Annotated in this window: 54 protein-coding genes and 1 pseudogene (1 of these 55 running past the window's edge); 30 read left to right on the top strand and 25 right to left on the bottom strand. The window is 71.6% G+C overall.

The window, feature by feature from the left end:
- Positions 1-573, bottom strand: partial view of an aldehyde dehydrogenase family protein gene (locus B9S57_RS06660; RefSeq protein ID WP_103514595.1) — the beginning only. The gene continues 912 nt to the left of window position 1, outside the view; the window shows 573 of its 1,485 coding nt (coding positions 1-573); it begins with the start codon at positions 571-573; its stop codon lies off the left edge, out of view.
- 290 nt (positions 574-863) lie between these two features.
- Here B9S57_RS06660 and B9S57_RS06655 point away from each other — a divergent pair, with 290 nt between their 5' ends.
- The 4 genes from B9S57_RS06655 (at position 864) to B9S57_RS06640 (ending at position 4,914) form a co-directional block, all read left to right on the top strand.
- The gene (locus tag B9S57_RS06655) at positions 864-2,231 is read left to right on the top strand and encodes an MFS transporter (RefSeq protein WP_103514594.1); all 1,368 of its coding nucleotides are present in this window, start codon (positions 864-866) and stop codon (positions 2,229-2,231) included.
- 97 nt (positions 2,232-2,328) lie between these two features.
- The gene (locus tag B9S57_RS06650) at positions 2,329-2,868 is read left to right on the top strand and encodes a MarR family winged helix-turn-helix transcriptional regulator (protein WP_258036257.1); all 540 of its coding nucleotides are present in this window, start codon (positions 2,329-2,331) and stop codon (positions 2,866-2,868) included.
- A gap of 151 nt (positions 2,869-3,019) precedes the next feature.
- The gene (locus B9S57_RS06645) at positions 3,020-3,262 is read left to right on the top strand and encodes a DUF6411 family protein (protein ID WP_103514592.1); all 243 of its coding nucleotides are present in this window, start codon (positions 3,020-3,022) and stop codon (positions 3,260-3,262) included.
- Positions 3,263-3,468: 206 nt separating this feature from the next.
- Positions 3,469-4,914, top strand: a complete 1,446-nt coding sequence (locus B9S57_RS06640; protein WP_103514591.1) for a glyceraldehyde-3-phosphate dehydrogenase — start codon at positions 3,469-3,471, stop codon at positions 4,912-4,914.
- A gap of 56 nt (positions 4,915-4,970) precedes the next feature.
- Here the strand turns inward: B9S57_RS06640 and B9S57_RS06635 are convergent, their stop codons facing one another.
- The 4 genes from B9S57_RS06635 to B9S57_RS06620 form a co-directional block, all read right to left on the bottom strand.
- Positions 4,971-7,130, bottom strand: coding sequence for a SpoIIE family protein phosphatase (locus B9S57_RS06635; protein WP_103514590.1), 2,160 nt, complete (start codon positions 7,128-7,130; stop codon positions 4,971-4,973).
- Between the two features lie 149 nt (positions 7,131-7,279).
- Positions 7,280-8,467 (bottom strand): GDSL-type esterase/lipase family protein, encoded by a 1,188-nt coding sequence (locus B9S57_RS06630; protein ID WP_103514589.1) that lies wholly within the window; start codon positions 8,465-8,467, stop codon positions 7,280-7,282.
- A 46-nt stretch (positions 8,468-8,513) separates the two neighbouring features.
- Entirely contained in the window at positions 8,514-9,083 is a 570-nt protein-coding gene (locus B9S57_RS06625) for a TetR/AcrR family transcriptional regulator (protein ID WP_103514603.1), read from the bottom strand.
- A 94-nt stretch (positions 9,084-9,177) separates the two neighbouring features.
- Positions 9,178-9,726: an AAA family ATPase gene (locus tag B9S57_RS06620; RefSeq protein ID WP_258036256.1), complete on the bottom strand. Its 549-nt coding sequence runs from the start codon at positions 9,724-9,726 to the stop codon at positions 9,178-9,180.
- A 242-nt stretch (positions 9,727-9,968) separates the two neighbouring features.
- Between B9S57_RS06620 and B9S57_RS06610 the strand changes: the two are divergent.
- From B9S57_RS06610 to B9S57_RS06595, 4 genes and pseudogenes are all read left to right on the top strand, one after another.
- A pseudogene (locus B9S57_RS06610) lies at positions 9,969-10,437 on the top strand (potassium-transporting ATPase subunit C); the annotation flags it as partial.
- 619 nt (positions 10,438-11,056) lie between these two features.
- Positions 11,057-12,049, top strand: coding sequence for a glycoside hydrolase family 11 protein (locus B9S57_RS06605; RefSeq protein WP_103514602.1), 993 nt, complete (start codon positions 11,057-11,059; stop codon positions 12,047-12,049).
- Positions 12,050-12,142: 93 nt separating this feature from the next.
- Entirely contained in the window at positions 12,143-13,135 is a 993-nt protein-coding gene (locus tag B9S57_RS06600; RefSeq protein WP_103514587.1) for a polysaccharide deacetylase family protein, read from the top strand.
- A gap of 225 nt (positions 13,136-13,360) precedes the next feature.
- Positions 13,361-14,176 carry an SAM-dependent methyltransferase gene (locus B9S57_RS06595; protein WP_103514586.1) on the top strand — a complete coding sequence of 272 codons (816 nt, stop codon included), beginning with the start codon at positions 13,361-13,363 and terminating at the stop codon, positions 14,174-14,176.
- Between the two features lie 73 nt (positions 14,177-14,249).
- Here B9S57_RS06595 and B9S57_RS06590 read toward each other — a convergent pair whose 3' ends face one another.
- Positions 14,250-14,921, bottom strand: coding sequence for a DUF998 domain-containing protein (locus B9S57_RS06590; RefSeq protein WP_103514601.1), 672 nt, complete (start codon positions 14,919-14,921; stop codon positions 14,250-14,252).
- 195 nt (positions 14,922-15,116) lie between these two features.
- On the opposite strand from B9S57_RS06590, the gene B9S57_RS06585 reads away from it, so the two are divergent.
- Positions 15,117-15,380: a DUF5133 domain-containing protein gene (locus B9S57_RS06585; protein ID WP_103514585.1), complete on the top strand. Its 264-nt coding sequence runs from the start codon at positions 15,117-15,119 to the stop codon at positions 15,378-15,380.
- A 142-nt stretch (positions 15,381-15,522) separates the two neighbouring features.
- Entirely contained in the window at positions 15,523-16,155 is a 633-nt protein-coding gene (locus B9S57_RS06580) for a TMEM175 family protein (protein WP_103514584.1), read from the top strand.
- A gap of 54 nt (positions 16,156-16,209) precedes the next feature.
- Here the strand turns inward: B9S57_RS06580 and B9S57_RS06575 are convergent, their stop codons facing one another.
- The 7 genes from B9S57_RS06575 to B9S57_RS06545 form a co-directional block, all read right to left on the bottom strand.
- On the bottom strand, positions 16,210-16,566 hold the full coding sequence (locus B9S57_RS06575; protein WP_103514583.1) for a hypothetical protein: 357 nt from the start codon (positions 16,564-16,566) through the stop codon (positions 16,210-16,212).
- A gap of 106 nt (positions 16,567-16,672) precedes the next feature.
- Positions 16,673-18,391 (bottom strand): acyl-CoA dehydrogenase family protein, encoded by a 1,719-nt coding sequence (locus B9S57_RS06570; RefSeq protein WP_103514582.1) that lies wholly within the window; start codon positions 18,389-18,391, stop codon positions 16,673-16,675.
- A gap of 51 nt (positions 18,392-18,442) precedes the next feature.
- Positions 18,443-18,991 carry a PadR family transcriptional regulator gene (locus B9S57_RS06565; RefSeq protein WP_103514581.1) on the bottom strand — a complete coding sequence of 183 codons (549 nt, stop codon included), beginning with the start codon at positions 18,989-18,991 and terminating at the stop codon, positions 18,443-18,445.
- Positions 18,992-19,134: 143 nt separating this feature from the next.
- Complete coding sequence (locus B9S57_RS06560; protein ID WP_103514580.1) at positions 19,135-20,067, bottom strand: oxidoreductase; 933 nt, start codon at positions 20,065-20,067, stop codon at positions 19,135-19,137.
- 90 nt (positions 20,068-20,157) lie between these two features.
- On the bottom strand, positions 20,158-21,822 hold the full coding sequence (locus B9S57_RS06555) for an MFS transporter (RefSeq protein ID WP_103514579.1): 1,665 nt from the start codon (positions 21,820-21,822) through the stop codon (positions 20,158-20,160).
- Between the two features lie 72 nt (positions 21,823-21,894).
- Entirely contained in the window at positions 21,895-22,449 is a 555-nt protein-coding gene (locus tag B9S57_RS06550; protein WP_258036254.1) for an NUDIX hydrolase, read from the bottom strand.
- Positions 22,450-22,546: 97 nt separating this feature from the next.
- Positions 22,547-23,710, bottom strand: coding sequence for a PP2C family protein-serine/threonine phosphatase (locus tag B9S57_RS06545; RefSeq protein WP_103514577.1), 1,164 nt, complete (start codon positions 23,708-23,710; stop codon positions 22,547-22,549).
- Positions 23,711-23,940: 230 nt separating this feature from the next.
- Between B9S57_RS06545 and B9S57_RS06540 the strand changes: the two genes are divergently transcribed.
- From B9S57_RS06540 to B9S57_RS06530, 3 genes are all read left to right on the top strand, one after another.
- On the top strand, positions 23,941-24,558 hold the full coding sequence (locus B9S57_RS06540) for a DUF4232 domain-containing protein (protein ID WP_103514576.1): 618 nt from the start codon (positions 23,941-23,943) through the stop codon (positions 24,556-24,558).
- Between the two features lie 413 nt (positions 24,559-24,971).
- Entirely contained in the window at positions 24,972-26,000 is a 1,029-nt protein-coding gene (locus B9S57_RS06535; RefSeq protein ID WP_374935916.1) for a bile acid:sodium symporter family protein, read from the top strand.
- A gap of 465 nt (positions 26,001-26,465) precedes the next feature.
- Positions 26,466-26,834, top strand: coding sequence for a DNA glycosylase AlkZ-like family protein (locus B9S57_RS06530; protein WP_103514575.1), 369 nt, complete (start codon positions 26,466-26,468; stop codon positions 26,832-26,834).
- 121 nt (positions 26,835-26,955) lie between these two features.
- Here B9S57_RS06530 and B9S57_RS06525 read toward each other — a convergent pair whose 3' ends face one another.
- On the bottom strand, positions 26,956-27,174 hold the full coding sequence (locus tag B9S57_RS06525; RefSeq protein WP_103514574.1) for an MbtH family protein: 219 nt from the start codon (positions 27,172-27,174) through the stop codon (positions 26,956-26,958).
- Between the two features lie 539 nt (positions 27,175-27,713).
- Between B9S57_RS06525 and B9S57_RS06520 the strand changes: the two genes are divergently transcribed.
- From B9S57_RS06520 to B9S57_RS06510, 3 genes are all read left to right on the top strand, one after another.
- Positions 27,714-27,899, top strand: a complete 186-nt coding sequence (locus tag B9S57_RS06520; protein ID WP_103514573.1) for a hypothetical protein — start codon at positions 27,714-27,716, stop codon at positions 27,897-27,899.
- A gap of 286 nt (positions 27,900-28,185) precedes the next feature.
- On the top strand, positions 28,186-29,283 hold the full coding sequence (locus B9S57_RS06515; protein ID WP_103514599.1) for a tetratricopeptide repeat protein: 1,098 nt from the start codon (positions 28,186-28,188) through the stop codon (positions 29,281-29,283).
- Positions 29,280-30,404: a polyprenyl synthetase family protein gene (locus B9S57_RS06510; protein WP_103514572.1), complete on the top strand. Its 1,125-nt coding sequence runs from the start codon at positions 29,280-29,282 to the stop codon at positions 30,402-30,404. The genes B9S57_RS06515 and B9S57_RS06510 overlap by 4 nt, the downstream gene beginning before the upstream one ends.
- A 174-nt stretch (positions 30,405-30,578) precedes the next feature.
- Here B9S57_RS06510 and B9S57_RS06505 read toward each other — a convergent pair whose 3' ends face one another.
- On the bottom strand, positions 30,579-31,010 hold the full coding sequence (locus tag B9S57_RS06505; RefSeq protein ID WP_103514571.1) for a hypothetical protein: 432 nt from the start codon (positions 31,008-31,010) through the stop codon (positions 30,579-30,581).
- 167 nt (positions 31,011-31,177) lie between these two features.
- Positions 31,178-32,098: an AEC family transporter gene (locus B9S57_RS06500; protein ID WP_103514570.1), complete on the bottom strand. Its 921-nt coding sequence runs from the start codon at positions 32,096-32,098 to the stop codon at positions 31,178-31,180.
- 480 nt (positions 32,099-32,578) lie between these two features.
- Here B9S57_RS06500 and B9S57_RS06495 point away from each other — a divergent pair, with 480 nt between their 5' ends.
- A complete protein-coding gene (locus B9S57_RS06495) occupies positions 32,579-33,967 on the top strand; it encodes an MFS transporter (protein ID WP_103514569.1) in 1,389 nt (462 codons plus the stop codon).
- Between the two features lie 53 nt (positions 33,968-34,020).
- Here the strand turns inward: B9S57_RS06495 and B9S57_RS06490 are convergent, their stop codons facing one another.
- The 4 genes from B9S57_RS06490 to B9S57_RS06475 form a co-directional block, all read right to left on the bottom strand.
- Entirely contained in the window at positions 34,021-34,500 is a 480-nt protein-coding gene (locus B9S57_RS06490; protein ID WP_103514568.1) for an NUDIX domain-containing protein, read from the bottom strand.
- A 9-nt stretch (positions 34,501-34,509) separates the two neighbouring features.
- Positions 34,510-36,141, bottom strand: a complete 1,632-nt coding sequence (lnt, locus tag B9S57_RS06485) for an apolipoprotein N-acyltransferase (protein WP_103514567.1) — start codon at positions 36,139-36,141, stop codon at positions 34,510-34,512.
- 74 nt (positions 36,142-36,215) lie between these two features.
- Entirely contained in the window at positions 36,216-36,788 is a 573-nt protein-coding gene (locus B9S57_RS06480) for a hypothetical protein (RefSeq protein WP_103514598.1), read from the bottom strand.
- 70 nt (positions 36,789-36,858) lie between these two features.
- A complete protein-coding gene (locus tag B9S57_RS06475) occupies positions 36,859-37,650 on the bottom strand; it encodes a glutamate racemase (RefSeq protein ID WP_181011254.1) in 792 nt (263 codons plus the stop codon).
- Positions 37,651-37,708: 58 nt separating this feature from the next.
- Between B9S57_RS06475 and B9S57_RS06470 the strand changes: the two genes are divergently transcribed.
- Complete coding sequence (locus tag B9S57_RS06470) at positions 37,709-38,890, top strand: glycosyltransferase (RefSeq protein WP_103514565.1); 1,182 nt, start codon at positions 37,709-37,711, stop codon at positions 38,888-38,890.
- 21 nt (positions 38,891-38,911) lie between these two features.
- Here the strand turns inward: B9S57_RS06470 and B9S57_RS06465 are convergent, their stop codons facing one another.
- A complete protein-coding gene (locus B9S57_RS06465; RefSeq protein WP_103514564.1) occupies positions 38,912-40,195 on the bottom strand; it encodes a TerD family protein in 1,284 nt (427 codons plus the stop codon).
- Between the two features lie 157 nt (positions 40,196-40,352).
- Positions 40,353-40,484, bottom strand: a complete 132-nt coding sequence (locus tag B9S57_RS35220) for a hypothetical protein (protein WP_258036253.1) — start codon at positions 40,482-40,484, stop codon at positions 40,353-40,355.
- A 195-nt stretch (positions 40,485-40,679) separates the two neighbouring features.
- Between B9S57_RS35220 and B9S57_RS06460 the strand changes: the two genes are divergently transcribed.
- From B9S57_RS06460 to B9S57_RS06445, 4 genes are all read left to right on the top strand, one after another.
- A complete protein-coding gene (locus tag B9S57_RS06460) occupies positions 40,680-41,159 on the top strand; it encodes a DUF6643 family protein (protein WP_103514563.1) in 480 nt (159 codons plus the stop codon).
- 49 nt (positions 41,160-41,208) lie between these two features.
- Entirely contained in the window at positions 41,209-42,033 is an 825-nt protein-coding gene (locus tag B9S57_RS06455) for an MOSC domain-containing protein (RefSeq protein WP_103514562.1), read from the top strand.
- Positions 42,034-42,191: 158 nt separating this feature from the next.
- Positions 42,192-42,809 (top strand): hypothetical protein, encoded by a 618-nt coding sequence (locus B9S57_RS06450; RefSeq protein WP_103514561.1) that lies wholly within the window; start codon positions 42,192-42,194, stop codon positions 42,807-42,809.
- 207 nt (positions 42,810-43,016) lie between these two features.
- Complete coding sequence (locus tag B9S57_RS06445; RefSeq protein WP_103514560.1) at positions 43,017-45,452, top strand: right-handed parallel beta-helix repeat-containing protein; 2,436 nt, start codon at positions 43,017-43,019, stop codon at positions 45,450-45,452.
- On the opposite strand, the gene B9S57_RS06440 is transcribed toward B9S57_RS06445, so the two are convergent.
- Positions 45,422-47,860 carry a hypothetical protein gene (locus tag B9S57_RS06440; RefSeq protein ID WP_103514559.1) on the bottom strand — a complete coding sequence of 813 codons (2,439 nt, stop codon included), beginning with the start codon at positions 47,858-47,860 and terminating at the stop codon, positions 45,422-45,424. The two genes, B9S57_RS06445 and B9S57_RS06440, sit on opposite strands and share 31 nt — an antisense overlap.
- Positions 47,861-48,090: 230 nt before the next feature.
- On the opposite strand from B9S57_RS06440, the gene B9S57_RS06435 reads away from it, so the two are divergent.
- The 3 genes from B9S57_RS06435 to B9S57_RS06425 all read left to right on the top strand — a co-directional run bounded on the left by B9S57_RS06435 (position 48,091) and on the right by B9S57_RS06425 (position 50,733).
- Positions 48,091-48,921, top strand: a complete 831-nt coding sequence (locus tag B9S57_RS06435) for a DeoR/GlpR family DNA-binding transcription regulator (RefSeq protein ID WP_103514558.1) — start codon at positions 48,091-48,093, stop codon at positions 48,919-48,921.
- Positions 48,922-48,989: 68 nt separating this feature from the next.
- A complete protein-coding gene (locus B9S57_RS06430; protein ID WP_103514557.1) occupies positions 48,990-49,424 on the top strand; it encodes an SRPBCC family protein in 435 nt (144 codons plus the stop codon).
- A 127-nt stretch (positions 49,425-49,551) separates the two neighbouring features.
- Positions 49,552-50,733, top strand: coding sequence for a PP2C family protein-serine/threonine phosphatase (locus tag B9S57_RS06425; RefSeq protein WP_103514556.1), 1,182 nt, complete (start codon positions 49,552-49,554; stop codon positions 50,731-50,733).
- Positions 50,734-50,782: 49 nt separating this feature from the next.
- Here B9S57_RS06425 and B9S57_RS06420 read toward each other — a convergent pair whose 3' ends face one another.
- Positions 50,783-51,916: a PLP-dependent cysteine synthase family protein gene (locus B9S57_RS06420; RefSeq protein ID WP_103514555.1), complete on the bottom strand. Its 1,134-nt coding sequence runs from the start codon at positions 51,914-51,916 to the stop codon at positions 50,783-50,785.
- Between the two features lie 229 nt (positions 51,917-52,145).
- Between B9S57_RS06420 and B9S57_RS06415 the strand changes: the two genes are divergently transcribed.
- A complete protein-coding gene (locus B9S57_RS06415) occupies positions 52,146-52,508 on the top strand; it encodes a hypothetical protein (RefSeq protein WP_103514554.1) in 363 nt (120 codons plus the stop codon).
- A gap of 213 nt (positions 52,509-52,721) precedes the next feature.
- On the top strand, positions 52,722-53,246 hold the full coding sequence (locus B9S57_RS06410; protein WP_181011253.1) for an ATP-binding protein: 525 nt from the start codon (positions 52,722-52,724) through the stop codon (positions 53,244-53,246).
- Positions 53,247-53,361: 115 nt separating this feature from the next.
- On the opposite strand, the gene B9S57_RS06405 is transcribed toward B9S57_RS06410, so the two are convergent.
- Positions 53,362-53,658, bottom strand: a complete 297-nt coding sequence (locus B9S57_RS06405; RefSeq protein WP_103514552.1) for an SHOCT domain-containing protein — start codon at positions 53,656-53,658, stop codon at positions 53,362-53,364.
- 197 nt (positions 53,659-53,855) lie between these two features.
- Between B9S57_RS06405 and B9S57_RS06400 the strand changes: the two genes are divergently transcribed.
- The 3 genes from B9S57_RS06400 (at position 53,856) to B9S57_RS06390 (ending at position 56,307) form a co-directional block, all read left to right on the top strand.
- Positions 53,856-54,434: a TetR/AcrR family transcriptional regulator gene (locus B9S57_RS06400; RefSeq protein WP_258036252.1), complete on the top strand. Its 579-nt coding sequence runs from the start codon at positions 53,856-53,858 to the stop codon at positions 54,432-54,434.
- Between the two features lie 304 nt (positions 54,435-54,738).
- Positions 54,739-55,872: an IS630 family transposase gene (locus B9S57_RS06395; protein WP_103514550.1), complete on the top strand. Its 1,134-nt coding sequence runs from the start codon at positions 54,739-54,741 to the stop codon at positions 55,870-55,872.
- 21 nt (positions 55,873-55,893) lie between these two features.
- Positions 55,894-56,307 (top strand): cytidine deaminase, encoded by a 414-nt coding sequence (locus tag B9S57_RS06390; protein ID WP_103514549.1) that lies wholly within the window; start codon positions 55,894-55,896, stop codon positions 56,305-56,307.
- Positions 56,308-56,378: the final 71 nt, after the last annotated feature.

Below are 56,378 nucleotides of genomic sequence, written 5' to 3'. Positions count from 1 at the left end.
GATCAGCCTTCCGAGCGCCAGGGAGACCAGGGGGGTCCAGGCCGCGGGCTTCAGGATCACCGCGTTGCCCGCGGCGAGGGCGGGGGCGATCTTCTGCGCGTCGCTGGCGACCGGGGAGTTCCAGGGATTGATCGCGCCGACGACTCCGATCGGCTCGTGGGTGCTCACGGTGACGTACGCACCCCGGGACGGGGTCACCGACTCCTCGGCCGTCTCCAGCACGGCAGCCATGTAGCGGAAGGTGCCTGCCGCGCTGAGTGCGAGGGCCCTGGTCTCGGCGAGGGTCTTGCCGGTGTCGGCGGTCTGCAGGGCCGAGAGTTCGCCGGCGGCCTGCTCGGTGAGCGCGCCGATCCGGTGCAGCAGCCCCGCCCGCACGTGGGCGGGCAGCTCACGCCAGGCCGGGTCGGCCACGGCCTGGGCCGCGGCTTCCGCGGCTTCGGCGACCTCGTCCGCCGAGGCGGAGTGGACGGTGGCGAGCACACGCCCGGTCGACGGGTCGATCGTGTCGACGGGCTCGCCCGCACCGCGCCGCCACTGGCCCGCGATCAGGATTTCGGTGGGGAACTGCGGCACGGGTGGACCTCCGGGCGAGGCGGGATGAGGGTGAACTCCGGTCGCGGACAGGCTCGTCGGCCTCTCCGCACTGAACTCTCGAAGCACTAGAAATCTAAGCGCTTAAGTTTCTAGACGCAAGACCCCGAGGTGAAATCACCGCCAGGAAGTCCTTGAGCACAGGATCCGTGGCGTCGATGATGGCTACCGGGTCGCCGGGGGCACAGTTCCTAAGCTCTTAACCATTGACCGCTTAGATATAACCCCCCTACTGTCTCCGGAACCCCTCTGCCCGCGGAAGGACACCCTCCATGACGACTGTGGCCGGCAAACCCGCTCTCGGCTCCATTGCCGCGAGACTCGAACGACTGCCGCACTCGCGGTGGCACGTCAAGGTCCGGTTCCTGATCGGCGCCGTCACCTTCTTCGAGGCGTTCGATCAGCTGCTGGCCGCATCCGCGCTGCCCGTCCTGATGAAGGAGTGGAACCTGTCCACCGGGCAGGCCACCTTCGCCGTCACCTCGGCCTCGATCGGCATGCTGCTCGGCGCCCTGGCCGCCGGCTGGCTCGGCGACCGCATCGGGCGGGTGCGCACCGTCGCACTGGGCGTCGGCGTCACGGGCCTCGCCAGCCTTGCCGTGGCCTTCTCCGGCACCATCGAGACCTTCTCCGTCTTCCGGTTCCTCCAGGGACTCGGGATCGGCGGGGTCGTGCCCGTCGCGGCCACGTACATCAACGAGATCGCCCGGTCCGACAAGCGGGGCCGTTTCGTCCTGCTCTACGAGATGATCTTCCCCGCCGGGCTCGCGGCGGCCACACTCCTCGCCGTCTGGGTCGTCCCCGCCTTCGGCTGGCGCGCGATGTTCCTGGTGGGCGCCCTGCCGGTCGTGATCGCCGCGCTGCTGCCCCGCCACGTCGAGGAGTCCCCGCGCTGGCTGCTGTCCCGCGGGCGCAGCGCGGAGGCCGAGGCGGCCGTCGCCCGGATCGAGGCGGAGGTCGCCCGCGCGACCTCCGAGGAGCTGCCCGCGCCGGTCCCGTCCTCGGACGGGCCGAACGAGCCCAGAGGCACGCTGAAGGACCTGTTCCGAGGACGCTATCTGCGGCGCACGGCGGTTCTTTCGGGGCTGTGGTTCGTCGCGTACTACGTCAACCACGGCATCTCCACCTGGCTGCCGTCCCTCTACACGAAGGAGTTCGGACTGGATCTCACGACGGCGCTGGTCTTCACCCTGCTCAGCAACGTCACCGGCCTGCTCGGCACCTTCGTGATGGCCATGCTGATCGACCGCATCGGCCGCAGGCCCGCCCTCATCGGCGCGTTCGTCGGCACCACGCTCTCGCTCGCCGTCCTGGCGGTCGCCGGCGCGACCTCGGGCGGCCAGGTCGCCGTCTTCGCCTCCTGCACCACCTTCTTCCTCTACGCGATCAACGCGGGCCTCTACCTCTACTCCCCCGAGCTGTACCCCACGGCCAACCGGGCCAGGGGCGCTGCGTTCGGCGGCCTGTGGAACAGGCTCGGCGTCATTCTCGGCCCGGTGGCCGTCGGCGCGGTCATCGGAGCGGGCGGCGGCCTGGCCCTGGTCTTCGCGCAGCTCGCCGTGATCGCCACGGTGGGTGTGGTGATCGCGTGGTTCGCCGTCGAGACCAAGGGCAGGACGCTGGAGGAACTCAACGCCTGACACCTGCGGCTGAGCCGCCCATCGCCTCAGCGGTAAGATTCTCAGTGCCGTGAGAAGCCGGAGGGACGCCGGCTCGAGCCGTACGGAGGGGATGAGGATGGCAGCGTCAAGGCACGCGGACCACGATGCCGTGGCGAAGGTGGTCGAGGACTGGGCGCGGGAGCGTCCGGAGCTGGACACCAGCCCCCTCGAGGTGCTCGCCCGGCTGCACCGCTCCTTCCTCCGCTACAGCACGGGGCTCACCGAATCGATCGAGCGGCACGGCCTGTCCGTGGCGGGTTTCGACGTCCTGACGGCGCTGCGCAGGTCGGGCGAGCCCTACCGGCTGACGGCGGGACAGCTGGCCGACTCGGGCCTGGTGTCGTCTGCGGGGGTGACCCTGCGGATCGACCGCCTGGAGAAGGACGGACTCATCGTCCGCGAGCGGGACACCCAGGACCGCAGGGTCGTCTACTCCCGCCTCACCGAGAAGGGTCTCGCCACGGTGGACACGGCGTTCACCGAGCACCTGGACAACGAGAACCGGATGCTCGGCGGACTGTCCCCCTCCGAGCGCCGGCAGCTCGCGCGGCTGCTGCGCAAGCTGGAGATCTCGATCCTCGACGCCGACGAGGAGCGGGCGGGCGCCGCCGGCTGACCGGCTCCGCCGGGTTCCGGCCATTGCGGGACCTGGCTCTCCCCAGGGACGGCGCACCGGCCGCCCGTGCGGCGACTGCGCGCGGAGCGGCGACGCATACCGGTCCTCCAGGAGGGCACACGGCAGGGCACATCGACCCTGGGAGCCTTTCATGATGATTATCGGTATCGTCGCCGTCTGTGTCGTTCTGGCCGTCCTCGCGTTCTTCGTGCCGCGTCTGTCCCGCCACCCCGAACGTGGCACCCAGCGAACGCTCGGAGTCGGTTCGCGTGTCGGCGGGAAGGCGCCGGGCATCCTGGGCCGGCTCTTCAGCAAGCCGTTCCGCAGCAGCTCCAAGGCCGTGGGCAGCAGCGGCTCCGCCGGCCGCCGCGCCCGCAGCCGCTTCCCGTTCTGACCGCCCGGCCCCACCCGACCGGCACACGCACGGTGGGCGTGGGGCTCGCGCGTGGGCGCTCGGCGGCCTGATCATCGCCACCCTGGGCGCGCTCCTTCCCGCGGGCCGGGCCGCCGGGGCCCTGCGCACCCGTACCGGCACCGGCTGAACGAGCGGATTCCGGTGCGGTTAACATATGAGCACCGCCTAGCTCGAAAGATGGACTTGTGACTGCCACCGAGGACTCGTTCACCAATTGGAAGACCCGCGAGGAGATCGCGGAGTCGATGATCCCGCTCATCGGGAAGCTGCACCGGGAGCGGGACGTCACGATCCTGATCCACAGCCGCTCCCTGGTGAACAAGTCGGTGGTCAGCATCCTCAAGACCCACCGGTTCGCCCGGCAGATAGCCGGCGAGGAGCTCTCGGTCACCGAGACCCTCCCCTTCCTGCACGCTCTGGCCGCGCTCGACCTCGGCCCGTCGCAGATCGACCTCGGCATGCTCGCCGCGACCTACCGGAGCGACGACCGCGGCCTGTCGGTGGACGACTTCACGGCCGAGGCCGTGGCCGGCGCGACGGGCACCAACAAGACGGAGCGCCGCGAGTCGCGCGATGTCGTCCTCTACGGATTCGGCCGCATCGGCCGCCTGCTGGCCCGCCTGCTGATCGAGAAGACCGGCTCGGGCAACGGGCTGCGCCTGCGCGCCATCGTCGTGCGCCAGGGCGCCGGACAGGACATCGTGAAGCGCGCCTCGCTGCTGCGCCGCGACTCCATCCACGGCCAGTTCCAGGGCACGATCACCGTCGACGAGGCGAACAGCAGGATCATCGCCAACGGCAACGAGATCCAGGTGATCTACTCCGACGACCCCACGGAGGTGGACTACACCGCGCACGGCATCAAGGACGCCATCCTCATCGACAACACGGGCCGCTGGCGCGACCGCGAGGGACTGTCCAGGCACCTGCGCCCCGGCATCGCGAAGGTGGTCCTGACCGCACCCGGCAAGGGCGACGTCCCCAACATCGTGCACGGCGTCAACCACGAGACGATCAAGCCGGACGAGCAGATCATCTCCTGCGCCTCCTGCACCACCAACGCGATCGTCCCGCCGCTCAAGGCGATGGCGGACGAGTACGGTGTGCTGCGCGGCCACGTGGAGACCGTCCACTCGTTCACCAACGACCAGAACCTGCTGGACAATTACCACAACTCGGACCGTCGTGGCCGCTCGGCCCCGCTCAACATGGTCATCACCGAGACGGGCGCCGCCTCCGCCGTCACCAAGGCGTTGCCCGGCCTCCAGGCGAAGATCACCGGCAGCTCGATCCGTGTTCCGGTGCCGGACGTCTCCATCGCGATCCTCAACCTGCAGCTCGCGCGCGGCACCAGCCGCGAGGAGGTCCTCGACCACCTCCGCAACGTGTCGCTGACCTCGCCACTCAGGCGCCAGATCGACTTCATCACGGCTCCCGACGCGGTGTCGAGCGACTTCATCGGCTCCCGCCACGCCTCGATCGTCGACGCGGGCGCCACGAAGGTCGAGGGCGACAACGCGATCCTCTACCTCTGGTACGACAACGAGTTCGGCTACTCCTCCCAGGTCATCCGGGTCGTGCAGCACGTCTCCGGCGTGGAGTACCCGACGTACCCGGCCCCGGCGGTCTGATCCGCGTCCCCCTGCGGCTCCCCGCGCCGGGAGCCGCAGGGGGGCGGGCCTCCGCGTCAGGCGGGGTCCGTCTCCTCCGTGCCCGGCAGCGGCTGTTCGGCCCAGATGGTCTTGCCCGTGCCGCTGTAGCGGGTGCCCCAGCGTGCGGTGAGACTCGCGACGAGCAGCAGACCGCGTCCGCCCTCGTCGTAGATCCGGGCGCGGCGCAGGTGCGGTGCGGTGCTGCTGCCGTCCACGACCTCGCAGATGAGCGCGGTGTCCCGGATGAGACGGAGGTGGATGGGATCGCCGCCGTAGCGGATGGCGTTGGTGACCAGCTCACTGACGACCAGTTCGGTGGTGAACACCGCGTCCTCCAGGCCCCATTCGACCAGTTGCGCGGCAGCGCGCTTCCGTGCGGTCGAGACGACGGCCGGATCCGCGGGAAGGTCCCACGAGGCGTAGTGATCCGCGTCGAGCCGCCGCGTGCGGGCCAGCAGCAGGGCGACGTCGTCGTTCGGATGCTCGGGAGCCAGCGCGTCCATGACGGCGTCGCAGGTGTCCTCGAGCGAGTGTGCCGGACGGCCCAGGAGGTCGCGCAGCCCGGCGCGGGCGGTGTCGGCGCCCCCGCCCGCGGTCTCGATCAGGCCGTCCGTGTACAGGGCGAGCCGGCTGCCCTCGGGGAGCTCGAACTCGGCGGCCTCGAAGCCGGGACCGCCCACACCGAGCGGCGCGGCGGCGGGCAGCGACAGCTGTTCGACCGTGCCGTCGGGGCGCGCCACCATCGGCTCGGGGTGCCCGGCGCCGGCCATCGTGCAGCGCCCGGTCGCCGGGTCGTACACGGCGTAGAGACAGGTCGCACCGGCGACCTGTCCGCCCTCGGAGCTGTCGGACGGCTGTTCCCGTTCGAGGGTGAGCACCAGCTCGTCGAGCTGGGTGAGCAGCTCCTCGGGGGCGAGGTCGACGTCCGCGAGCGTTCGTACGGCGGTGCGGAGCCTTCCCATGGTGGCCGAGGCGTGGAGCCCGTGGCCGACGACGTCACCCACCACCAGGGCGACCCGGGCGCCGGACAGGGGGATGACGTCGAACCAGTCCCCTCCGATGCTCGCGCCGTTGGTGTTCGGCAGGTAGCGCGCGGCGACGTCCACGGCCCTCTGGCGGGCGGCCCGGCGCGGCAGCAGGCTGCGCTGCAGAGCCAGTGCCGTGGTCCGCTCCCTGGTGTAGCGCCGGGCATTGTCCACGCAGACGGCCGCCCGCGAGACCAGCTCCGCGGCGAGCTGCAGATCCGCGGCGCCGAACCCCCCGGGGGTCCGGTGGCGGCAGAACTGTGCCATGCCCAGCGTGACGCCCCGGGCTCTCAGCGGCACCACCAGCACGGAATGGATGCCGTGCTCGCGCATCGTCCGCAGGCGATCGAGGTCGTTCCTCATCCAGTTCGGCAGGGTCTCCGGGTCCACGACGAAGCGGATCGGCTCTCCGCGGACCAGGGCGCGGGCCACCACGGAGTCCCGGTCGTAGGCATGCGTCTCTCCGACCGGGACGACCGACTCGGGGCAGCCTGCGAGGACGGACCGCTGGGCCACCCGGTCGAAGCTGATCGCGTGGGCGTGCTGCACCGAACGCACTTCGCCCCCGCTCAGCACCTCGGAGAGCAGGTCGACGGTGACGAGGTCGGCGAAGTCCTCGACGGCGAGCTCGGCCAGCTCCTCGGCGGTGCGCCCGACGTCGAGGGTGCTGCCGATGCGCATGCCGGCCTTGTTCAGCACGGCCAGGCGCCTCCGCGCCCAGAACTGGTCGGTCATGTCGTGCGTCACGACGCACACGCCCTGGACCTCGCCGGTGGCGTCCTTGACCGGCGACAGGGCCAGCTGCCAGACGCGGTCGCTGTTCTCCACCACGAGGTGGGCGTCGTAGGGTGCGCCCTCGCCCGTCCGCATCACCCGGTCGAGCGCATCGGAGAGGCCCTCGCCCCCCTCCAGGAACATGCCGGGCTCGATCTCGCCGGGCCGGAGTCCGAGCATGGACTTCTCGGTCCTGCCGACGGACGCGGCCTCGTTGGCCATGGCGAGCCGCAGGTCACGGCCGAAGTACGCCACCGGCACCGGCAGCTGCTCCAGGATCCGGCCCAGGACCTCCGCGGACAGTGCCCCGGCGTGCCCGGTGCCGCCCCCGGCTTCCGGTGCGGGCTCCGGTCCGTCCGGGGGCCGGCCTGCGGGGCCCGTCTCGTCCGTGGTCATCGGCCGGTCACCGGTCCTCCCCGCCTCGGCAGGCCGCCCACGCACGCTGGTGCGGCTTTCGTTCAAGAATGCCCTCGTACGTCCGGGCTCTCAACCGCCCCCCGTATCCGCACGGCCACATCAAGGACCCACCCCCGTGACCAGGCCCCTCAGGGGCGCGGTCCGTCACCCGCGAGGGGGCCGCCCGGGTCGAACGCCAGTCGCGCGAAGCGTTCGCCCATCCGGCGGTGCGTGGCGGCGTCGGGGTGCAGTGCGTCGGGCAGTGGCAGCTCGGTGGAGTCGTCCTCGCCGTAGAGTTCGCGGCCGTCGAGGTGGTGGAGGTGGGGGTCCTCGGCCGCCCGCTGCTCGACGATGCGGGCGAGTTCACCCCTGATGACGCGCAGGGTGAGCTTCCCGGCGGCGGTCTCGGCCGGGTCCCCCGCGGCCCGGAAGCTCAGCCTCCCCTCACTCATGGCGCTGTGGTCGGGCGCGCTGGGGCCGGGGGTGTCCTCGTGGATGGGGCACAGGATGGGCGAGACGACCAGCAACGGCGTGGTGGGGTGCCCCTCCCGGATCGTGTCGAGGAAGCCGTGGACGGCCGGGGTGAAGGCACGCAGGCGCATCACGTCGGTGTTGACCAGGTTGATGCCGATCTTGACGCTGATCAGGTCCGCCGGTGTGTCGCGCAGGGTGCGGGCGGTGAAGGGGTCGAGCAGGGCGCTGCCGCCGTACCCCAGGTTGACCAGCTCCACCCCGCCGAGTGCCGCGGCCAGGGCGGGCCAGGTGGTGGTGGGGCTCGCCGCGTCGGAGCCGTGGCTGATCGAACTGCCGTGGTGCAGCCACACCGGGCGGCCCCGGTCGGGGACGGCTTCGACGGGGGCGTCGGTGCGCAGGGCGACCAGCTCGGTGGTCTCGTTGTGCGGCAGCCAGATCTCGATGTCCTTCGGCTCGGCCGGCAGGCCGTCGAAGCGGACGGTGCCGACCGGGCCCGGCCTGACCTCGGCGGTTCCGGCGACCATGTCGATGGTCAGGGTGTTGCCACCGTCCGCGGAGGCCCGGCCCGCGAGGCGGCCGTCCACCAGCAGGTCGTACACCCCGTCCGGGCGGGGCGGCGCGCCCGCGTACACCCGCTTGGTCGGCAGCGTGTCGAGCTCCACGAGGGTGGCCCGGGTGCGCAGGACGATCCGTACGCCGGAGGGCTGGGCCTCCGCCATGGCCAGCTGGCCATCGGTGTTCCGGGCCCGGGCGCGGGCGGGCAGCCGGTGCGGCAGCAGACCGTGTTCGGTGCGCTCCAGGTCGAGGGCTCCGCGCAGGAGGTCCCCGGTGAGGGGGGTGGTCATCAGCGGGTGGGGGCTCATCTTCTCCGACGTCCGTCCGGGTGTGTGTCTGGTGAGGGCCGGCCGGTCAGGGCGCGGGCCAGTTGCGCAGCAGGGCGTCGAGGGCGTCCAGGACCCGTGACCAGCTCTCCTGCGTGCCGGGAGCGCTGTGGCTGAAGCTTCCGCCCGACTCCAGGCTGATGTAGCCGTGGAAGACGCTGCCGAGCAGCCGGACCGCGTGCGTCTGGTCCGGCTCCGTCAGGTCGTAGCCGTGCAGGATGGCCCGCGTCATCCGGGCGTGCCTGCCGCCGGCGCTGGCGGCGGCCGCCTCCGGGTCGAGTCTGAGCTGTGCCGCGGCGTAGCGTCCCGGGTGCTCCTTCGCGTAGTCCCGGTAGGCGTTCGCGAAGGCTTCCAGCGCGTCCTTGCCGGCTCGCCCGGCCATGGCCGCGGCGACACGGTCGGCGAGCTCTGCCAGGGCCAGCAGGGCGATCCTGGTCTTGAGGTCCTGGGAGCTCCTGACGTGCGAGTAGAGACTCGCGTCCTTCACTCCGAACTGCCGGGCGAGCGCCGCGACGGTCACCTTGTCGAAGCCGACCTCGTCGGCCAGTTCCGCTCCTGCCTGTGTCAGGCGTTCCGCGGTCAGTCCTGCTCGTGCCATGCCCACCATCCCCTTCGGCAGATTCGATTATGCATTTACCTAATACTCTTAGGCAAATGCCGAATCCCCCTAAGCCGAGAGTGCCGCAAAACTCTCAGTCCGTGCGGATCCGGGCTTCGGGGAGACCGGCCAGGATCGCCGCCACCGTCTCCTGCGGTGTCTGCCGCGAGGTGTCCAGCGTGAGACCGATGCGGGGCGTCCCCTCACGGAGATCGCGATCGAGGGCCTCGACCGTCCAGGCGCCGTACCCGGTCTTCGGACGTGCCGCTTCCCTGTCCCGCACCGCCGCGGTGGAGGGCGCGAGCACCACGACGTACAGGGGGCGTGCGCGCACCCGGGCGACGTAGCGGGTCAGATCCTCGCCGAGGACGATGTCCTGGATGACCGCGGTCCATCCGTCGCGGACGTACTCGTCGGCCACGAGCGCGGAAAGCCGGTAACGGAGCTCCAGTTGGGCCCGCGCCTCCGCGGTCTCCCCGGGCATCAGCTCCTCCCGGCCGGAGACGAGCATGCGGCGGAACAGATCGCCTCGCACGTGCGCCGCCCGGGGCAGACGCTCGGCCAGCAGCTGGGCGACCGTCGACTTCCCCGCGGCCATCACACCGGTGATCAGAACGACGGAGGGCCCTGGTCCGGTGTCCACACGGTTCCTCCCGTCCGCGAACGCCACGCGCCGGGACGAGCCCTCGACGGCAGCCGTGCTCATAGGGTAGGGCTCCTCGTCAGGTGCCGGACGAAGGGCGTGCACTGGATGACCGACGGCTGGGAACGGGACGACACGCTCTTCGCCGAAACGGCTGCCCACTACAGCCGGGGAAGACTCCCCTACGCTCCCGGACCGGCGGACACGCTCGCCGACGTGCTGCGCCCGGACGGGCCTGCAGCCTGCCGAGACAGAACCCCGACGGCCCGGACGAGGCACCGAAGCCGGACCTGAAGTGGTTCCGGCCCGCCCCTCGAACGGCCTGGGCAGCAACAGCGTCAACCTCCGCTACGCGCTGATTCTCTCCGGTGCCGCCAATCGCGCCGCGGACGACGCGGACCTGGTCGCCTGGGGCACGGACGCAAAGGCCGCGGTCGTGGCCGACAATTCCACCCCGGCCACACGGTGCGGCCCGATGACGTGCCGTCCGACGCCGTCACCTCCTCCGCCCCGGGCCTCGACCCGGACATCTCCCCGGCGTACGCGAAGCTCCAGATCCACCGGGTGGCCGAACGGAACGGCCTCTCCGTCCAGCAGGCCGCGAAGCTCGTGACCGACCACACCGAGGGCCGTGCCGTCGGGTTCATGGGCGAGCCCCGCGTCAATGTGCTGGAGCTCGACAGCGCGCTCAGGCACGTGAGCAGGGGCTGAGCCCGGGCCCCGACCCGCCGCTCGTCCACGGCCCGCGTGCCCACGCCTCCGCGGCCGGGGAAGCCGCTCACCCGCACACGGCGAGCGCTTCCCCGGCCGCGACGCGCGTGGGCATCCGGCCCCGTCAGCGACGGAGTGACGGGCGGATCCCCGCGCCGGGCACGCTTCACCGCACCACCATCCCTCCACGCAACACCGCCGAAAGTCTTCGAAACTTTCGACAATCGATGCGCTGATTCCTGATCCGAATCCTTCACCATTCCACACGTGAGATCGGCCGGATCGGTTCATCGCATCAATGAGCAGGCAGAATCCTTCGATGCCAACTCCTGCGCCCGTTCGACGCTTTCGTTATTCGTGGCGAAAGTATTGACACGCAACCGGCCCGGTTCAACACTGTTCGCCGTCGACAGACCTCAACCACTGTCGATCCGGGTCCACCCGAACCGGTGCTCCGACCGGTCGCCGGACGCGACGACCGGTCCGGTCCGGCCGGGCCGCGCGACAACGTCTCCGCATGGTCACCGTCACCGCCTGCTCCACCGACACCCCCGCAGAGGGCGTCTCACGCTGCCCGGACCCCACCCGGCCTCATGAGAACAAGGAGGAAAGCACGCACATGAACGACGCACCCGCACAGTCGACGAGCCGCACCCGCGGCCGGTTCAGACGGTCCATCCGCAATGCCCTGGCCGTGGCGATGGCCGCAGTGGCCGTGTTCGCCCTGCCCGGCGCCGCAAGCGCCGACACGGTCATCAACTCGAATCAGACCGGCACCGACAACGGCTACTACTACTCCTTCTGGACCGACAGCCCCGGCTCCGTCTCGATGAACCTCGCTTCCGGTGGCGGCTACGGCACGTCCTGGAGCAACACCGGGAACTTCGTCGCGGGCAAGGGGTGGAGCACCGGCGGACGCAGGAGCGTGACCTATTCGGGCACCTTCAATCCGTCCGGTAACGCATACCTGACTCTCTACGGCTGGTCGACGAACCCGCTGGTGGAGTACTACATCGTCGACAACTGGGGCACCTACCGCCCGACGGGCACCTTCAAGGGCACCGTCACCAGCGACGGCGGCACGTACGACATCTACGAGACGACACGCGTCAACGCACCCTCGATCGAGGGCACCCGCACCTTCAAGCAGTTCTGGAGCGTCCGCCAGTCGAAGCGGACCGGCGGAACGATCACCACCGGCAACCACTTCGACGCCTGGGCCCGGAACGGCATGAACCTGGGCACCTTCAACTACATGATCATGGCCACCGAGGGCTACCAGAGCAGTGGAAGCTCCTCCATCACGGTGGGCGGCACCTCCGGCGGCGGTGGCGGCGGCGGAACCGGTGGCTGCACCGCCACCGTGACCGCGGGACAGAGGTGGAGCGACCGCTACAACCTCGACGTCGCGGTCACCGGCTCCAGCAACTGGACCGTCACCATGAACGTCCCCTCCCCCGCCAAGGTCCTCTCCACCTGGAACACCACCGCCACCTACCCCAGCGCACAGGTACTCACCGCGAAACCCAACGGCAACGGCAAAACCTGGGGCACCACCATCCAGGCCAACGGCAACTGGACCTGGCCCACCGTCACCTGCACCACCGGCTGACCGGACAGCGCATCCGCGGGGCGGCGGTCCATGTCCACCGGCGCCCCGCACCCAGCCGTTTCCCCCATCCGCCAGGACGCGAAGGACACCCGTATGCGCATCACCACGCCCCGTCCCTCCCCAAGGCCACTGGTCACGGCGCTCGCCGTCGCCGCGATGGCCGCCACGGCCACGGTCGCCGTCGACACCGCGCCCTCGCACGCCGTCTCGGCCGCCGCGTGCAACGGATACGTGGGACTCACCTTCGACGACGGCCCGTCGGGCAGCACGCCCGGCCTGCTCAACGCCCTGAAGCAGAACGGGCTGCGGGCCACGATGTTCAACCAGGGGCAGTACGCCGCCTCCAACCCGGCCCAGGTCCGGGCACAGGTCGACGCCGGCATGTGGGTCGCCAACCACAGCTACACCCACCCGCACCTGATCCAGCAGAGCCAGGCCCAGGTCGAGTCCGAACTCTCCCGCACCCAGCAGGCCATCGCCGCCGGCGGCGGGGGCACGCCCAAGCTGTTCCGCCCCCCGTACGGTGAGACCAATGCGACGGTGCGGTCGGCCGCCGCCAAGTACGGCCTCACCCAGATCATCTGGGACGTCGACTCGCAGGACTGGAACAACGCGAGCACCGACGCGATCGTGGCGGCGAACGCCCGGCTCACCGACGGCCAGATCATCCTCATGCACGACTGGCCCGCCAACACGCTCGCCGCGATCCCGCGCATCGCGCAGGGCCTGGCGAGCAGGGGGCTGTGCGCCGGCATGATCTCCCCGCAGACGGGGCGCGCCGTCGCCCCGGACAGCGGCAGCACCGGTGGCGGCGGAACCGGTGGCTGCACCGCCACCGTGACCGCGGGACAGAGGTGGAGCGACCGCTACAACCTCGACGTCGCGGTCACCGGCTCCAGCAACTGGACCGTCACCATGAACGTCCCCTCCCCCGCCAAGGTCCTCTCCACCTGGAACACCACCGCCACCTACCCCAGCGCACAGGTACTCACCGCGAAACCCAACGGCAACGGCAAAACCTGGGGCACCACCATCCAGGCCAACGGCAACTGGACCTGGCCCACCGTCACCTGCACCACCGGCTGACCGGACAGGATGCCGGTGGGGACGGAGGCCCTGCCCACCGTCCCCACCGGTCGCCGGAGGCACGGCCGGGCCGCCGGTCCGTCGGATCGGCGTGTAGGGGACATCACCGGCGAAGTCGCCTTTCGTGGCACATGAGTTGGCGTTCGGGCGACGTGATCGACGCTCACGTTCCCTATCCTGTTCGCAAGCTGATCATCCGCTGCCGCGCACACCCAGGAGTTCGCCATGTCCCGACCGGAGAACGATGCCCCCGCCCTGCGCATCGACACCAGCCGACCTCATCCCGCCCGGATGTACGACTGGTTCCTCGGGGGCAAGGACAACTACCCGGTGGACGAGGCTCTGGGCCGGCAGATGCTGGCCGTCGAGCCCGGGGTCCCGGTCATGGCCAAGGTGAACAGGGCCTTCATGCACCGCGCCACCCGGTGGCTCACGGGCAACGGAATCCGGCAGTTCCTCGACATCGGCACGGGGATACCCACCGAGCCCAACCTCCACCAGGTGGCCCAGAGGGCGGCACCCACCACCCGGGTCGTCTACTGCGACAACGATCCGATCGTCCTGGCGCACGCCGAGGCCCTGTTGAAGGGCACCGAGGAGGGCGCCATCGACTACGTGCAGGCGGACGCCCGTGACGTGGACGCCATCCTGGAACACGCGGGCAAGACCCTGGACTTCAGCGAGCCGGTCGCCCTCTCGCTGATCTCGCTGCTCCACTTCGTGAGCGACGAGGACGGGGCCTACGAGCTGGTGGACCGGCTGACCACGGTGCTCGCGCCGGGCAGCCATCTCGTCATCTCGCACCTCACCGCCGACTTCCATCCGGCGGAGGCCCGCAAGGTCGACGAGATGTACAAGGCCAACAGGCTGACCCTGGCGCCCCGGACCCGTGATCAGTTCTCGCGCTTCTTCGACGGACTCGACATCGTCGAGCCGGGCATCGTGGCAGCCGAGGCGTGGCACCCCGGGCTCGGTGAGCCGGTCCCCGGCCAGGACGACGTGATCAGCGCCGGCTACGTGGCGGTCGGCCGCAAGCCGTAGCCCCGCACCGCGCCCTCCCTCAAGGCGCTCGGACCGACCGTCGTCCCCTCAGGGGACGGCGGTCCGGGAGGGCTCAGACCGGGGGTCCCTCGTCGCGGACGTGGCGGAAGCAGGAGACGGCCACCACGAGGGGCCAGAACGACTGTGCGAACGTGATGACCCGCTCGGCCGCCCCAGCGGTCTCCAGCAGGAACAGCGCGAGCAGGAACCAGGCGCCGCCGAGCCACATCAGCGCGGTCGCCGTCGTGGACGGCACGGGCCGCAGTCCCCAGGGTGCCGTCCTGCCGGAGAACGGGGCCGCCGCCCCCGGTCCCGGGCCGGCTCGGCCGACGGACGTGATCCGCTGGGGGCCGGCGCCGCGCCGCACGGCCAGGACCGGCCAGACGGCCAGGAGCACGAATCCCACGGCCACGACCACGCCGTGGGAGAACGATCCACCGCTGGTCGGCGCCGGGAACAGCGCCAGCAGCATCACCGAGAGCCCGCCGCAGGCCAGTGCCACCCGTCCGAACGGTGCGGCGGGGTGCAGCCCCCAGGCAGTGATCACATGGCAGGCTCCGAGGGCGAGCAGCGCCGACGTCATCACCCAGTACCCGCCAGCACCGTCGGCGGCCAGGATGCTGATCGTGGCCGACGCGGGGTCGTAGCCGGGTCCCTGCAGCTCCGCCGAGACCGCCCAGCCCCCGACGAGGAGGATCGGGGCGCTCACCGAGGAGAACAGGACCCACCAGGGGACAGATCGCATCGGTGAACGGTAGAACGCCCGGACCGGCAACCGCGCGTGCACACGCAGGCGGGCGCGTACTCCGCTCGCGCGCGGGTAGACGGGTGACGCCGGATCACATGGCGGTACGCGAACCGCGCAGCCCGATCGTCCGGCTGACGGCCCGTACTCCGGTGCACCGCCCCGGACGTGGATCGACCCAGAGGAGAACCCGCTGTGCTGACACCCAGTCCTCAGGACCTGAGAGTGGCTCTGGCCCGCTATGCCGACGCGCGGATCGAGGACGCCCGCCGTTCGACCGACGTCACCTCCCGGGTCGTGGAGGACGCCGCCTACACCCTGTGCGTGATGACCGGCACGCAGGCCGTCCGGCAGGCCCTCCAGGTGGCGGACTCGATGCTGGGCATGCGGGCGACGCTCTCCCCGGGCCCGCACCGGCCCGTCGGCACCCAGCAGGACGAGGGCCTCCTGACCGCATGAGCGGACGCCGGTGGGCGGGGCCCGGTGCCGGTGCACCCCCCCGCCCGGCTCCGGTGCCGCTGTACCCTCCCGCCCGTGCCCGGCTTGCCCGCCGTCGGCCTGATCCCGCACGGTTCGGCCTCGGCACCGGGACGCTGGGCGGGTGGACGAGAGCCGGGCGGGAGCGGGCGACGAGAAGACCACGGAACGGCTCACCGCGCTGTCCGACGGGATCTTCGCGATCGCCATGACCTTGCTGGTCCTCGATGTCCGCGTGCCGCCGGGACTGAGCGCCGAGGGATTCCGGGACTCCGTCGTCGACGTCCTGCCGGACCTCGGTGCCTATGCCCTGAGCTTCATGATCCTGGCCGCCTTCTGGCGCGACCACCGCCGGATCATGGAGCTCGTCCCCCGGTTCGACGCGCTGCCGCTGAGGTTCGCGCTCATCTGGCTGGGCGCGATCGCGCTCATCCCCTTCCCGACGTCGCTCCTCTCCCAATACGCCTCCGAGCCCTTGGCCGTGGCGGTCTACGCGGGCGCCGTGAGCATGACCAACCTGCTGGAACTGGCTGTGCTGAGGACCGGACTGCGCCGGTCATGGCCGAAGGACCACGCGGCGATGGAGCGGACAGCCCGCTCCATCGCCGCCGACCTGGGAGGCACGGCGCCGGTCTTCGGTGCCACCGTGCCGCTCGCCTACGCCTTCTCCCCCGCGGCCGCCATCTGGTCGTGGCTGGCGCTCATCCCGGTCAAGGCCGTGCTCGGCCGCAGAAGCCGTCGCGTGCCGTCCGTCTGATGCGGGCAGGACGGCGAGGGGCCGGCACCGCTCCCGTGGTGCCGGCCCCCGCGGTCATTCGGCGGCGGTGACCAGGGATTCGTAGTACGCACCGAGCTTCCGCAGGTAGAAGAGGTCTCCGGTGTCCTGGTCACGCTCGAAGCGTGGGGCGTCCTTGATCTGCTCCTTCGTGCACCCGACCGTGACCACCTGTTCGCCGGCGTCGATGCCGGTCACCATACCGGCCGGCACGACGACGCTCCTCCCGAACTTCCAGACGCCCGCGTCGATCACCAGGTGCTCGAAGCCCGGCACCGGCGAGAGCCTGACGACGGTGCCCACGCTCCCGTCCGTGGCCTCCACGCCGTAACCGATCACATCGTCATCCAGCGAGCCGTCCAGTTGTGCCGGACGGGTCCAGACCGTGTCCATGGTCGCCTTCCTCCTGGCAGCCGGCCGGATCCGGCCGCCGGACCTTCCATATGCCCCCGCGAGCGTGAGCGAAGCGGTCCGGTCCGGCCCGATACACGGTCAGCGGCTACGGAGCCGTCTCGTACGCCCCGGACAGCGCCGCGACGCGCTCCCAGACGCGCGCCGCGCGGGCCTCGTCGACGACCGGGCGCCGCACCGCGGCGATGGCCCACGCCTGCTGCTCCTCGGTGGCGGAGTCCTTGCCGTGCAGTTCGACGGCGTTCGCGGAGAAGTCGCGGACGAGCACGGAGAAGAGCTCGTCGAGCACGTCCTCGTCCAGCCCGGTGAGCCGGGCCTGCTCCAGGATCAGCTGGCCATGGACCACCAGTGCGAACAGCTGGCCGACCGACAGGAGGAAGTCGAGGTCGAGGCTCTGCTTCTCGTCGGGGGCGGCCTCGGCGACGAAGGCGCACAGTGCGTCGGCCTGCTCGCGGAAGCGGGCGACGTTGGGAACCGCGGCGTAGGCGTCGTAGGCGGGGCGCCAGTCGTGGAAGCGCACGGCGCCGAGGCCCCGGGCCGGCCCCTGTCGGAAGAGGAACGCGTCGTCGGCGGCGTCCAGACGGGTCGTCACCGGCTCGTATCCCGCAGGGTCCAGCAGGTGGTTGCGCATGAACTTCAGGATGAGCGCGAGGTTGACGTGGACCGTCCCCTCCAGCTTGGGAAGGCCCCGGATCTCCACGGCCGCCTGGGCGAAGTAGGTGTCCCTCTCGAAGCCCTTGGCGGCGATGACGTCCCACATGAGGTCGATGACCTTCTCGCCCTCCGTGGTCACCTTCATCTTCGTCATCGGATTGAACAGCAGGTACCGGCGGTCGTCCGGTCCTGCCGAACGGAAGTAGTCGACGGCGCGGTCGCTGAACAGCTTCATGCCGACGAGCCGGACGTACGCGTCGGCCAGCTCACGGCGGACGTGGGGGAAGGCGGTCACCGGGCGGCCGTAGAGGATGCGGTTCTGCGCGTGGGTGACGGCCTCGTACATCGCGTGCTCGCAGATGCCGATCGAGGCGGTGCAGAGGTTGAACTTGCCCACGTTGACGGTGTTGAGGGCGGCGTCGAACGCGGCGCGCCCGGTGTGCAGGACGTCGTCGGGGCCGACCGGGTAGCCGTCGAGACGGAACTCGCTGACGTACTTGGAGGAGTCGACGACGTTCTTCACCAGGTGGTAAGCGGGGTGGCGGCTGTCGGCGGCGAAGAAGACGTAGCCGTCGGGGCCCTCGACGTCGGTGCGGCGGCCGAAGACGGAGACGAGGCCGGCCGCGTTGCCGTTGCCTATGTAGTACTTGGAGCCGGTGGCCCGGAACCCGCCGTCGCCGTCCGGTTCCAGGAGCATGTCGGTGGAGTAGATGTCGGCGCCGTGCGCCTTCTCGGACAAGCCGAAGGCGAACACCTCGCCCTCGGAGAGGAGCCGGGCCGCGCGGGTTCGGGCGGCGGCGTTGTCGCTCTGCCAGACCGGGCCGAGACCGAGGATGGTCACCTGCCAGGCGTACCAGTAGTCGAGTCCGTAGAACCCGAAGATCTCGTTGAGCGCGGCGATCCGGGCGGTGTCCCAGCGCTGGTCCTCCCGCTCCGCGGCGGAGGCGGGAGTGAGGAAGGTGGCGAACAGGCCTTCCTTCGAGGCGAAATCGAGGAAGTCCCCCAGCCAGGCACGGGACCGGTAGTCCTCGAGGAGCCGGCGCTTGCCGCGGGCCTCGAACCAGTCGACGGTGGCGCGCAGCAGCCTTCGGGTCTCGGGGTCGAAGTGCACCGGGTCGTAGGAGCGCGGGTTGAACAGCAGCGTGTCGGCCATGGTGGAACGCCTTCCGGGGAAAGGTGGTCGGGAGGTGGGTGAGGGACGGGTTCAGGCGAGCCTGTGGAGGGTGGCGAGTACGTCGTCGAGCCAGGCGACCGTCATGCGCTCGTACGCGATGCCTCCGCGCAGCACGACGTGCTGGAGCTCCTGACCGGCGTCGAGGGGTACGGGTGCGCCGGGCCCGGTGAAGTCGCGCACCTCCCCGGCCAGGTAGTGCGCGAGCCGGTCGCTGTGCACCCGGTGGTGGCGCCCGACCTCCTGGAGCAGCGCGGCCGGGTCGTCGAAGGCGGCTCCGCGGATCTTCACGGCGAGGTCGTGGCGGAGGCTCTCGGGCTCGATCGGCTCGTGCAGCCACTCGGCGAGGGCGGAGCGTCCGGGGCCGGCGACGGAGTACTCCTTCTTGTCGGGCCGGCGCTCCTGCGGGACGTCACGGACGTCGAGCAGGCCGTCGCCCTCCATGCGCTTGAGGACGCGGTAGATCTGCTGGTGCGTGGCGGTCCAGAAGTACCCGATGGACCGCTCGAACCTCCGGGCCAGCTCGTAGCCGGAGCCCGGCTGCTCCAGCAGGGAGACGAGGATCGCGTGTTCGAGCGCCATGCCCCGATCGTTCTATGCAACTGGTTGCATAGCAAGCGGCGGCGGCCGGGTGAGACGCTCCTCACCCGGCCGCCGCCGCGGACTTCTCAGGGACAGCGGCCCCTTGGCCGCCCGGTGAGGGCGGGCAAGGGGCCGCTCCGGCTTCAGACGGCGTCGGCGTCCGTCCCGGTCAGGCGTGCCGATGCGTCCCACAGGGCCCGTGCCGTGTCCATGTCCTGAGCGCGGGAGGACATCCGCGCAGGGGCGGGCCCTCCTCTGGTCTCGCCCAGCAGCCGCGGACCGTAGTAGCTTCCGCCGAGCGCGCCCGGCAGGGTGGCCGCGTACAGCGTGGGGAGCGCGCCGGCGGACGGGGGCTGCGTGTAGATGCGGGTCGCCCGTTCCAGCTTCGCCGCCCAGGTCCGACCCGACAGCCGGGGGCCCGCCTGTCCCAACTCCGTCGCGGACAGGCCGGGGTGGGCGGCCAGCGCGAGGATCGGCCGGCCGGCCGCGTCGCAGCGGCGCTGGAGCTCCGCGGTGAAGAGCAGGTTGGCGAGCTTGGACTGCCCGTAGGCGCGCCATTTGTCGTAGCCGTGTTCCGCGTTGAGGTTGTCGAGGTCGATCCGGCCGATGCGGTGCGCCAGCGACGAGACGGTCACGACCCGCGAGGGCACGCTTCCCTCTCCGAGAAGCGGCAGCAGGTGGTGCGTGAGGGCGAAGTGGCCGAGGTGGTTGGTGCCGAACTGCATCTCGAACCCGTCGGCCGTCCGCAGCGGGGGCAGGGCCATCACCCCCGCGTTGTTCACCAGCAGGTCGAGCCTGCCGTCGGTCTCCTTGGCGATGTGGCCGGCGGCCTCGGCCACGGAGGTCAGGTCGGCCAGGTCGAGACCCACGAGGCTCGTGTCCGATCCCGGCGCGGCACGGCGTACCGCGTCCAGGGCTCGCCCGCCGCGCTCGGGATCGCGGCAGGCGAGAACGGTCCGCGCGCCGGAGCGGGCCAGGGCGAGTGCCGTCACCGCTCCGATCCCGCTGTTGGCGCCCGTGACCACCGCGGTGGTACCGGACAGGTCGGGCATGTCGTGGAGGTTCCAGGAGTGCATGCGTCACGCATCCCCGGCGGGAGCCGTCGCACACCCGTGGACTCGTGGCGCACGGGTGAGAAGGGACTCGCGTGGCGGCCGGCGTTCCGCTCAGGTGCCCGGGGCGTCCCCGGCGGCCGCCTTGCCGCCGGCTCCGTCCGGGTGCTCGGGGGACGGTGTGGCACCGTCTCCGGTCACCCGTGTCCCCGGATGGCGGTGCGCGCACAGGTAGGCGACGGCGAGGGCGATGGCCATGCCGTAGAACACCCGCTGGTTCGCCTCCGCGAAGTCCAGCCTGACCGCGTCGATCGAGTCGCGCATCAGTGTGGCGATCCGGCCGTCACCGGTCGGTGCCTGGGCGTCCGGGTTCCCCGTGACGGCCTCGGCGACCGATCGGGCGGCGTCGTTCGCCACGTCTGCCGGTACGCCCTTGGACGTGAGGGTCTCCCTGACCTTGTCGGTGGTGACATGGGTGAGGATGGTCCCGAAGACGGCGATACCGATACTCGCCGCGTAGTTGCGCACGGTCTGGGTGACCCCGGTGACCTCACCGTAGGAGGCGCCGATCGACCGGTTGACCGCGTCGGTGGAGGCGGGCGCGAGGAGGAAGCCGATCCCCGCGCCGGCGAGTGCGGCGTAGGGCCACTGGTCGTGCATCGACAGGTCCGTCAGCTTGTTCGCCCACAGGCCGAAGCCCACCGCACCGAGCGCGGTGCCGATCTTCATGGCCGGCCGCGCCCCGCGCCGGTCCAGGATGCGGCCGCCCCACTGGGAGGCGATCCCGAAGCCGATGAAGAAGTAGAGCAGGTAGAGCGCGGCCTGGTTCGGCGAGGCGCTGAGCGAGACCTGGGCGTAGACGGAGGCGAAGAAGAAGACCGGGACGAAGGCCAGCATCGCGAAGAAGAGGACGAGCATGTCGACGGTGAACGCCCGGTCCCGGAAGACGTGCAGCTTGATCAGGGGTTCCGCCACCCGGAGCTCGTAGCGGCAGAACACCACGAGGACGGCGAGCCCGCCCACGACGCACGCCCAGGTGGCGACGCTGCTCCAGCCCCAGGCCGACGCCTGTTGGAAGCCGAGGACGCTCAGCCCCATGCCCACGGCCACCAGGACGGCGCCCGGCACGTCGAGCTTCTCGCGACGGCGGGTCTCGGGGATGCGCGCCATCGCCGCCAGGACCAGGGCGATGACGGCGACCGGCACGTTGACCCAGAAGATGGCCCGCCAGGTCCAGGCCGTCAGCCAGCCGCCGAGCAGGGGGCCCACCGCGGTCAGCGCACCCGAGAGGCCGAAGAACAGCGCCAGCGCACGGCCGCGCTTCTCCACCGGGAAGACCGCGATGACGACGGCGAGTGCGGCGGGGAACATCAGCGCCGCACCGAGGCCCTGCGTCGCGCGGAAGACGATCAGCCACGTCTGCGCGTAGTCACCGGCGGGGACGCATCCGCACAGCACGGAGGAGACGACGAACAGCAGCGTGCCGATCACCATCACCCTGCGGTGGCCGATGATGTCCGACAGCCGCCCTCCGAGCGCGAAGAAGGCGGCGAGCGAGAGCAGGTAGGCGTTGACGACCCACTGCATGCCGGAGGACGAGAGACCGAGTTCGTCGATGATGTTCGGCGCGGCGATGGAGACGATCGTCTGGTCGATGAACGTCATCGACACGGCGAAGAGCATCGCCGCGAGGGCCAGCGTCCGGCGGGCGGTGCCCCGTCTGGCAGGGCGGCCGACCGCGCCAGGTCCGTGGCCCGGAGAGGGCTTGTCGGTGGGCATGATCCGAGTGTGGACCGGATGGGAACCGTGCGCACATCAGGACAGCGGCGCCGCACGGCGGATGGCGGTTCCTCAGCTCCCCCTGCGGAGCAGGCCGGCAGCGACGAGCCCCGCCAGGCCGACGTCCGCGTCCGTGTACTCACCGCCCAGCAGGTGGTCCACGTAGGCGTCCGGCGCCAGGGTGAACGGGTCGACGAACTCCTCCGCGTCAGGGGTGGGTTCCGCGACCTTGCGGCAGTCCCTGGCCAGCACCGCGTAGCGCACATGGGTCGCGTAGGACGCCAGGTACGTCCTCATGACGACCTCGGCGGTCCCCGCCCGGTAGCCGGTCTCCTCGAGGAGCTCCCGTGCCGCCGCGTGCAGGACGTCCTCCCCCGGCTCGATCATGCCGCCGGGGAGCTCCGCCAGCACCTTGCCGGGACCCGGGCGGTACTGGCGTACGAGGATGCCCCGGCCCTCCTGCGTGAACGCGACGAGGGCGACCGTCCGGGAACCGTCGAGGATGTCCCACTCCGACTCCTTGCCGTCGGGCTGCACGTAGGTACGGCACCGCACCGTCAGATATCCGGCCGGCTCCGGACGCTCGCTCTTCAGCGCCCATGTCATCGCGTCACCACTCTCCGTCACGAACGGATCATGTCCAACGCTCCGCACGGCAAACGGGACGGAACGTCGGACATGCGTGTGCCCGGTCCGCCCCCGGAGCAGCCGGCTGCGGTCGCGGTCACGCGCCGGGCGGGGACTGTTCAGCCGGGGAGGCGGCCGGAGCGGGCCCGTCCGGCGGTGCGGGCGCACGGCCGTCGCGGGCCCGGTGCAGGGCCAGCATGGCCTGGTCGTCCTGGGGCCGTCCGCCGGCATGGCGGCGGACGTCATGGATCAGCAGGTCCAGGATCTGCCCCGGCGCGAGGTGTCCGACCGAACGCAGCCGCCTGCCGAGCACGAGCGGAAGACGCGTGACGGGGTCGTAGAAACGTCCGGCGGCGTCCCGGGACTCGGTGACTCCGTCGGTGTAGCAGAGCAGGGTGGAGCCGGCGGGGAACGCGAAGCTGTCGACCGGGGCGGTCCACGCGCCCAGATCGCTCATCCCCAGCGGGGGCGCCTCCTCCGACGTCGCGAGGAGGGTGGCGCGTCCCCGCGCGTCGATCAGCACGGGTGGCGGATGGCCCCGGTTGATGAGGCGTACGGTCTCCAGGTCCGTGGAGAACTCCGCGATGAGGGCTGTCGTGAAGCCCTCCGCCTGCTGCTGGCCCCCGCGCCGGTCGCCCTCGCGCAGCAGGGCCCGTTCCAGCCGGTTCACCAGGCGCGGCAGGTCCTCGGCCTCGTCCGCCGCGTACCGGAAGGCGCCGAGGTCGGCGCTGACGGCGCTGACCGCCCCGAGGCCCTTGCCCCGCACGTCACCGACCATCACCCGGATTCCGTACGGGGTGCTCTGCACGATGTACAGGTCACCGCCGATCAGGGCCTCGCTCTCGGCCGGCACGTACCGGGCGTCCACGTGCAGATTCCCCAGGCGTGACGGAGGCCTGGACAGCACGGCCCGCTGGGCGACCGCCGCGACCTGCTGGGCACGGCGGGCGCGGGCGTCCTGTCGGCGGAGCGTGCGGTGGATCAGGACGGCGAGCGCGGTGACGGCCGCGAGCGTGATCTGGTTGGCCACGCCCGCACGCCACCCGAAGGTACCGTCCACCCTCGCGAGAACCGCGTGGACGATCATCGCCGTGATGCCGACGCCGATGATCCCGCGGACCCCGAGGAGCGGCGCGGCGGCCACCGGGGCGGCGATGAGCAGCGGGGCGGACGTCACGTCGTGAGGGGTGGTCAGGTCGACCACCACGGCCAGCACGATCAGGCCTACGGGGATCCACTGGCTTCTCAGCAGCTGCGGCACTCCCCCACGCTGCCCGCAAGCGCCGTCCTCCGCATCCCCGGCGGCCACCCTCCGGCGGACATGACAGGGCGTCCGGCGGGCACGAGCCTCTCCGGGACCGTGGAGCGGGTCCGTCGCTCCGTCCCACGTGAAGGTCTTCCGATGGGGGCAGCCTCCGTCCGGATCGTCACGTGTATTACCCATGTACGTGCTCGTACGGAGCAGCCGGAACCTCGTCCCAGGGGGAACTCATGCACCTTCGCAAGACATCCGCCGTCCTCGCGGCCACCGCCGTTGCCGCCCTGGCCCTGACCGCCTGCGACGACGGCGGCGGGCCCGGCGCAGCGGCTCCCGTCTCGGCCGGGGCGTCCTCCGGCAGCGGCGGCAGCGGAAGCCCGAGCGGTTCCCCCGGCGGTGGCACCCAGGCCTCCGCCTCCGCCTCTCCGTCCGACTCCGCCTCCGGGCCCTCGTCCGGCGACACCTGCCGGACCGCGGACCTCTCCTTCAGCAGTTCCGGCGGCATGGCGGAGGGCGAGGTGCTGATCAACCTCAGGAACACCGGATCCTCGTCCTGCTCGATGCGCGGATTCCCGGGACTGGACCTCTCGGGCAAGGACGGGACCGTCAGCGCCGCACGCAACACCGACCGGAAGGCTCCCACGGTCACGCTCGCCCCCGGGGACAAGACCAACTTCTCCCTCAACTTCCCTCCGAACACCACGGGCGGCTCGGGCGTCACCTTCACCTCGGCGGTCGTGACGTCCCCGAACGAGACCCACTCGCACCGCATGCCCCTCTCCGTCGGCATCCCCGCCGACTCCGGTTCCGCTCCCCGCATCACCGTGAACCCGGTGGGTTCGGGCAAGTAGGGGGACGGAACGCCTGCTGCTGAGGTCCTCCCGGCCATTGGTCTCTCGGCGAGGAGACCGGACGTGGCAGGGGACGACGACGTCTCCGGGCGACACCCGGATGTGATCGGCCCTCGGCCGGTGCGCGACAGCAGCGTGGCCGCTGGGCCCCGTGTCGTTCCCGCTCCCCCTGTCCGCCCGGGCAGAACTCCGTCTGCCCGTATGCCACACGAGGTCATGCCCATGTCCGACACCTCCGCACCCCTGCCTGCGGTGGCGGTGGCAGGGGTGCGAACTGCGGCTGCGGCCACCGCGGGAGGGAGCGTGAACCGCACCTGTCGTCCCTGCGGCGGGGACCTCCACCATGCACACATCCTGGACAGTTCGTCCACATCGCGAGACCCGTTTGCGGAGGCCCGCGCCTGCGGCGTCTCATCGCGCCTGTGCAAACCGAACGGATATCCCCTGATCAACCGGCATCCGACGACAAGGCGGCGAGGCGCGCCGTCACGGTGTTCCCCGTCCTCGTGCTCGTGGCGGGCGTAGCCGGTCTCGTCGCCCCCGGCACGTTCGACGGCTGGACGGAGTCGGTTCCGTACCTGCTGGGAATCGTCATGTTCTGCATGGGGCTGACGATGACCCCGCTCGACTTCAGGGGCGTGGCGAAGCGGCCGTGGGCCGTGGCGATCGGGCTGGTCGCGCACTACGTGATCATGCCTGGTCTCGGCTGGGCCATCGCCCATCTGCTCGGGCTGCCACCGCAGTTGGCGGCCGGGCTCATCCTCGTCGGCTGCGCACCGAGCGGCACGGCCTCGAACGTGGTGACGTTCCTGGCGCGCGGCGACGTGGCCCTCTCGGTCTCCGTCGCCACCGTCTCCACCCTGGTGGCCCCCCTGGTCACGCCGCCGCTCACGCTGCTGCTCGCCGGGGCGTATCTGCCGGTGGACGCGGGTTCGATGATCACGGACATCCTCAAGACCGTGCTGCTTCCGGTGCTCGGCGGTCTCGTGGTGCGGCTGGTCGCGGGCAAGGTGGTCGACCATGTGCTCGGACTGATGCCCTGGCTGTCGTCGCTGGCCATCGCCGCGATCGTCTGCACCGTGGTGGCGGGGAGCGCCGGAACCATCAAGTCGGCCGCGGTGACCGTCCTGATCGCCGTCGTGCTGCACAACGGCCTGGGTCTCGCCCTCGGCTACGGCGCGGGCAAGATCTCGGGGCTCGGACGGCCCGCGAGCCGCGCCATGGCCTTCGAGGTCGGCATGCAGAACTCGGGGCTCGCCGCCTCGCTGGCGACGGCCCACTTCAGCCCGCTGGCGGCACTGCCGGCCGCGGTGTTCTCCGTGTGGCACAACATCTCGGGCGCTCTGGTCGCCGCCTGGATGTCCCACCGCTCGCGGCGCGACGGGCCCGGCCCCGCGGCGGCGGTTCCGGCCCCGCGGACCGCGACCGCCGGGGAGTCCTGAGCGGACTCCGCCCCCAGCCGCACTTCCCCCCGAAGGCGTTCGTCCGGGGCCACCCGGACGGACGCCTCGTGCGTTACGGGGACGGCCCCTCCTCGGGCACGGTCCACCCATGGGCGGCGGTCGCGCCGGCTCTTCGGCACGGCACCGGCAACATCGGAGGTGGCCGAGGTCTTCGGCGTCACCCGGGGAATGAGGACAGGACCTGGCCTCTTCCTCTGCGACGGTGGTCCTGCACAGCAAGGGGAACGACCGGAAGGACGATCACGATGGCCACACCCTCCGCGCGCCTCGTCGAGGAGCGGGCCGGTCCGCCCACGACCGCACGGGCCGCCGGTCCGCATGCGTCAGACGGGCCGTGCGGGCGTCCGGACCGCTCCCGCCGTTCCGGGCACCGGGGTGACACGATGACCGTACTCGGTCCCCGGGCCCTCAACCGCGCGACGCTGGCACGGCAGTTGCTGCTCGATCGCGCCGGTCTGCCGACGCTGGACGCCGTGGGGCATCTCTGCGGCCTTCAGGCGCAGGAACCGCAGGAGCCGTACACCGGTGCGGTTCCTCCCTGCCTTCGACAACGCCCTCCTCGGATATCACGACCGCAGCAGGATCATCGACGACGAACACCGGGGGCTCTCGGTCGCCGGCGAGCGTGTCGTGCTCGTCGACGGACGGGTCGCCGCGACCTGGCGGGCCGACACCGGCACCGTGGCGGTGACCCCGCTGCACAGGCTCTCCCGGGCCGACCGCGAGGCCGTCGCGGAGCAGGGGAGCGAGCTGTCGGCGTTCCTGTCCGACGGCGCGAGCAGGGACGTCCGAGTCCACACGGCCCCGCGCTGAAGCCTGTTCGGACGCGGCAGGCCGCGTCCGAACAGGTTCCGGGCGGCGGTCTCCGATTCCGGGCCGCCCGACGGTGGTACGCCCGGCCCGCTCCGGCCGGGCCGGGCGGACCACGGAGGCGTCAGGCGCGGTCGGCCGCCATGCTCTCCACCAGGCTCCTGGGCCGCAGGTCGGTCCAGTTCCGCTCCACGTGGTCGAGGCAGGCCTGGCGGGTGTCCTCCTGGTGGGCCACGGTCCAGCCGCCCGGCACCTCGGCGAACGCGGGCCACAGCGAGTGCTGCCCCTCGTCGTTGACGAGCACCAGATAGGTGCCGTTCTCGTCCTCGAAAGGATTGGTCACCGATACTCCTCGAACTTAGGTAAGGCTTTCTTTGCTTGGCTGCGGGTGACTCTACCTGGCCGCCGCCGGGTCGACGCGCCGGTTTCCGTGGCTGCCGCGCCTCCGCGAAGGCTCCGCCCACATCGAACCGCACCCCGGACAGGCTCTGTTCGGGCGACGCCCGGTCCGGCGTCCCCTGCCCAACTGCCGGTCAGGATGCACGGGCCGGAGCGAGAATGGCGGTATGAGGTCCCCGGATGTCGTCCTGGGCGAGCTGAGCCGGACCATGGCCGCGCTCACCACCGACGGGCGGGCGTACGTCCGGACCGGCCGGTACACCGAGGCAGTCGCGGACATGCCGTAACTGACCGCGCAGATACACCCATTGCTCCTCCAGGTCTTCGAGGACGCGTCCTTGAGCCGCTTCCTCGCCCCCGCCGAACCGATGGTGGCACGCAGCATCGAACACAGCCTGGAGCCCGTCCAGGGCGACACCCGCGGCCACTCTCCTCGCGTCCCTCGCCGCGGTCGTCGTCGTCTGGCCGTCGTACCGCCGCCTCATGGACCACGACGAGGCGGCCCGGACGGCGGCGCACGCGGCGTCCCTGCTCGGGAACGGCGCGACCTGGGGGACCAATCACGCCCCCCGCGGAGCCACCCACCTGGTCACCCCGGTGTTCGACCTCCTGGTCGCCGGGACCGACGGGGAGTACTACGCCATGGCCGTCCAGGTCGCCGACGGCTGAACGCGGCCTCCGCCGTGCGGAGGACCGCACCCCGGGCGCCTTCGGCGGGGTCCTGCCCCGCCCGACGCGGGCGAACACGGCGCCGGGGTGGCCGGCCGTGACGGCGGGTCGGCGGCCCGGGATCCATCTCGCTGACTACGCAGGGCACTTCACATGGCCCTCAGGTAGGACCCACGACCGACGCGGAGAGGGATTCGTGGAACCCACGCCCGCCCATACCGTCTTGATCAAGACGGCGGCCGACCACCGCCGGGACGGTTTCGAAGACAGGCGAGACAGTGAGCGGGTGGCACGGGTGACTCAGCAGAAGCGGCCGAAGGACAAGGCGTTCGCACCGGAGTACCAGGGGGCGCTCGGCTCCTTGTCGGTGAACTCCTCCCTCACCGAGGTGCTGGCGAAGGGGATCGAGGAACTGCGCGCCGCCGAGCGTGCCGGGGAGCAGCGGGAGACGGCGCGCTGCGGGCTCGCCGTGGCGGAGGCGTACCGGCGTCTGGGCCGGGTGACGGACGCCGACGCCGCGTGGAAGGCGAGTTACCGTGCCGCGCGTGCGGCGGGGGATCTCGGGGCGATGGCCTGGGCGCTGTGGAGCGGCGGGACGCTGGCCCGCCAGCGCGGCTCCCTGGCGCTCGCGTACCGCTTGCTCGGGCTCGCGGCCGGCCTGGGTGAGCGAGGGGGCGACGTGGTGGTACGCGGCTACTCGCTCGCCGGCCTCGCCGAGACGGGACGCATCCAGGGCGACTACCAGGCCGTCGGCGAACTGCACGAACAGCTCCTCGCGGAGGCCCGCCGGCGGGGCGAGGCCCGGCACACGGTCTGGGCGCTGGAGGGCATAGCCCAGATGCACCGGAACACCGGCTCGTACGACAGGGCACTGGCCCTCTTCGAGGAGGCTGCCGAGACCGCCGGCAAGGCGGACGACCGGCGGGGGCGGGCCTGGGCGCTGCGCGGGATCGCCGACGTGGTGTCCGTGCGCGACGGTGACGTGGAGCGCGCGCTCTCCTTGCTCTCCGAGGCCGAATCGGCCTGCCGCGAGATGAAACTGTCGAGCGCCCTGGCGTACAACCACAAGATGCGGGGCAACGTGCACTACCGCGCCGGGCAGTACCCGCAGGCCCGCGACACCTACACGCAGGCGCTCGCGGAGTTCGAGGAGATGAACGAGCCGCGGGGGACGGCGCTCTCCCGGCTGGGGCTCGCGAAGTCGTTGGCGCGGCTGGGGCGGAATCCGGCGGAGACGGCCGTGGAGCTGGCGGAGCTGCGCCGCACTCTGGACCGGATCGGCCTGCGGCACGCGCGGGACATGGTCGACAGGGCGACGGCCGAGCTGGGAGTGGGCCCGCTGCCCGGTGCCGGCCACCGCGCAGAGGAGGCGGTGGCCCGATGACGACTCCCACGAGCGTGGAGGCCCAACCCGCCGAGTCCGTGCGCGGTGCCGCACCCGCCAGGAGGGCGGCTCCCTGCGGCACCGCGGCTCCGGTCACCGCCCCGCGCGTACTCGCCCGCTGCCGCGACCTGGTGCGCCCCTCCTTGTCCTCGGCGCTGGCACGGCTCCATCCGTGGCCGGGCGAGATGGCCGCGTACGCGCTCGGCTGGTGCGGAGCCCACGGTGCGCCCACCGACGGGTCCTTCGAGGGCAAGGGCCTACGCCAGGCCCTTGCCGTGCTGTGCGCGGAGGCCGTGGAGGCGCCCGGGGAGACCGCCGCGGCCGGGGCGGTGGCCGTCGAGCTGATCCACACCTTCTCGCTGCTGCACGACGACATCATGGACGGGGACGGGACACGGCGGCAGCGGGAGACCGTGTGGAAGGCGTACGGCACCGGGCCCGCCGTGCTCGCGGGCGACGCACTCCTCGCGCTCGCGGTGCAGACCCTGACCGAGACGCCGGGTCCGCACGCCGCCGCGGCCGTGGGCCGGCTCTCCGGGACCATGAGCGCTCTCGTACGCGGTCAGGCGGAGGACCTGCTCTTCGCGGCCCGGCCCTGGACCGGGCCGGAGGCCGTACGGGCCGATGAGTACCGGACCATGGCGGAGCTCAAGACCGGCACCCTGCTGGGCTGCTCCGCGGCGCTCGGCGCCCTTCTGGGCGGGGCGCCGCCCCCGACCGTGGCCGCACTGGACCGGGCGGGCCGCCATCTCGGGGTGGCCTTCCAGGCCGTCGACGACCTGCTCGGCATCTGGGGCGACCCGGCGGTGACGGGCAAGCCCGTGTACAGCGATCTGCGGCAGCGGAAGAAGACCTACCCCGTGCTGGCCGCCCTGGCGGCCGACGGACCCCGCACCGAGGAGCTCGTCGCCCTGCTGGACTCCCCGGTCACCCTCGACGACGCGGGTGCCGCGCGCGCGGCCGCTCTCGTCGAGTCCTGCGGCGGTCGCGCCGCCACCCTGGCCGAAGCCGGCCACCACCTCGATGCCGCCCGCGCCTGCCTGCGGAGCGTTTCGCTCGGCCCGCGCGCGGCACACGAGATGGAGGTGCTGCTCGGGTTCCTGCTCCACCGCAGGATGTGAGGGGCGTCGCGTCTACGGAGGTATGGCCCGGACGCGGGGGCCTCCCCTGCCGCGGGCGCGCTGGTGCCGTGGGCGTCGATGGCCAGGGTGCCGCCGAGCGTGAGTTCACCCGGTGCGGGGTGTTGGTGACGCCCAGGCCGTGGCCGGCCAGGAAGGCCGTCAGCGTCTCCAGGGTCACCCCGGTCTGCGCGCGGACGGCCCCGGGAGGCCGGCGGGCGGTGCCACCAGCTCCATGCGGGTCAGATGCCTGGTCGTGTCGATGAGCAGCACGTGCCGGTCGGACTCGGTGGGCCCGGTGATGGCGAGCGGCGACCAGGTGGGCGCCTTGCCCCGTGCGCGCAGTCTCCAGCCGTTGCCGTGTGCCCAGTTCGCGAGATCGGCGAGATCCTGGCCGTCGCGGGGAGCGCAGGCCCACAGCCCGTGGTGCGTGACCTCACCGGCCCGGTTGACGTGAGGGGTTCGGTACGCCTCCAGCCCGGAGGGCAGTTCCGGAGGCTGTGGCAGGGCGGCCGACGGCGTCACCGCGGCGGAGGGACGCCCCCCTGCCGCCAGCGCCCCTCCGGGAACACCGAGCGCTCCGCCGACGGCGGCCCCCGCACGCAGCACCCCGCGCCGTGAGGGAGGGAGGGAGGGGACATGACGTGACGTCAGAAGAATCTGGCATGCGCACGAAGTGAGCGGCCCCCGCGTTCCGGCCGGCGCGTACTCCCGAAAGCCTGCAGGACCCACATATCCGGGCGTATGGCGCACCGGACGCGGACGGAGGGGGCGGCCTATCCGAGAACGGCGGCGATGGTGATGAGGACCGGAACGGAGGCAAGTGTGGACAGCAGTATGGATTCCCGGGCGAGCTGCTCGGCGACGCGGTACTGCGAGGCGTAGGTGTAGAGGTTCTGGGCGGCGGGCAGCGCCGAGGTCACGGCGACGTCGAGGAGCGCGGCGCCGCGCAGATGGAAGACGCCCGCGCCTATGGTCACGGCGACAAGGGGCTGGACGGTCGTCTTGAGGGCGGCGGACAGGACGATGGCGGGCCGGTTCTCCCCGCGGGCGGGCATGCCGCTGCCGCGCAGGGAGATCCCGAAGGCGAGCAGGACCGCGGGGACGGACATGTTGCCGATGAGGGTGAGGGGTTCGAAGGCAGGCGCGGGGACGGTCCACCCGGTCGCGGCGACGGTGACGCCCGACAGCGAGCCGACGGCCATCGGGTTGCGGAGCGGTGTGGTCAGACGCTGCCAGAGGGGGCGCGGCTCGCCGGGCCGGCTCAGGTCGAGGACGGTCAGGGCCAGCGGCGTGACGACGATCTGCTGGAAGAGCAGGACGGGGGCGACGAGTGAGGCGTCTCCCAGCACGTAGACGGCGATCGGGATGCCGAGGTTGCCGGCGTTGACGTAGCTGGAGCACAGGGCGCCGATGGTGAGCTGTCCGGCCCCCCAGCCGCGCAGGAGACCGACGGAGATGAAGAGGGCGGCCGCGGCGGCGGTACCCGCGGCGGTGACCAGGAGGCGCTGGGAGAAGATGACCGACAGGTCCGCCTCCGCGAGCGTGGTGAACAGGAGCGCGGGGGTCGCGACGTTGAAGGCGAGCCTGGTCAGGACCGTACGGCCGTCGTCCCCCAGGTGTCCGCGGCGTCCGAGGACGTAGCCGACGCCTATGACGACGGCGATCACCGCGAAGCCGGTGAGAACTCCCTGCATGAAAATCCCTGCTGATGAATCGTGTGCGGCCGGCCTCAGCCTACGATCGCCGAAGCAGAATCGTTTCATCTGTCCAGGCGTGGCAGCAGGGGCACCACTGGTGCGCGGTGAACGAACGCGTCGGAACGGTGGCCGGGGCGGCTGCACCGTTCGCCGCGGCACCGGTCGGGTGAGCGGCGCGGACCGCGGACCGGCCGCGACGGCGATCACGGCCGGCCCACCCCATCGGGAGGACGTGCAGGCCGGCCGTCCTCGCTCAGCGGGCCGCGCGGGCCCGGGGTGTCTCCGCCGCCGCGCGGGCCCGGGCGGGCGGAGTGCGGTCGCGCCGTTCCGCTCACCCGGCTCGGGCACCCCTCGTAGGGTCCGCACGCACACCGGCCGCCTGAACTATGGTGTCCCGCCACATACGCGCCTGACCTGGCCCTTCCTACCGTATGGCGACACGGAAACGTCCCCGCCAACTGTCCGGAAGTGGTACACATGGCCGCCCCAGCAACCGCTCCCCCACCACCGACCGACCTCCGCCGCGTCGTCGCCGCGAGCCTCGTCGGGACCACGGTGGAGTGGTACGACTTCTTCCTCTACGGCTCAGCCGCCGCGCTCGTCTTCAACAAGCTGTTCTTCCCCGGCTCCGACCCGCTCGTCGGAACCCTTCTCTCCTTCCTCACCTATGCGGTGGGCTTCGCCGCACGTCCCGTCGGGGCCCTGGTGTTCGGGCACTACGGGGACCGGCTCGGGCGCAAGAAGCTGCTGGTACTGAGCCTGCTGATGATGGGCGGCGCGACCTTCGCCATCGGGCTCCTGCCCACACACGCCACCATCGGGTCCGCCGCTCCCGTCCTGCTGACGGTCCTGCGCCTGGTGCAGGGCTTCGCCCTCGGCGGCGAGTGGGGCGGCGCCGTGCTGCTCGTGTCGGAGCACGGCGATGCGAAGCGGCGCGGGTTCTGGGCGTCCTGGCCCCAGACGGGAGCACCCGCCGGGCAGTTGCTCGCGACCGGGGTGCTCTCCGCCCTCACGGCGCTCATGTCCGATGCAGCGTTCGGGGCATGGGGATGGCGGATTCCCTTCCTGCTCTCGGGGGTCCTCGTCATCCTCGGCCTGTGGATTCGTCTCTCTGTCGATGAATCACCGGTCTTCAAGGCAGCCCTGGCGCGGGCCGAGCAGCGCAAGGCCGCCGACGCCCAGGCCGAGAAGATGCCTCTGGTCGCCGTCCTGCGGCATCACTGGCGCGACGTGCTGATCGCCATGGGTGCGCGTATGGCCGAGAACATCAGCTACTACGTGATCACCGCGTTCATCCTCGTCTACGCGACGACGTCCGCGGAGCTGAGCAAGCAGACGGCACTCAACGCCGTACTCGTCGCGTCCGCCGTGCACTTCGCCGTGATCCCGCTCTGGGGCGCGCTCTCCGACCGGGTGGGCCGCAGGCCGGTCTACCTGATCGGCGCCATCGGTGTGGCGCTGTGGATGTTCCCGTTCTTCGCGCTGATCGACAGCCGGAGCTTCGGGAGTCTGCTGCTCGCCGTCACGGTCGGCCTGATCTTCCACGGCGCGATGTACGCGCCGCAGGCGGCCTTCTTCGCGGAGATGTTCGCGACGCGGATGCGCTACTCGGGAGCCTCGATCGGCGCCCAGTTCTCCTCGGTCGCCGCGGGCGCCCCGGCGCCCCTCATCGCCACCGCGCTGCTGGCCGACTTCGGCAGCTCGACGCCGATTTCGCTGTACGTCATCGCGGCCGCCCTCCTGACCGTGCTGGCTATCGTCTGCGCGAAGGAGACCAGGAACCGGGACCTGGCGGACATCGAGACGGAGGCCGGCGGGCCGGCCGCGGACTCCGGGGCGCTGCCCGCCGACGCCCGTACCGTCTGAGACGGTCCCGCCGAAGGGCCCGCCTCCGCCGTCCTCCGGGGGAGCCGGGCCCGTCAGGCCTCGGGGGTGCGCGCGAACCAGGTGGGGCCGTCCGTGAGGGACTGCTTGATCCGGAAGAGTGAGAACTCGCTGAGCGGAGGCAGCGCGTCGACGTCGAACCACGCGACCTCCAGCGACTCGTCGTCGTTCACCCGTGCCTCCCCGCCGGTAACCCGGCAGCGGAAGGTGATGTCGACGTACTGGCAGCGGTCGCCGTTGGCGTACTGCACCGGCTTCAGTGCCTGGGTGAGCACGACCCGCTCCGCGACGCAGCGCACCGCGGTCTCCTCGTACACCTCACGCTCCGCGGTGAGCGCCGGCTCCTCGCCGGGCTCGCCGATACCTCCGATGACCGACCACTTCCCGGTGTCGGACCGCCGGCCGAGCAACACCCTTCCTTCGTCGTCGAAGACGATCGCGGTGACCCCTGGCAGCAGAAGCAGCTGGTGACCGGCGGTGGCGCGGATGTCGCGGATGAAGTCTGGAGTGGCCATGGCCCGAGCCTACGTGCCGTCCGGAGCGCTCCGCGGGCCGGTCGTGAGGTCCTTGCGCGCCCTCCTCGCGCGCACCGCCCGGGCCGTCGCCCAGCCGAGTCCGGCCAGGGCCAGCAGCGCCAGAACCCCCTCGGGGAGGGCTCCCAGCCGGGTCGCGGGCGTGAGCGAGGAACGCAGGGGCACCTCGTCGACCAGCGCGTCCGGGGTGAACATCTTCGTCTTCTCCACGATCGTGCCGTCCGGTCGGATCACCGCGCTGACACCGCTGGTGACGGGTACGACGACGGACCGCCCGTGCTCGACCGCCCGCACCTGGCTCATGGCCAGCTGCTGGTAGGTCATCTCGCTGCGCCCGAAGGTCGCGTTGTTGCTCGGGACGGCGATCAGCTGTCCGCCGTCCTTGACCGTGTCGCGCACGGCGTCGTCGAACGCCGCCTCGTAACAGGTGACGAATCCGACCTTCGTGCCGGCGAGGTCGAAGACGCCGACCTTGGTGCCGGAGCCGAAGTCCCGCTGCACCCGGTCGACGTCCTTGCTGAAGATCCGTGCGACGGAGCGCATCGGCATGTACTCGCCGAACGGCTGGATGTGCCGCTTGTCGTAGGTGTCCACGGGGCCGCTCTCCGGGTCCCACGCGATCAGGGTGTTGCGGAGCGGTCCGGTGTCGGGGGTGAGGACGGCGCCGATGACGGTGGGGGCTCCGATCGCCTGCACGGCCCGGTCGATGACCTCGCGGGCGTCGGGGTTGCGGTACGGGTCGAGATCGGAGGAGTTCTCCGGCCACAGGACGAAGTCGGGCTGGGCCACCTTCCCCGCGGCGACGTCCCGGGCGAGCTCCTCGGTGCGCTTCGCGTGGTTGTCCAGGACGGCCCGGCGCTGGGAGTTGAAGTCGAGGCCCAGGCGCGGGACGTTGCCCTGGATCGCGGCGACCGTGGCGGTGCCGTCCTCGGGCGAGTCGTCGACGAGCGGGAGGGCGGCCAGCGCAGCGGCGACCGGCGCGGCGACGGCGACGGCCGCCGCGACGACGGCGGAGCGGGGCACGGTGCCCTCGGCCCGGTACCGGCGGACCTGCCGTACGGCCTCCAGGAGACCGAAGCCGCACAGCACGACGGCGAACGAGAGCAGCGGGGTACCACCGACCGCGGCGAGCGGCAGGAACGCACTCTCGGCCTGGCCGAAGGCGATCTTGCCCCAGGGGAAACCGCCGAACGGTACCCGGGCCCGGAGCGCCTCGTCGAGGGTCCAGACGGCGGCCGCCCAGACGGGCCAGTACGGGAGCCGGGAGACCGCGGCGACACCGACGCAGCCCATGGCGATGAACAGCGCTTCGGCGAGTGCGAGGGCCAGCCAGGGAACCGGGCCGACCTCCTCGCCCGTCCAGTGGAGCAGCGGCAGCATGAAGCCGAGGCCCGCGAGCAGACCGAGGCCCAGCGCGGCGCGCACCCTGCGCCCGGTCAGGACCCAGCCGAGCAGGGCGAAGCCGGGCAGCACGAGCCACCACAGGGGCCGGGGCGGGAAGCTCGCGTAGAGCAGCGCACCGGACAGGACGGATGCGGCCGGCCGGACGAGCCGCGGCCACAGCTTCCTGCTGCGGGACACGGGGGCGGGCGGCGGTTCGGCGGTGGTGATGGTGGCGCTCACCTGCCGGAGTCTACGGTGAACGGCCCTGAGGACGGCGGCCGCTCCCGTTGCCGGGCAGCGGGAGCCGGAGCGGGTCAGGTGCCCGACGGGCCAGGTGTCTTCCCCGTGGCCGGGAGGTGCAGACGGTCGCGGATGAACCGTACGGCGGCCTCCGCGTCGTCCACGGTGACGGTGAAGGTCCTGCCGTCCCCCAGCAGGAGCACGAGACCCTCCCCCCGGCGCACGACCACGGCCGTGCCCTGGTCGGGGCGCCAGCGGTAGCCCCAGCCGCCCCACTGGCGCGGGGTGACCTTGGGGGCGAAGTCCGCGCCCACCACATGGGTGAGCAGAATCCGGCGCCGGGGCAGTCCGGCGTGACCGCAGCGCACCTCCAGGGCGTCGCCGTCGACCCTCACCGCGACGTGGACGAAGGCGAGGGTCCCGAAGAGGATCAGGAGGCCGGCGGCGACACAGCCGATGACGGACATGAGCAGGGGGGCGATCCCGGCGCTCCAGGCGGAGTCGACGGCCAGCTCGATGCCGAGCGCCAGGCACCCCGCTCCCACGGCCGCGAGCAGCCACTGGAAGCGGTTGGTGGCCCGTCCCGTCCAGACCGTGCTCGGGGCCTGGCTCGAACCGTGCCGCGTCTTGCCGGGGTGGTCCGTCATGCTGAGCAGCGTACCCACGTTCCCGCCCGTGAGGAGGGGGTGCGCGGCCCCGGTGAGGTGCCGGAGGGGGTCAGATCGCGGGGCTGACGGCCTTGAGCAGGAGGCCCTCGGCGTAGGCCAGAGCGGGTTCGGTCAGGTCTGCGGTGTGTCCGCCGAGCAGGACGGTGAGCGTGCCGGCCGGTTCGGCCGACGGAGCGGGCTCCGCCCCGATGCGGCGCAGCGCCTGGGCGGCCACCGCGTCGGCCGAGCCGTGGAGCACGAGGGGAGCGCGACCGGGGCGGCCGCCCTCCACGGCGGCGCGAATGCGTGTCGCCACCAGCTCGTAGTGGGTGCAGCCGAGGACGACGTCCGTCACGTCCGCGGGGGTGAGCGCGGCCGCGGCGGCCACGGCGCGGTCGATCGCTTCGTCGTCGGCGTGCTCGACGGCGTCGGCGAGCCCGGGGCAGGGCACCTCGGTCACGTCGACGGAGCGGGCGAAGTCGTGGATCAGGCCGCGCTGGTACGGGCTCCCGGTGGTCGCCGGCGTCGCCCAGATCGCGAACGGGCCGCCGCCCGCCGCGGCCGGCTTGATCGCGGGCACGGTACCGATGACCGGCAGCCCGGGCTCCAGCTCGGCGCGCAGCGCGGGCAGGGCACGGACGGAAGCGGTGTTGCAGGCGACGATCAGGGCGTCGGGCCGGTGCGCCGCCGCAGCGCGTGCCACGGCCAGTGCGCGCCGGGTCACGTCCTCGGGCGTACGGGGGCCCCAGGGCATCGAACCGGGATCCGACGACAGCACCAGGTCGGCGTCGGGCCGCAGTCGGCGGACTGCGGCCGCTGCCGCGAGCAGGCCGATTCCCGAGTCCATGAGTGCGATCTTCACCCGGTCACCATAGTCGACAGCCCTCGCGGCACCGTCGGAGTGGGGCACACTTCGACGGATGAGCGCCCTTGCCTGGATCGCCGTGGGTTCACTGACCGTATGGGTATGGCTGCTGCTGGGCCAGGGGTTCTTCTGGCGGACCGACCAGCGGCTGCCCGTACGCGGGGAGCCGGAGCGCTGGCCCTCGGTCGCCGTGGTCGTCCCGGCGAGGGACGAGGCGGAGGTCCTGCCCGTGAGCCTGCCGTCGCTGCTCGCCCAGGACTATCCGGGGGACGCCGAGGTCTTCCTGGTCGACGACTGCAGCGAGGACGGCACGGGCGAGCTGGCCCGGGCACTCTCCGAACGGTGCGGGGGGCTGCCGCTGACGGTGGTCACTCCCGGTGAACCGGAGCCGGGGTGGACGGGCAAGCTCTGGGCGCTGCGCCACGGAATGGCGCTGGCGCGGCAGCGGAAGCCCGAATTCCTGCTCCTGACGGACGCCGACATCGCCCATGAGCCGGACAGCCTGCGCGAACTCGTCGCCGCGGCCGGGGCCGAGGGGGCGGACGGCTTCGACCTGGTCTCGCAGATGGCCCGGCTACGGGTGACGAGCGCCTGGGAGCGGCTGGTCGTGCCGGCGTTCGTCTACTTCTTCGGGCAGCTGTATCCGTTCCGCCGGGTGAACGGGAAGGGTTCGCGGACGGCCGCGGCGGCCGGCGGCTGTGTGCTGCTGCGTGCCGGAGCCGCCGAGCGTGCCCGGATCCCGGAGTCCATCCGCCAGGCGGTGATCGACGACGTGTCTCTGGCCCGTGCGGTCCGCCGCTCCGGCGGCCGCATCTGGCTGGGGCTCGCGGAGCGGGTGGACAGCGTGCGCCCGTATCCGCGCCTCCTCGACCTGTGGCGGATGGTGTCGCGCAGCGCGTACGCCCAACTGCGCCACAGCCCTGTGCTGCTGGCCGGCACGGTCCTCGGCCTCGGCCTCGTCTATGTCGCGCCACCCGTCGCCCTGCTCACCGGCCTGCCGGCGGGGGATCCGGTGGCCGCTTCGGCGGGCGGGGCGGCCTGGGCCGTGATGGCGGGGACCTACCTGCCCATGCTCGCCTACTACCGGCAGTCGTTCTGGCTGGCGCCGCTGCTGCCCTTCACCGCGGTCCTCTATCTCCTGATGACCGTGGATTCGGCGGTACAGCACCACAGGGGGCTCGGTGCGGCCTGGAAGGGGCGTACGTACGCCCGTCCCGAGGCCGCACCGGAAGCCTGAGTCCGGGCCCGGCCGGTGCGCTCACTTGCGCCCGGGGGTCCAGTTCATGCCCCACCCGTAGGCGGCGTCGATGGTCCGCTGGGGGCTCACCCCGCGCTGGGGGACGAGATAGCGGGCCTCGCGCTGCACGGTGAGGTCTCCCCCGCTGTTCGTGATCAGCGCGAGCGCGCACACCGTGGACGGGACGGTGCACTCGTCGAGGGAGAAGTCGATCGCCGCGCCGTTCTGCGGCTGCAGGGTGACGGTGGCGTGCAGATCGGCGAAGCTGCGGGCGCCTTCGTAGATGGTGACGAAGATGAGTACCCGGCGCAGCCTGTCCTTGTGGTCGAGGTTGACCGTGAGGTTCTCGCCGGTGGACACCGAGCCGGTCCGGTCGTCCCCGTCGAGGTGGATGTACGGGGGCTGGCGCAGGGAGCCGAAGGCGTTTCCGAGTGCCTGCACGACCCCCTTGCTCCCGTCGGTGAGTTCGTACAGTGCGCAGAGATCGAGATCCAGGTCGGAGTGCATGGCGACGGCCCTGCCGAGCTTCGCGCCCCACCCCTTGAACTGCTTGCGCACCTCCCAGTTGAGGTTGACGCGCAGCGCACCGGACGTGCCGCCCTGTTTGGACAGGGAAACCGACGGGGCCTCCTTCGTCAGGGTGACCTTGGTCAGCCTGACGCCCTGTACGACAGGGGGCGCGGCCTGCGTCGGGGCGGCCGGGGGCGCGACCGGGCGTGCCGGGGGCTGCGTTGCCGGCCGCGGCTGCGGGGCCGGCGGTGCCTGCTGCGGCTCGTCGACCGAGATACCGAAGTCCGTCGCGAGGCCCGCGAGTCCGGTGTCGTAACCCTGCCCCACGGCCCTGAACTTCCAGGCACCCTGGCGCAGGTACAGCTCACCGAGGATGAACGCGGTCTCGACCGTCGCGTCCGCGCTCTCGAAACGCGCGATCTCGGAACCGTTCGCCGGGTCCACGATCCTCACGTAGAGGCCGGTCACCCGTCCGAAGGTGCCGCCGTCCGCCGAGGCAGCCACCACGACGCGGTCGATCGTGGGCTCGATCCGCGCGAAGTCGACGGCCAGACTGTCCGTGACGGAGTCCCCCGCCGTCCGCTTGCCCTCGTGGCGCACCGCACCCGAGGCGTGCTGCGGCTGGTTGTAGAAGACGAAGTCCGCGTCGCTGCGCACCTTCCCGGACACCAGGAGGAGCGCCGAGGCATCCACGTCGGGTGTCCCCGGCGAGGTACGCCAGCCCAGTTCGACCCGCACGGACTGTGCCGGCACCGCGACATTGGTTCCCTTTTGCATGGTCATGCTCGCCCCCATCACGAGTCCGGCTGCCCGGAGAGTCTCCCGGACCAACCTAATCCCCGGCCCGTCGGGGAGCCCACACCCTCGACGGACCGGTCCCCGCGATCCCCCGTGGACCGCTTTCGGCGGCGCCGCCCCGGGCCGGACCGCGGGACCACGGTGGCGGGCGGCCTCAGCGCGCGGCGGTGGAGAGCGCTGTGGCGTACTGCTCGTCGGTGACGGGTTCCAGCCAGGTGGTGCCGTCGCACGCTTCTCTCCGGCGCAGCCGTGAAGGTCCGCCCCCGCGGTGCGTTCCGGCGCGCACCACACGAATGTCGCCCTTGGTAGCCCTTTCGCCACTTCCCGTGAACCCGGGGCCGGTTCGGGCGGAAAAGCCCCTGCCCCCGACAGGAGCATCCGGCGATGTTTCGGCAGGTCAGACGAGCAGAACCAGCATAAAAAGGATGAGCCCAAGATTGGGGCTCCCCAACCGGCACATCGTGGGCTTAACTTATGTGTCATGACCTCCCCCCGCTCCACCTACGGCAGCGGCTACTACGCCGCGCCGTCGTTCCCCGACACCCCGATCTACGACTCCCTGGTAGCCGAGCGGGGGACCCCTCAGATCGCACCGATCCGAGTCCCCGCCGCCTACGACACCGGGAACAGCTACCTGCCGGCCCTGCCGTCGGCGCTCCCGGCCCTGCCTGCGGCACCGTCGCAGCACACCGGGTCCTACGGCTACCCGCAGCAGACGCCGCAGCCGCAGTACCAGAACGCCGGGATGCAGCAGGCGCCGATGATGCAGCCCGCACAGCTGCAGCAGGCGCCGGCGCCGTACATCCCGCAGCAGCCGTCGGCGGCGCGCGGCTACCAGCAGCAGCCGCAGAGGCCCGGCACGGGATACGAGGCGATGCGCCCCGCTTCGCCGCGCCCCGCACCCGCGCAGTCTCCGTACGAGGAGCCCTACAACCGCCCTTACCAGGGCCGGGGGTACTGACTGACGGGCGCTCCTGCGCACCGTCGGTGACGGCTGGCAGGATGAGGGCATGCCTTCTCCCGCACTCGGTGCCGTGTACGTCCACCCGGTCAAGTCGCTGGCCTCGCTCGCGGCCGACCAGGCCGTCGTCGAGCCATGGGGACTCGCCGACGACCGTCGCTGGATGCTGCTCGACAGCGAGAACAGGGTGGTCACCCAGCGCCAGCAGCCCCGTATGGCACAGCTGTCCGCCGAGCTGCTGCCCGGTGGCGGGGTGTCGTTGGCGGCGGCGGGGAGTCCGTCGCTGGCGGTGGAGGTGCCCGATCCCGCCCGTACGGTCACGGCCGAGCTCCACCGGAGCAAGGTCGAGGTGGTCATGGCCTCCGGGGAGGCACACACCTGGTTCAGCGCGCGTCTCGGTGCGGAGGTCCGGCTCGTCCATCTCGACGCGCCGTCGCACCGCAGGCCCGTGGACCCGGAGTTCGGCCGCCCGGGCGAGACCGTGTCACTCGCCGACGGCTTCCCGCTGCTGCTCACCGCCAGGTCCTCGCTGGACGCGCTCAACTCGCTGGTGGCCGAGGGGGACCACCCGGACGAGGGGCCGCTGCCGATGGACCGCTTCCGGCCGAACGTGGTCGTGGACGGTACGCAACCCTGGGCGGAGGACGGCTGGAAGCGGATCGCGATCGGGGAGGTCGCGTTCCGTGTAGTGAAGCCGTGCGGTCGGTGCGTGATCACGACCACCGACCAGCGAACGGCGGAGCGGGGCAAGGAGCCGTTGCACACGCTGGCCCGGCACCGCCGCGACGGAAAGCATCTTCTCTTCGGCCAGAATCTGATTCCGGAGACCACGGGCATGATCCGGGTGGGGGACCCGGTGCGGGTCCTCGGCTGACCTCGCACGGATTTCCCGGTTCTCCGGATTCCCGGAGGAGAATTCGAGGGAACTCGGTGAGGCCCGGGAGGCGTTGTCGGCGTGAGGTTGCTCTCTCTTCGCCGCCCGTGGACGCATTCGCCGCCCCGGCGGGTTATCACGGACAGGCAAGGGGGTGGATGACTGTGCGAGCGATTCTGGGAATCCGGAGGTGGCGGCGCAATCCGGCATGCCGGCCCACCGACCGTCATGAGGCGTGGGTGGCGCTGGCCGCGTTGCTGCTGATGGTGCTGGCGGCACCGGTGCTCGGATGGAAGGTCGGGTCGCTCACGGACGACGCGCTCCGGCAGGCGGTGCGGGCCCAGCACGAGCAGCGCCACCTGGCCCCGGCCGTCGTGGTCCGCGCCTCCTCGGGCACCTCACGTTTCGCCCAGGACCCCGAGGCGGCCGTCACCGAGGGCTCCATGCGCACGTCGGTGGTGGCCGACTGGCGGGCCCCGGACGGTACGGCGCGTACGGGCACCGTGTCGACGGCGTCGACGATGACGGCTCCCGGCACCCGGATCCGGATCTGGACGGACGACCGGGGGAACCCGGTGATGCGCCCCATGGACAGTTCCACGGCACACACCCACGCGGTGCTCGCGGGCCTCGGCGCCGCGCTGGTCGTCGGCGGTCTGGCGGAAATCGCCCGCAGGGCCGTCGTAGGGCGCATGATGCAACGGCGGTACGCCCGGCTCGACCGTGCGTGGGCCGAAGTCGGCCCCGACTGGGGCAGAACGGGTACGGGCAGCTGAGCCCGGGGGCGCAGTTCTCCTGGTGCGCGGCCGGGGCGGGCCGCTCCCTGCGGCCGACCCGTCAACTCGCGCCCGTCCCGCGCGCTACGGTGGACCGGCCCGCCCGACTCCTCGACAGGCGGGACGACGGCCCGCGGGTGAACCGGCGGGGCAGGCGGACAGGCACGAGGCAGCGCACACGGCACGAGGTGGGGGCTCAGCAGCACCATGGCACAGGGCACGGTCCAGGTGACGCACACCGGCACATCGCGATGGCGTCGCCGAACAGGCGAATACGCTTCCCTCACCGCCGCCCTGGAGGCCGCAGCGGACGGTGACGTCCTCACCGTCGCCCCCGGCACCTACCGGGAGAATCTCGTCGTCCACCGCGCGGTGACACTGCGCGGTCCCGAGGGGTCCGCGGGCTCCGTCCGGATCGCGCCGGCCGACGGAGTCCCCCTGACCGTCCGTGCCTCCGCCGTCCTCCAGGACCTCCATGTGGAGGGCCAGGACTCGGCGGCCCCCGCGCTGCTCGTCGAGGAGGGCACGCCCGAGCTGTCGGATCTGCGCATCGTGACCAGGTCGGCCGCCGGGATCGAGGTGCGGGGCGCCGCCAGGCCGACCGTGCGCCGCTGCACCGTCGACAATCCGGCAGGCGTGGGAATCGCCGTACTCGACGGCGCCGGGGGCGCGTTCGAGGAGTGCGAGGTCGTCTCGGCCGGCCAGTCCGGCGTCTCCGTGCGGGACGGCGCGCACCCGCGGCTCGACCGCTGCCGTGTGCACCACGCGTCGGGCGCGGGCCTGAGTGTCACCGGGGAGGGCAGCGCCCTGGAAGCGGTGGGCTGCGAGGTGTACGAGATCAAGGGCAGCGGGGTACAGGTCTCCTCACGCGGAACGGCGCACCTCACGGACTGCACGGTGCACCGCACGTCCTCCGACGGAGTCACGCTGGACACCGACGCCGTCCTCACCCTCGCCGACTGCGACATTCACGACATCCCTGAGAACGCGGTCGACCTGCGGTCCCGTTCGGTGCTCACCCTGACCCGCTCCACCGTCCGCAGATTCGGCCGCAACGGCCTCTCGGTCTGGGACCCGGGCACCCGTGTCGATGCCAACCAGTGCGAGATCCACGACAGTACGGGTGACTACCCGGCGGTCTGGGTCAGTGACGGTGCCACGGTGATACTCGACTCGTGCCGGGTCCACGACGTGCCCGACGCCCTCTTCGTCCTCGACCGGGGCTCGCGCGCGGACGTCGTGGACAGCGACCTGTCCCAGATCCGTAACACCGCGGTCTCCGTGAGCGACGGAGCCACGGCCCAGCTCGACGACTGCCGGATCCGTGAGGCGTCCACCGGGGCGTGGTTCCGCGATCACGGCAGCGGCGGCACGCTGAACAACTGCACGATCGACGCGGCGCAGACCGGTGTCATCGTGACCAAGGGCGCCGACCCGACCATCGAGAGGTGCACGGTCACCTCCCCCGCGGAGGCCGGCTTCTACGTCTCCGCCGAGGGCCGTGGCACCTTCGACAGCTGCCGGGTCACGGGGAGCGAGGGCTACGGCTTCCATGTGATGGACGGCTGCCGCTCCACCCTGACGCGCTGCCGTACCGAGCGGTGCGCGCGCGGCGGCTACGAATTCGCCGAGGGCTCGGGCGACGGGCACGCGTCCGGTCCGGTGGCGCAGGACTGCACCAGTGACGAGAGCGGCCTGCGGGGCGTCACTCCCCCTGCCCCCGCGGTCCTGACGGCGACGCAGGCCACCCCCGGACTGCTCGGCGCGATGCCCGGGCAGCGGACCTCCGAGCCGGCCGTCCCCGCGCCCGTCGCGCCTCCCGCCGAACCGGCGCGCGAGTCGGACGCCGTCCTGGGTGAGCTCGACGCACTGGTGGGCCTGGACAGCGTCAAGCGCGAGGTACGGGCGCTGACCGACATGATCGAGGTGGGACGCCGCCGCCGGCTGGCCGGGCTGAAGGCGGCGTCGGTGCGCCGGCACCTGGTCTTCACCGGTTCACCCGGTACGGGCAAGACGACGGTGGCCCGGCTCTACGGCGAGATCCTGGCCTCGCTCGGCGTCCTGGAACACGGCCATCTCGTGGAGGTGTCCCGGGTCGATCTCGTCGGCGAGCACATCGGATCCACCGCCATCCGTACCCAGGAGGCGTTCGACCGGGCGCGCGGCGGGGTCCTGTTCGTCGACGAGGCGTACGCCCTGTCGCCCGAGGACTCCGGCCGCGACTTCGGCCGGGAGGCCATCGACACGCTGGTGAAGCTGATGGAGGACCACCGCGACGCCGTGGTGGTGATCGTCGCCGGCTACACCCACGAGATGGAGCGGTTCCTCACCGTCAACCCCGGTGTGGCGTCGCGGTTCTCACGGACCATCACCTTCAGCGACTACGAGCCCGACGAACTGCTGCGGATCGTCGAGCAGCAGACCGAGGAGCACGAGTACAGCCTGGCGGAGGGCGCGGCGGAGGCACTGGTCAGCTACTTCACGGTGCTCCCCAAGGGCCCCGCCTTCGGCAACGGCAGGACGGCCCGCCAGACCTTCGAGTCGATGGTGGAGCGGCACGCCGGCCGGGTCGCCCAGCTCGCCGACCCGAGCACGGACGACCTGACCATGCTCTATCCCGAGGACCTCCCGGCGCTTCCCTGAGCGGTGCCGTCCTGAGCGCTGCCGCTCCGGGGTCCGCCGCCCTGTGCGCCCGCACCGGACTGCTGGGGCACGCGGGGCCCGAGCCGTTCCAGGAGGGCGGCACGCTCCACCGCGAAGACCGGGTCGGCCTGGTAGTCCGAGTGGCCCAGGATCGGTTCGGGGAGCGGGTGTTCGACGGTGCGGCCGTAGACCAGCGGGTCCTTCAGCGGGCCGTGGTCGATCTCGTGGCCCTGCCGCTCGTCGATCCGGACCGGGCCGCCGATCGGGTCCGTCCCACGCCAGAGGTTGCGCCAGCAGTGCATGGACCGGTGCAGCCCTTCCAGGGGGACGCGGCCGAAGTAGGCGGGGAACCAGCGCCCGTACAGTCGCTCGATCGGAGATCCGTACGTCAGCAGTGCGACGCGGCGCCGGGCGGAGTCGGGGAGCTGCCACACCGCCGCCGCGGCCAGCACGCTGCCCTGGGAGTGGCCCGAGATGACGAGCCTGCCGCGGGTACGTCCCGTCCAGGCGCACATCCGCGAGGAGAGGTCCGGGACGGCCCGCTCGGCGTAGCAGGGCGGAGCGAAGGGATGGGCCGCCCGCGGCCAGAACGTCCCCACGTCCCAGAGGATGCCGATGGTCCGCCGGGCGGAGACGTCGCGGTAGGCGCGACGGCCCCAGGTGACGAACAGTATGACGCCGAAGCCGGTCAGCCAGGAGCCGGTAGACTGAGCCGCCTCGGCGAGCGATTCGACGAACGGGCCCGTTCCGTCCATCGCGAGACCGGGGACCTCGCCGGTGATCCAGGAACCGGTCACCGCTCCCGTGCCGAGCAGCAGAGTGGCCGCGGAGAGCAGTCCGAGGATGCCCGGCGCGGAGTCGGTGAGTGCGGCGGTCGCCCTGGTGCGTGCGATCTTCCGGGTGCGGTCCGGCTCGGGGTGCCTCACCTCGTACTCCGCCTCGACCGCGGGCCCCAGCCGGCGCGCGTGCCGCAGGGTGCGGAGCGTCAGCCAGATGACGGGGAGCAGCAGGAGAAGCAGCAGGACCGGGATGACGGAAGCCTGCCAGCTGAGGAGCACCGGAGGGCCCGGTATGTCGGCGCCCGCGCCCATGCCGGGCGTGCCGGGACCGTCGAGCCAGTCGGCGACGCGCTGGGCGACCCCGCCGGTCATCACCCCGCCGAGGGCGCAGGCGAGCATGGCCACGACGGGGCCGCCGAGGCCGTGGAGGGTCGTACGCGGCTCGGGGGCACGCCGGTACAGGGCCAGCGCCACCACGGCGAGTACGACGACGAGCAGGCCCTGTCCCAGGGCGAGCGCGCGGAAGACGGCCTCACCGGGAAGAGTGCCGGAGGACACCCAGCCGGGACGCGACCAGCCGGCGTAGGTGACCGCGCAGAGCAGCAGGCCCAGAGCGGCGCCGGGCAGGAACGTGGTGACGGCCCGGTCGATGCGGTTGTCGAGGCGTCGCTCGCTGCGCCCCCGGTGGCAGACCACCGCGACGACGACGAGGCCGCACAGGACGAGGCCGGCCTCGAACAGGACACCGGCCATCGCGAGGACGGGGCTGTCCGCCGCCCGGTCGTGCCGAGCGGCGGTGGATCCGACCGAGGCCGCGACGGTGAGGAATCCGGCCGCGGTGTGTGCCGCGCGCAGGCGGGCCACCAGCCGTCGGCCGTACCAGAAACCCGGCCTGCCGAGGGCGGGGCGGACCAGGGGTGCGCCGGACTCCGCCACGACGTCCGCGTCCTCGTCGGGATCGGTGTCCGCCTCCGTACCGGCCGGTTCGTCCATGGTCAGGGGACGCTGCGACTCGTAGGCGCTCCAGGTGCGGTTGGACAGGTACCAGAGGAGTCCGACCAGGGCTGTGGGCACGAGCGCGGCGACAGCGAGACGGCGTCCGGGCTGAGCGAACCACCCGTCCTGGTGTGTGGACAGGAAGCCGAGCCAGGAACGCTGCCCGGAGCACTCGGGAGTCCCCGCGCACTGCCAGGCCACCAGGTCGAGGGCGACCTCGCAGGCCGCGGCGGTCAGCAGCACGGTGAGGGTGAGGGCGACGAGCCGCACCAGCACGCCGTACAGGCGGACCGCCCGGGTACGCCCCTGCGCGGTGGGCCGCATCCAGTGGGCGAGGTTGACCACCATGAAGGGGAGCAGCAGCAGCCACAGGGCCCGGGAGCCGTTGCCGGAGGTCAGGTTGGACCAGCAGTAGGCCTCGGCGACGGGCCCGTCCCGGAGGTGCTCGGGGTGCTGCTCGGCTCCTACGTCCTCGGTGCGCCGGTACACAGCGGCCGTGGCGTCACCGGTGATCCTGGTCGTACGCGGGTCGCCGAGCATGTCCTGGGGGGTGGCTCCGCCGACGCCGTGGACGAGCAGTTCCAGTGCGGCACCACTGTTCGGCGCGGCGTCGGCCTGGGAGGCAGGGGGCAAGGTCGGTGACTCGCTTTCTGGTCCGTCCGGCTCTCGGCCGGCGGGAGGGGGGCGGCTTTGCGTCTGAGCTGATGCGCAGTCACCACCATCGCGGACGAGGGGCACTCGCCGCACCGGCTCTCACGGAATCTCCCCAGTGGGACGGCTCGGGAGCGTGCGTGGGAGGATGTGGGCGTCCCGCAGGACCCCTGCCGGACCGTGCGGACAGAGGGAAGGGCCGGGGCCCGGCGTTGAGCGAGAACCAGAACCTGCTCGCGGAGCAGCGGCGTGCGCTCATTCTCGACGATGTGCGCAAGCGCGGCGGGGTCAGGGTCAACGAGCTGACCCGCAAGCTGAGCGTCTCCGACATGACCATCCGCCGGGATCTGGATGCCCTGGCGCGTCAGGGAGTCATCGAGAAGGTGCACGGCGGAGCCGTCCCCGTCGTCGAGGCGAGCACGCACGAGCCCGGCTTCGAGGCCAAGTCGACCCTGGAGCTCAGCGCCAAGGAGGACATCGCGCGCACGGCGGCGGCGATGGTCGCGCCCGGCAGTGCCATCGCGCTCTCCGGCGGCACGACCACGTTCGCGCTGGCCCGTCATCTCCTCGACGTACCCGGCCTGACGGTCGTGACGAATTCGAGCCGGGTGGCCGACGTGTTCCACGGGGCGCAGCGTCCGGCGTCCTCGGGCGGCGCGCGGGCCGGGGCGGCGACGGTGGTGCTGACCGGAGGCGTCCGTACGCCGTCCGACTCGCTCGTCGGCCCGGTCGCGGACCGGGCGATCGCCTCGCTCCACTTCGACCTCCTGTTCCTGGGCGTGCACGGCATCTCGGCCGAGGCCGGTCTCTCCACGCCCAATCTCGCGGAGGCCGAGACGAACCGCCGGCTCGTCCAGGCGGCCCGCCGGGTGGTGGTGGTCGCCGACCACACCAAGTGGGGGACGGTGGGGCTCAGTTCCTTCGCCACGCTCGACGAGGTGGACACCTTCGTGACGGACGCCGGGCTGCCGGACGGCGCCCGGCAGGAGATCGAGGAGCATCTGCCCGGCCTGGTGGTGGCCGGCGGCGCGTCGGACGAGTAGTCCGCCGGGTGGCACCCACGTGTTCCGCTCCCCGGGCCTGCGCGCGACAGACGTCCTAGGATCGGGCTGTGGCCGTATTCCGCATCGAACGCTTCACTCCTCTCCCCGCTGCCGAGGCGTGGCGCCGGGTGACGGACTGGGAGCGGCACGGCGGGGCGGCCCCGTTCACCTCGGTCACCGTCCCGACGGGGCTGCCCACCCGTACGGGAACGGTCTTCGTGGCCCGTACGGGTGTGGGTCCGCTGGGCTTCGACGATCCGATGGAAGTGGTGCGGTGGACCCCGCCCGCCGCCGGCCGGGCGGGGCTGTGCCGGTTGGAGAAGCGGGGTGCGGTGGTGCGCGGCCGCGCGTCGATCGACATCCGGCCGACGGATTCGGGCTCGCACGTCATCTGGGTCGAGGAACTGCGGGTGCGGCTCCTGCCGCGCTGGTTCGATCCGCTGCTGGCGACCGCCGGCCGACGGCTCTTCTCCCGCGTGCTCGGCGTTCTGCTGGAGGACTGAGTATCCCGCGGCCTTCGCTCGCCCAGGACCGTCCCGCCGGGCGCGACGGCGTCGAGCACGGAACGATCACCCCTCGGACATGCTCCCAGGAGGGGCGGCGGCTCGGCCGGTGAGGTATCCCGGACTCATGGGACTGCGGCAATGGCGTGAAGGGCTCCGGGACGGTACCCGGCCGAGCAGGGCACTGCTCGCGGCGCCGTTCACGCTGATCGCCGTGGTGACCGTGGTCGACATCAACGTCCCGCCCGAGGTGCACCTGGGGCCCTTCCTCGTGGCGGCACCGGCGCTCACGGCATCGTTCGCCGGCCCGCGTCTGACCGCCTGCGTCGGCGCGGTGGCTGTGCTGGCCCAGGCGGCCGTGGCCCTGACGCGCTCCAGCATCCACGACCTCAATCACACCTATCAGATCGCCGCGCTGTTCCTGATCTCCGCGATCGTCACGTTCTTCGCTCATCTGCGCGAGCGCGGCACGACGGAGATGGTGCGGCTGCGGACGGTGGCCGAGGCGGCCCAGCGCAGCGTCCTGCGCCCGCTGCCCGCACGCAGTGGCCCGTTGCACCTCGCCTCCTTCTACCTGGCGGCCGAGGCGGGCGCGCAGCTCGGCGGCGACCTGTACGCGGCGGCGCGGACGGATGCGGGAACCCGCGTGATCATCGGTGACGTCCGCGGCAAGGGCCTGGACGCCATCAGCGGTGCCGCGGGGGTTCTGGGCGCCTTCCGGGCACTGGCCCGCCAGGAGGGGCACCTGCCCGGTCTCGCCGCACGTCTGGAGACGAGCGTGGCCGCCCACCGGATCGACTCGCTGAACGAGCAGGACGAGCACACCGACGATCCTGGCATCACCGAGGCCTTCGTCACCGCCGCCGTGCTGGACATCCCGGATGCCGCTCCGGAGCTCCGCCTGGTCAGCTGCGGGCATCCGCCGCCTCTCCTGCTGCGGTCGGGCCGCGTGCACGCCCTCGACGCCACGGAACCGGGGCCGCCGCTGGGGGTGGGGGCTCTGTCCCCGGCCGGCCCCACGCAGGACGTGTTCTCCTTCCGTGCCGGTGACATGCTGCTGCTGTACACCGACGGCGTGACCGAGGCGCGGGACCGTTCGGGGCGCTTCTACCCGCTGGCCGAGCGGGTGGCCTCGTGGTCCGGCCTGGGACCCGGGCAGCTGCTGGAGCGGATGCGTGCCGATCTGCTGCGGCACGCGGGGGGCAACCTGGGCGACGACGCGGCCGTCGTCGCCGTCGAACGGCTTGCGGCCCCGGGCGGTGCGGGCCCTGCGCCGGCACGGTCAGCCGAGGCGGAGGACGGAAGGTGAGACGGGAGGCCGGACGTGCGGTGTCCGCGCGCATCCGGCCGTGGACCGCTCAGGCGGGCCAGGTTCCCGTGGCCAGGAAGTGGTCGATCGTCGCGGTGTACGGTCCGATGTCCAGGCCCTGTTCACGCAGCCAGTCGTCCGAGTAGTACTTGTCGAGGTAGCGGTCACCCGGGTCGCAGAACAGTGTGACGACGCTTCCGGTGGTGCCTCTGCCGACCATCTCGGACACGAGCTTGAACGCGCTCCACAGCCCGGTGCCGGTCGAGCCGCCCGCCTTGCGGCCGATGGCACGCTCCAGCACCCGGGCGGCCGCGACGGAGGCCGCGTCGGGCACCTTCATCATCCGGTCGATGGCTCCGGGCACGAAGCTCGGCTCCATCCGGGGTCTGCCGATGCCCTCGATGCGTGAGCCGCAGTCGCTGGTCGCCAGCGGATCCTGCCGGGTCCACCCGTCGAAGAAACAGGAGTTCTCCGGGTCGGGCACGCAGATCCGCGTGTCGTGCTGCATGTAGCGGACGTAACGCCCGATGGTCGCGGAGGTGCCACCGGTGCCGGCGGTGGCGACGATCCAGGCGGGCTCGGGGTAACGCTCCAGCCTCAGCTGCTGGTAGATGGACTCGGCGATGTTGTTGTTGCCACGCCAGTCGGTGGCACGCTCGGCGTAGGTGAACTGGTCCATGTAGTGCCCGCCGGTTTCGGCGGCGAGGGCGGCGGACTCCTCGTACAACCGGCGGGAGTCGTCGACGAAATGGCACTGTCCGCCGTGGAATTCGATCAGGCGGCACTTCTCGGGGCTGGTGGTCCGGGGCATCACCGCGACGAAGGGCACACCGATCAGCTTCGCGAAGTACGCCTCCGAGACGGCCGTCGAGCCGCTGGACGCCTCGATCACGGGCTTGCCGCGGCGGATCCAGCCGTTGCAGAGCCCGTAGAGGAAGAGGGAACGGGCCAGCCGGTGCTTGAGGCTGCCGGTGGGATGCGTCGATTCGTCCTTGAGGTAGAGATCGATACCCCAGTGCTCCGGCAGGGGGAAGCGCAGGAGATGGGTGTCCGCCGAACGGTTGGCGTCCGCCTGGACCTTGCGCACCGCTTCCTTGAGCCAGTCCCGGTAGTCCGGATCGCTCCGGTCGATGTCCACGGTCTCCATGAGGCCACCGCCAGGTGTGTGCTCACTGGTGTCCATCAGCGGTCTCCTTCGGTGGTGACGGCGGTACTCCGTGGGACCCACGATATTCCCCCCACCTGCACAAACCTTTACTTTGACGATCCATAGCCTCTCCTTGCCCCAGGCGTCACGGCCTGAGGGCCCCCGGACGGGGTCCGGTCGGAATCGGTCGCCACGAGCCCTGGTGCAGGAACGCTGTCTGCGGGCAGACTTGCAGAAGCCGGTACAAGGGGGGGGCGAAGTCGCCATGGCCGAGACAGAATTCAGCGCTGCGGATTTCGGCGCGCCGGACTTCGGCGCGGTGGAGTTCAGAGCGAGCGACGTCAGGATCCAGCGGTGGGCGAGATCGCTGACCAGAGCCGGCCAAGTGATCGTGAAGGACGGCCGGATCGCGCTGCTCACGAGCAACGGGCGGGAGATCACCAGCGCCCCGGTGACGGCGGTGAGCGCGGGAAGGCCCTGGTTCCCGGCCGCCGACTCGGCGGTCGCCCGCATCAACGGGGTGCGGTACCGGCTGACCATGGGCCAGCGCAACCGGCGGCCCGGCGGAGCCGCGCCGGTCCGCAGATTCCTGGAGGCACTCCGGGCCGCCGCAGGGCGGCGGATCTGACGCTGCGGTCCGGTGCGCACACCGCGAGTTGCGGAGCCCAATCCCCTGAGTCACGCTGGTCACACGTCACTGATGGTGTACCGGCGGTGACAGCGGAAGCCGCACCGCCGGAGGCCACGCAGGGCGGACCACGCATGACCAGAAACAGCAGTCAGCCATCTGCTGGATCCGTTCCTCCGTCTTCTTCCGGACCTATTTCGGGGAGTCGCAGCCGTGATCAGCGAGCCAAGCAGGCACTGCGCGGTGGAGCTCCAGGCCCTGCCGTCGCGGATCGGTCAGGTCCGCAGAATCATTTCGGCGCAACTGCGCTACTGGCATCTCGATCCTCTGATCGACCCGGCAGCGCTCGGCGTCACCGAACTGCTGACCAACGTCCACCGGCATGCACAGCCGGACAAATCGTGCACCGTCGAGGTCGATCTCCTGCTCGACCGGCTGACGGTCTCCGTCCACGACCACGACCCCCGGCTGCCGACCGTGTGCAACGCCGATTTCTCGGCCACATCCGGGCGCGGGCTGGCGATGATCGCAGCATTCAGCGAGAGCTGGGGCGTACGACCGAGCGACGACGCGGGCAAAGTCATCTGGTTCACCCTGCCCGCACCGTCCTTCACCACCGCTCTGCCCCCACTCCCGGTGTACGGGTCGACGACCGACGGCCCGTTCGGCTCGGACGTCGCGGGGCTCCTGGAACCGACAAGCGCGCGGACGCGGGTCCGGTCGGCCGTCGTCGGCTGACCGGAGCCGGGCCGCGCACCGCGGAGCGCGTCGATCCACTCGCGATCGACGCGTTCCGCGCTGGCCGGGCCTCCTTCCGGGCCTTCCGGGCCAGGACGTCACCCGCGGTCCGCCGTCACGCCGGGCCGTCCTTGTCGTAGCGGCCGTAGGGCTCGTCCAGGACGGAGAGCCTGCGCCAGTACTCGTCCTCGTCGATCTCGCCGGCGGCGAACCGCCGTCCGAGGAGACCGATCGGCGAGTGCTCGCCCGCGGGGCCGGCCTGCCGGGTCCCGCGTGCCTGCCACGGGCCACGCCGTCCGCGCAGGACGGTCCGGCGCAGCAGCGTCACGACGCCGATGGCGACGGCGGCCCAGATGACCGGGAAGAGAAGGATCCAGGGGCCGGGCCCTCCGGAGTTCGCCAGTGTGTCCATCTCGGTCAGCTCCTCGATCGTGGGTTCAGCCGTGCGTTCCTGTCACCTACGAGCCTGTCCCCGGCGGCGGCCGGAGGCGTCGTACGGGTGGCGGCAGTCCACGTACCGCGGCGGGAGTACACCGGGACCGGTGTTCTGCTTCCCGGGATACGCGGATCGGCGTGGATTCTGTACCTACTGGTATGTACAGTTCCTGCATGAGCACTCCGGAGCGGTTGATCGAGGCCACCCAGGAGCTCCTGTGGGAGCGCGGCTACGTGGGCACCAGCCCCAAGGCGATCCAGCAGCGGGCGGGGGCGGGCCAGGGCAGCATGTACCACCACTTCACGGGCAAGCCCGATCTGGCTCTCGCCGCCGTCTCGCGCACCTCGGCGGAGATGCGCGAGACGGCCGGCCGCATCCTGGACGGCCCCGGATCGGCGTACGAGCGGATCTCGGCCTATCTGCTGCGTGAACGCGAGGTGTTGCGGGGCTGCCCGGTGGGGCGGCTGACGATGGACCCCGACGTGATCGCCAGCGACGCCCTGCGGGCCCCGGTGGACGAGACGATCGGCTGGCTGCGGGGACGGCTCGCCGAGATCGTCCAGGAAGGCCTGGACGAGGGCGAGTTCTCCCCCGGCATCGACCCCGGTGAGACCGCCGCGGCTGTCGTGGCCCTCGTCCAGGGCGGCTACGTCCTGGCCCGTGCGTCAGGGTCGGGAACCCCGTTCGACGCGGCTGTCCGGGGGCTGCTCTCCCTGCTCGCCCCGCAGATCACGTCGTCCCGTCAGGCCTGAGGAGCAGTCGATGCACGCCATGCAGTACGAGATCACCCTAGTCAACTGGATACTACGCCATAGCGGGCTGCCCCGCACGTGACCTGCGAGTCTGCGCCAAAACACGAGGAAGCCCCGTACCTCCGCGGGGGATCGGAAGTACGGGGCTCCAGGTGGAACGGCGGGGGTCGGCATGTCGACCTCACCCCCGCCGCCCCCGCGCCGCTAGTCGGCTAGTGCCGCGTCAGGCAACGTTTGCCCTGTTGTGACGTGACGCGCCGTCCCGGTGCTGTGCCGGGCGGCGCGTGGCCGTCACCCTGTCCAGGTGGCAGAGCGAGTACGCGTACGCGAGATCGACGATGATGAGGGCAGACGGCTGCTGCGGATCATCCGCCGGGGCACCGGGTCGGTGGTGACCTGGCGGCGGGCCCAGATGGTCCTGCTGTCCGCGCAGAGCATGCCGGTGGCGAAGATCGCCGAGGTCACCTTCACCAGCGCGGACCGGGTCCGGGATGTGATCCACAACTTCAACGCCGACGGCTTCGAGTCGCTGTATCCGAAGTACAAGGGCGGGCGTCCGAAGACGTTCACACTGCCCGAGCGGCGCGAGATCAAAAAGATCGCGAAGTCGAAGCCGACCGAGCACGACCTGCCGTTCTCCACCTGGAGCCTGACCAAGCTGGCGGACTTCCTGGTCGCCGAGGGGGTGGTCGACGACATCAGCCACGAGGGCCTGCGCATCCTGCTCCGCGAGGAAGGCGTCTCCTTTCAACGCCTGAAGACCTGGAAGACCTCCCGCGATCCGGACTACGCGGCCAAGAAGGCCCGGGTCGAGCACCTCTACGCGATCGCCGACGGGGAGGTCATACCCGAGGTGGACGAGCCCGAAGTCATCTTCTGCGTGGACGAGTTCGGGCCGCTCAACCTGATGCCCCACCCCGGCCGGCAATGGGCCGAGCGCGGCGGGAAACACAAGGACCCCGACCGCGCACCGCGCCGCAGGCGGCGGGCGACCTACAACCGCTACGGCGGAGTACGGCACCTGTTCGCCGCCCTGGACCTGGCCAGGGACAAGCTCTACGGCCACATCAAGCCGATCAAGAAGCGCACCCAGTTCCTGGAGTTCTGCCGCTATCTGCGCAGCCTCTACCCGCCCCAGGTCCGCATCGCGATCGTCTGCGACAACTTCTCCCCGCACCTGACCACCAAGAAGTGCCAGCGGGTCGGCACCTGGGCCACGGCGAACAACGTCGAAATTGCCTACACCCCGACCAACAGCTCCTGGCTCAACCGGATCGAGGCCCAGTTCACCGCCCTTCGCTACTTCACCCTCGACGGCACCGACCACGCCAGCCACAAGGAGCAGGGCAGCATGATCCGCCGCTACATCATCTGGCGAAACAAGCACACCGCCGATATTCGCTTGCGCACCCTCGTCACACGGGTCAACGTCGCCTGACACCTGACGAAGGAAGAGAAAATGACCACGCAGACCCACCCCGTCGACCACGAACTCATCCAGGCCGCGGCGCACGTCGCTCGCACCCGCTGCCGGGGCGACAACCACACGATGGCAGCCGCGGCCCGCGCCCAGGACGGCCGGATCGTCACCACCGTGAATGCCTACCACTTCACGGGAGGTCCCTGCGCCGAGATGGTCCTCATCGGCGCGGCAGCCGCCCAGGGCGCCTACGAGCTCAACACGATCGTCGCGGTGGGCGACCGCGACCGAGGAGTTGTTCCCCCATGCGGCCGGTGTCGTCAGGTCCTCCTCGACTACTTCCCGTCCCTCAAGGTCATCGTCGGCGAAGGCGACCGCATCCGAACCGTCCTCATCACCGACCTGCTGCCCGAAAGCTACGTCTGGGCCGACCACCAGCTCGGCGCTGAGTGAACCGCTCCACCGAGCACCATCTGGCACCGCTGCCGACAACAGGGCGAACGTTGCCTGACGCGGCACTAGCA

Origin of the sequence: Streptomyces sp. SM10, assembly GCF_002910915.1 — a bacterium.
Classification (GTDB): Bacteria; Actinomycetota; Actinomycetes; order Streptomycetales; family Streptomycetaceae; genus Streptomyces.
Note: the sequence above shows the minus strand (reverse complement) of the source record. Positions and strands in the feature narration are given on the sequence as shown.

Excerpts from the sequence above, each read along its gene's own strand:
- B9S57_RS06655 (WP_103514594.1), top strand. The coding sequence starts at position 864 with ATGACGACTGTGGCCGGCAAACCCGCTCTCGGCTCCATTGCCGCGAGA.
- B9S57_RS06650 (WP_258036257.1), top strand. The coding sequence starts at position 2,329 with ATGGCAGCGTCAAGGCACGCGGACCACGATGCCGTGGCGAAGGTGGTC.
- B9S57_RS06645 (WP_103514592.1), top strand. The coding sequence starts at position 3,020 with ATGATGATTATCGGTATCGTCGCCGTCTGTGTCGTTCTGGCCGTCCTC.
- B9S57_RS06635 (WP_103514590.1), bottom strand. The coding sequence starts at position 7,130 with ATGACCACGGACGAGACGGGCCCCGCAGGCCGGCCCCCGGACGGACCG.
- B9S57_RS06630 (WP_103514589.1), bottom strand. The coding sequence starts at position 8,467 with ATGAGCCCCCACCCGCTGATGACCACCCCCCTCACCGGGGACCTCCTG.
- B9S57_RS06625 (WP_103514603.1), bottom strand. The coding sequence starts at position 9,083 with ATGGCACGAGCAGGACTGACCGCGGAACGCCTGACACAGGCAGGAGCG.
- B9S57_RS06605 (WP_103514602.1), top strand. The coding sequence starts at position 11,057 with ATGAACGACGCACCCGCACAGTCGACGAGCCGCACCCGCGGCCGGTTC.
- B9S57_RS06600 (WP_103514587.1), top strand. The coding sequence starts at position 12,143 with ATGCGCATCACCACGCCCCGTCCCTCCCCAAGGCCACTGGTCACGGCG.
- B9S57_RS06595 (WP_103514586.1), top strand. The coding sequence starts at position 13,361 with ATGTCCCGACCGGAGAACGATGCCCCCGCCCTGCGCATCGACACCAGC.
- B9S57_RS06590 (WP_103514601.1), bottom strand. The coding sequence starts at position 14,921 with ATGCGATCTGTCCCCTGGTGGGTCCTGTTCTCCTCGGTGAGCGCCCCG.
- B9S57_RS06575 (WP_103514583.1), bottom strand. The coding sequence starts at position 16,566 with ATGGACACGGTCTGGACCCGTCCGGCACAACTGGACGGCTCGCTGGAT.
- B9S57_RS06570 (WP_103514582.1), bottom strand. The coding sequence starts at position 18,391 with ATGGCCGACACGCTGCTGTTCAACCCGCGCTCCTACGACCCGGTGCAC.
- B9S57_RS06565 (WP_103514581.1), bottom strand. The coding sequence starts at position 18,991 with ATGGCGCTCGAACACGCGATCCTCGTCTCCCTGCTGGAGCAGCCGGGC.
- B9S57_RS06560 (WP_103514580.1), bottom strand. The coding sequence starts at position 20,067 with ATGCACTCCTGGAACCTCCACGACATGCCCGACCTGTCCGGTACCACC.
- B9S57_RS06555 (WP_103514579.1), bottom strand. The coding sequence starts at position 21,822 with ATGCCCACCGACAAGCCCTCTCCGGGCCACGGACCTGGCGCGGTCGGC.
- B9S57_RS06540 (WP_103514576.1), top strand. The coding sequence starts at position 23,941 with ATGCACCTTCGCAAGACATCCGCCGTCCTCGCGGCCACCGCCGTTGCC.
- B9S57_RS06520 (WP_103514573.1), top strand. The coding sequence starts at position 27,714 with ATGGACCACGACGAGGCGGCCCGGACGGCGGCGCACGCGGCGTCCCTG.
- B9S57_RS06510 (WP_103514572.1), top strand. The coding sequence starts at position 29,280 with ATGACGACTCCCACGAGCGTGGAGGCCCAACCCGCCGAGTCCGTGCGC.
- B9S57_RS06500 (WP_103514570.1), bottom strand. The coding sequence starts at position 32,098 with ATGCAGGGAGTTCTCACCGGCTTCGCGGTGATCGCCGTCGTCATAGGC.
- B9S57_RS06495 (WP_103514569.1), top strand. The coding sequence starts at position 32,579 with ATGGCCGCCCCAGCAACCGCTCCCCCACCACCGACCGACCTCCGCCGC.
- B9S57_RS06490 (WP_103514568.1), bottom strand. The coding sequence starts at position 34,500 with ATGGCCACTCCAGACTTCATCCGCGACATCCGCGCCACCGCCGGTCAC.
- B9S57_RS06480 (WP_103514598.1), bottom strand. The coding sequence starts at position 36,788 with ATGACGGACCACCCCGGCAAGACGCGGCACGGTTCGAGCCAGGCCCCG.
- B9S57_RS06470 (WP_103514565.1), top strand. The coding sequence starts at position 37,709 with ATGAGCGCCCTTGCCTGGATCGCCGTGGGTTCACTGACCGTATGGGTA.
- B9S57_RS06465 (WP_103514564.1), bottom strand. The coding sequence starts at position 40,195 with ATGGGGGCGAGCATGACCATGCAAAAGGGAACCAATGTCGCGGTGCCG.
- B9S57_RS06460 (WP_103514563.1), top strand. The coding sequence starts at position 40,680 with ATGACCTCCCCCCGCTCCACCTACGGCAGCGGCTACTACGCCGCGCCG.
- B9S57_RS06455 (WP_103514562.1), top strand. The coding sequence starts at position 41,209 with ATGCCTTCTCCCGCACTCGGTGCCGTGTACGTCCACCCGGTCAAGTCG.
- B9S57_RS06450 (WP_103514561.1), top strand. The coding sequence starts at position 42,192 with ATGACTGTGCGAGCGATTCTGGGAATCCGGAGGTGGCGGCGCAATCCG.
- B9S57_RS06445 (WP_103514560.1), top strand. The coding sequence starts at position 43,017 with ATGGCACAGGGCACGGTCCAGGTGACGCACACCGGCACATCGCGATGG.
- B9S57_RS06425 (WP_103514556.1), top strand. The coding sequence starts at position 49,552 with ATGGGACTGCGGCAATGGCGTGAAGGGCTCCGGGACGGTACCCGGCCG.
- B9S57_RS06420 (WP_103514555.1), bottom strand. The coding sequence starts at position 51,916 with ATGGACACCAGTGAGCACACACCTGGCGGTGGCCTCATGGAGACCGTG.
- B9S57_RS06415 (WP_103514554.1), top strand. The coding sequence starts at position 52,146 with ATGGCCGAGACAGAATTCAGCGCTGCGGATTTCGGCGCGCCGGACTTC.
- B9S57_RS06405 (WP_103514552.1), bottom strand. The coding sequence starts at position 53,658 with ATGGACACACTGGCGAACTCCGGAGGGCCCGGCCCCTGGATCCTTCTC.
- B9S57_RS06400 (WP_258036252.1), top strand. The coding sequence starts at position 53,856 with ATGAGCACTCCGGAGCGGTTGATCGAGGCCACCCAGGAGCTCCTGTGG.
- B9S57_RS06390 (WP_103514549.1), top strand. The coding sequence starts at position 55,894 with ATGACCACGCAGACCCACCCCGTCGACCACGAACTCATCCAGGCCGCG.